The organism is Psychrobacter sp. AOP3-A1-26 (assembly GCF_052378235.1).
In the GTDB taxonomy this organism is placed as follows: Bacteria; Pseudomonadota; Gammaproteobacteria; order Pseudomonadales; family Moraxellaceae; genus Psychrobacter.
In genome coordinates, this window is the sequence record NZ_JBQSXN010000018.1 from 1 (window position 1) to 44,665 (window position 44,665).

The 44,665-nt window shown below is 44.3% G+C and carries 36 protein-coding genes and 1 pseudogene; 22 read left to right on the forward strand and 15 right to left on the reverse strand.

The genetic code is table 11. The features are described from left to right. On the reverse strand, positions 1 to 617 hold a 617-nt coding region (locus ACT3TU_RS04955), incomplete at its 3' end, for a response regulator (protein ID WP_444784084.1). A 33-nt stretch (positions 618 to 650) separates the two neighbouring features. Beyond that, entirely contained in the window at positions 651 to 3,008 is a 2,358-nt protein-coding gene (locus ACT3TU_RS04960) for an ATP-binding protein (RefSeq protein ID WP_444784085.1), read from the reverse strand. A gap of 507 nt (positions 3,009 to 3,515) precedes the next feature. On the opposite strand from ACT3TU_RS04960, the gene ACT3TU_RS04965 reads away from it, so the two are divergent. The 7 genes from ACT3TU_RS04965 to ACT3TU_RS04995 all read left to right on the forward strand — a co-directional run bounded on the left by ACT3TU_RS04965 (position 3,516) and on the right by ACT3TU_RS04995 (position 11,964). Then, positions 3,516 to 5,720 (forward strand): FAD-dependent oxidoreductase, encoded by a 2,205-nt coding sequence (locus tag ACT3TU_RS04965; protein WP_444784086.1) that lies wholly within the window; start codon positions 3,516 to 3,518, stop codon positions 5,718 to 5,720. A 52-nt stretch (positions 5,721 to 5,772) separates the two neighbouring features. Continuing rightward, a complete protein-coding gene (locus ACT3TU_RS04970) occupies positions 5,773 to 7,092 on the forward strand; it encodes an ABC transporter substrate-binding protein (protein WP_444784087.1) in 1,320 nt (439 codons plus the stop codon). Next, positions 7,089 to 8,876 carry an ABC transporter permease gene (locus ACT3TU_RS04975; RefSeq protein ID WP_444784088.1) on the forward strand — a complete coding sequence of 596 codons (1,788 nt, stop codon included), beginning with the start codon at positions 7,089 to 7,091 and terminating at the stop codon, positions 8,874 to 8,876. The genes ACT3TU_RS04970 and ACT3TU_RS04975 overlap by 4 nt, the downstream gene beginning before the upstream one ends. Positions 8,877 to 8,975: 99 nt before the next feature. Continuing rightward, on the forward strand, positions 8,976 to 9,620 hold the full coding sequence (locus ACT3TU_RS04980) for an ATP-binding cassette domain-containing protein (RefSeq protein ID WP_444784089.1): 645 nt from the start codon (positions 8,976 to 8,978) through the stop codon (positions 9,618 to 9,620). 50 nt (positions 9,621 to 9,670) lie between these two features. After that, a complete protein-coding gene (locus tag ACT3TU_RS04985; protein ID WP_444784090.1) occupies positions 9,671 to 10,312 on the forward strand; it encodes a CDP-alcohol phosphatidyltransferase family protein in 642 nt (213 codons plus the stop codon). Positions 10,313 to 10,362: 50 nt separating this feature from the next. After that, positions 10,363 to 11,169: a sterol desaturase family protein gene (locus ACT3TU_RS04990; protein ID WP_444784091.1), complete on the forward strand. Its 807-nt coding sequence runs from the start codon at positions 10,363 to 10,365 to the stop codon at positions 11,167 to 11,169. 240 nt (positions 11,170 to 11,409) lie between these two features. Next, entirely contained in the window at positions 11,410 to 11,964 is a 555-nt protein-coding gene (locus ACT3TU_RS04995; protein WP_444784092.1) for a carboxymuconolactone decarboxylase family protein, read from the forward strand. Positions 11,965 to 12,118: 154 nt separating this feature from the next. Here ACT3TU_RS04995 and ACT3TU_RS05000 read toward each other — a convergent pair whose 3' ends face one another. Next, positions 12,119 to 12,718 carry a TetR/AcrR family transcriptional regulator gene (locus ACT3TU_RS05000; protein WP_444784093.1) on the reverse strand — a complete coding sequence of 200 codons (600 nt, stop codon included), beginning with the start codon at positions 12,716 to 12,718 and terminating at the stop codon, positions 12,119 to 12,121. A gap of 254 nt (positions 12,719 to 12,972) precedes the next feature. On the opposite strand from ACT3TU_RS05000, the gene ACT3TU_RS05005 reads away from it, so the two are divergent. Both ACT3TU_RS05005 and ACT3TU_RS05010 read left to right on the forward strand, forming a co-directional pair. Next, a complete protein-coding gene (locus ACT3TU_RS05005) occupies positions 12,973 to 13,632 on the forward strand; it encodes a haloacid dehalogenase type II (RefSeq protein WP_444784094.1) in 660 nt (219 codons plus the stop codon). Positions 13,633 to 13,679: 47 nt separating this feature from the next. Then, complete coding sequence (locus ACT3TU_RS05010; RefSeq protein ID WP_444784095.1) at positions 13,680 to 14,216, forward strand: peroxiredoxin-like family protein; 537 nt, start codon at positions 13,680 to 13,682, stop codon at positions 14,214 to 14,216. Between the two features lie 125 nt (positions 14,217 to 14,341). Here ACT3TU_RS05010 and ACT3TU_RS05015 read toward each other — a convergent pair whose 3' ends face one another. The 5 genes and pseudogenes from ACT3TU_RS05015 to ACT3TU_RS05035 form a co-directional block, all read right to left on the reverse strand. Next, positions 14,342 to 15,373, reverse strand: coding sequence for a hypothetical protein (locus tag ACT3TU_RS05015; protein ID WP_444784096.1), 1,032 nt, complete (start codon positions 15,371 to 15,373; stop codon positions 14,342 to 14,344). A 125-nt stretch (positions 15,374 to 15,498) separates the two neighbouring features. Beyond that, positions 15,499 to 15,969 carry an acyl-CoA thioesterase gene (locus ACT3TU_RS05020; RefSeq protein ID WP_444784097.1) on the reverse strand — a complete coding sequence of 157 codons (471 nt, stop codon included), beginning with the start codon at positions 15,967 to 15,969 and terminating at the stop codon, positions 15,499 to 15,501. Positions 15,970 to 16,079: 110 nt separating this feature from the next. Next, the gene (locus tag ACT3TU_RS05025) at positions 16,080 to 17,816 is read right to left on the reverse strand and encodes a fatty acid--CoA ligase (protein WP_444784098.1); all 1,737 of its coding nucleotides are present in this window, start codon (positions 17,814 to 17,816) and stop codon (positions 16,080 to 16,082) included. A gap of 81 nt (positions 17,817 to 17,897) precedes the next feature. Next, positions 17,898 to 19,100, reverse strand: coding sequence for a 3-oxoadipyl-CoA thiolase (locus ACT3TU_RS05030; protein WP_444784099.1), 1,203 nt, complete (start codon positions 19,098 to 19,100; stop codon positions 17,898 to 17,900). Between the two features lie 90 nt (positions 19,101 to 19,190). Beyond that, positions 19,191 to 19,511 (reverse strand): annotated as a pseudogene (locus ACT3TU_RS05035) (3-hydroxyacyl-CoA dehydrogenase family protein); the annotation flags it as partial. A 139-nt stretch (positions 19,512 to 19,650) separates the two neighbouring features. Here ACT3TU_RS05035 and ACT3TU_RS05040 point away from each other — a divergent pair. Then, complete coding sequence (locus ACT3TU_RS05040; RefSeq protein WP_192528957.1) at positions 19,651 to 20,577, forward strand: IS30 family transposase; 927 nt, start codon at positions 19,651 to 19,653, stop codon at positions 20,575 to 20,577. Here ACT3TU_RS05040 and ACT3TU_RS05045 read toward each other — a convergent pair. After that, the gene (locus tag ACT3TU_RS05045) at positions 20,574 to 21,842 is read right to left on the reverse strand and encodes a 3-hydroxyacyl-CoA dehydrogenase (protein ID WP_444784100.1); all 1,269 of its coding nucleotides are present in this window, start codon (positions 21,840 to 21,842) and stop codon (positions 20,574 to 20,576) included. The two genes, ACT3TU_RS05040 and ACT3TU_RS05045, sit on opposite strands and share 4 nt — an antisense overlap. 65 nt (positions 21,843 to 21,907) lie before the next feature. Continuing rightward, positions 21,908 to 22,684 carry an enoyl-CoA hydratase gene (locus ACT3TU_RS05050; RefSeq protein WP_413500387.1) on the reverse strand — a complete coding sequence of 259 codons (777 nt, stop codon included), beginning with the start codon at positions 22,682 to 22,684 and terminating at the stop codon, positions 21,908 to 21,910. 334 nt (positions 22,685 to 23,018) lie between these two features. On the opposite strand from ACT3TU_RS05050, the gene ACT3TU_RS05055 reads away from it, so the two are divergent. The 3 genes from ACT3TU_RS05055 (at position 23,019) to ACT3TU_RS05065 (ending at position 26,581) form a co-directional block, all read left to right on the forward strand. Next, on the forward strand, positions 23,019 to 24,173 hold the full coding sequence (locus tag ACT3TU_RS05055) for an acyl-CoA dehydrogenase family protein (protein WP_068407388.1): 1,155 nt from the start codon (positions 23,019 to 23,021) through the stop codon (positions 24,171 to 24,173). Between the two features lie 155 nt (positions 24,174 to 24,328). After that, positions 24,329 to 25,594 (forward strand): MFS transporter, encoded by a 1,266-nt coding sequence (locus ACT3TU_RS05060; protein WP_201625587.1) that lies wholly within the window; start codon positions 24,329 to 24,331, stop codon positions 25,592 to 25,594. Positions 25,595 to 25,735: 141 nt separating this feature from the next. Then, on the forward strand, positions 25,736 to 26,581 hold the full coding sequence (locus ACT3TU_RS05065) for an IclR family transcriptional regulator (RefSeq protein ID WP_201625588.1): 846 nt from the start codon (positions 25,736 to 25,738) through the stop codon (positions 26,579 to 26,581). 103 nt (positions 26,582 to 26,684) lie between these two features. Here ACT3TU_RS05065 and ACT3TU_RS05070 read toward each other — a convergent pair whose 3' ends face one another. Continuing rightward, a complete protein-coding gene (locus ACT3TU_RS05070) occupies positions 26,685 to 28,049 on the reverse strand; it encodes an MBL fold metallo-hydrolase (protein WP_444784101.1) in 1,365 nt (454 codons plus the stop codon). 541 nt (positions 28,050 to 28,590) lie between these two features. On the opposite strand from ACT3TU_RS05070, the gene ACT3TU_RS05075 reads away from it, so the two are divergent. The 5 genes from ACT3TU_RS05075 (at position 28,591) to ACT3TU_RS05095 (ending at position 33,881) form a co-directional block, all read left to right on the forward strand. Next, entirely contained in the window at positions 28,591 to 29,205 is a 615-nt protein-coding gene (locus ACT3TU_RS05075) for a YceI family protein (RefSeq protein ID WP_444784102.1), read from the forward strand. A gap of 84 nt (positions 29,206 to 29,289) precedes the next feature. After that, positions 29,290 to 30,690, forward strand: coding sequence for a cytochrome c (locus tag ACT3TU_RS05080; protein WP_444784103.1), 1,401 nt, complete (start codon positions 29,290 to 29,292; stop codon positions 30,688 to 30,690). Between the two features lie 72 nt (positions 30,691 to 30,762). After that, positions 30,763 to 32,379 (forward strand): flavin monoamine oxidase family protein, encoded by a 1,617-nt coding sequence (locus ACT3TU_RS05085; protein WP_444784104.1) that lies wholly within the window; start codon positions 30,763 to 30,765, stop codon positions 32,377 to 32,379. 72 nt (positions 32,380 to 32,451) lie between these two features. After that, positions 32,452 to 33,123 (forward strand): c-type cytochrome, encoded by a 672-nt coding sequence (locus ACT3TU_RS05090; RefSeq protein WP_444784105.1) that lies wholly within the window; start codon positions 32,452 to 32,454, stop codon positions 33,121 to 33,123. A 56-nt stretch (positions 33,124 to 33,179) separates the two neighbouring features. Beyond that, positions 33,180 to 33,881 carry a DUF1003 domain-containing protein gene (locus tag ACT3TU_RS05095; protein WP_444784106.1) on the forward strand — a complete coding sequence of 234 codons (702 nt, stop codon included), beginning with the start codon at positions 33,180 to 33,182 and terminating at the stop codon, positions 33,879 to 33,881. A gap of 17 nt (positions 33,882 to 33,898) precedes the next feature. Here ACT3TU_RS05095 and ACT3TU_RS05100 read toward each other — a convergent pair whose 3' ends face one another. Continuing rightward, positions 33,899 to 34,678 carry a UTRA domain-containing protein gene (locus ACT3TU_RS05100; protein ID WP_444784107.1) on the reverse strand — a complete coding sequence of 260 codons (780 nt, stop codon included), beginning with the start codon at positions 34,676 to 34,678 and terminating at the stop codon, positions 33,899 to 33,901. Positions 34,679 to 34,946: 268 nt separating this feature from the next. Here ACT3TU_RS05100 and hutU point away from each other — a divergent pair, with 268 nt between their 5' ends. From hutU to hutI, 4 genes are all read left to right on the forward strand, one after another. Next, positions 34,947 to 36,680, forward strand: a complete 1,734-nt coding sequence (hutU, locus tag ACT3TU_RS05105; RefSeq protein ID WP_192529270.1) for a urocanate hydratase — start codon at positions 34,947 to 34,949, stop codon at positions 36,678 to 36,680. Positions 36,681 to 36,727: 47 nt separating this feature from the next. Continuing rightward, positions 36,728 to 38,290 (forward strand): histidine ammonia-lyase, encoded by a 1,563-nt coding sequence (gene hutH, locus ACT3TU_RS05110; protein ID WP_192529271.1) that lies wholly within the window; start codon positions 36,728 to 36,730, stop codon positions 38,288 to 38,290. A gap of 103 nt (positions 38,291 to 38,393) precedes the next feature. Continuing rightward, positions 38,394 to 39,506: a formimidoylglutamase gene (locus tag ACT3TU_RS05115; RefSeq protein WP_192529272.1), complete on the forward strand. Its 1,113-nt coding sequence runs from the start codon at positions 38,394 to 38,396 to the stop codon at positions 39,504 to 39,506. Between the two features lie 24 nt (positions 39,507 to 39,530). Continuing rightward, positions 39,531 to 40,865, forward strand: a complete 1,335-nt coding sequence (gene hutI, locus ACT3TU_RS05120) for an imidazolonepropionase (protein ID WP_192529273.1) — start codon at positions 39,531 to 39,533, stop codon at positions 40,863 to 40,865. A 180-nt stretch (positions 40,866 to 41,045) separates the two neighbouring features. Here the strand turns inward: hutI and ACT3TU_RS05125 are convergent, their stop codons facing one another. From ACT3TU_RS05125 to ACT3TU_RS05135, 3 genes are all read right to left on the reverse strand, one after another. Continuing rightward, positions 41,046 to 43,265, reverse strand: coding sequence for a PhoX family protein (locus tag ACT3TU_RS05125; RefSeq protein WP_192529274.1), 2,220 nt, complete (start codon positions 43,263 to 43,265; stop codon positions 41,046 to 41,048). A gap of 219 nt (positions 43,266 to 43,484) precedes the next feature. Continuing rightward, positions 43,485 to 44,357, reverse strand: a complete 873-nt coding sequence (locus ACT3TU_RS05130; RefSeq protein ID WP_192529275.1) for a hypothetical protein — start codon at positions 44,355 to 44,357, stop codon at positions 43,485 to 43,487. 54 nt (positions 44,358 to 44,411) lie between these two features. Continuing rightward, on the reverse strand, positions 44,412 to 44,665 hold a 254-nt coding region (locus ACT3TU_RS05135), incomplete at its 5' end, for a DUF3124 domain-containing protein (protein ID WP_444784108.1).

Consider the following 44,665-nt stretch of genomic DNA (forward strand, 5'->3'; position numbering starts at 1 on the left):
ATATTTTCTTTATTGAGTGTCGAATCCGTAATAGTGACGCCAAAGCGTTTCTTTTGTAATAACTTTGCTGCCTGTTCAAGGTTACTGGCCCAACTCACGGTATAAGCACTCTTAAAGTGACTTTTTATTTGCTGATAGACGCTCTCGTCGTCATCTAATACCAATATGTTACGATTGCTACCAGTGCCACCACTAAATTTTTGAGTGTCATTATCTTGCATAGTATTTTGGGTGATTTCTTGCGTTTGCTGAGCTATTCCTGTGGCTTTATTGACGATTTGTTTAAGCTCATCATTTTGCCATGGCTTAGTGATATACCGATAAATTTCGCCCTCATTCACAGAATCCATCACAGCATTTAGGTCCGCATAACCGGTTAACAAGATACGAATAGTATTTGGTGAGGCCGCTTTGATATCACGTAACACTTCTGTACCTTGCTTATCTGGCATGCGTTGGTCGCTGATGACCACTTGCACATCATGCTCGCTGACATACTTCATCAATTCGCTAGCATCAGTGGTGATAAATACATCATGTGACTGGCGAAAATGCATTTTTAAACTGCGTAAAATACGTGGCTCATCATCGATAAAAGCGATTTTTGGTTTTTGCATGATGCTCTCTTTAAATAAGTGATTGGAAGTCTCTCAACTTTCAAATAAAGCTTGTGAAGGTTTAGGTTCATGAGCGCTAGACTGTATCGGCAGTTTGATGGTAAAGGTCGTACCCGCGCCAACGATTGAACTAACCTCGATATATCCACCATGTTGCTCGATGATTTGTGCCGTAATGGCCAACCCTAGCCCTGTGCCATCGCCTGCTTTTTTGGTGGTAAAAAATGGCTCAAAGATATGATTTAAAACATCCTCTTTGATACCAGATCCATTGTCTATAATGCGTACCACAACATGTTGCTGCGCCTTATCAACAGACGACGTGACTTGTAATGTCCCTTTATGATCACTCGGTATGGCTTGGGCGGCATTATTAAATAGGTTCAATAATACTTGGTTGATTTGTGAAGGATTACATTGAATCGGTGGCAGCTCGGCTAGATTGGTTTTGACGTCTAGAGTTTTTAAATTATTGCGCGCCATAATCAATGAGGTATTGATACACTCATTGATATCGATATCTTTCACCTTAGATTCATCAATTCGAGAAAAGTCGCGCAAGCTGACGACCAGCTCGGCAAGCTGATCGACGCCGTAAAGTCCATCTTTAATCAAATCGGCCAAATCCTCACTGACCTCATCTTCTTTAATTTCCTCGCAGCATTGTAAAGTTTGCTCTATCAGTTGCTCGACTTGTTCTTGATTGATAGTTGGCGCTTTTAAGGCATGCAATAATTGATCAGTATGTTGTAGCAACTCATCAAAACGCATGAGATTATCGCCAACCAATTCCATGTTACTACGCACATAGCCCAGCGGCGTGTTGACCTCATGCGCCACACCTGCCACCATTTGGCCAAGGGTAGCCATTTTTTCAGAACGCACCAGATGCACTTGCGAGGCTTTTAATTCATCCATGGCTTGCTGTAAGTCTTGCGTGCGGGCGGCGACTTGTTTTTCTAGATGAACATTGATTTCAGCAAGTGCGCCTTCATTCTCGACGACGCGATCAATCAGCTGATTGATCTGCTCACTAATAATTTGAATCTCGCTGACATTTGAATAAGGCAGTTTATGCGCGCTTAATTGTTGATATTTTTTCTGCTCAATTAACACTCCCATATCAGCCACTGACTGTGCCATGTGCTTTAGCGGCCGCGTAAAGTAGCGACGAAACACCCATGCGGTCAACAATAAGATAGGAATGAAACCAAACAGCATGGCTTGAATCAGTTTATTAGACAGGGCATTTGCCACGCTCATCAGGTCATTATCAGGCTTGACGATGACCATCTTCCAATACGTAAACGGCATGCGAAACACGAAGGCGGTGGCGGGCTGCTGCAACACAAAATCATTGGGCACAGCGATGGTATCGACCAAATGACTGTCTACCAAATTAAACGTTTGATCGATATTTAACAGCAATAATGCTGAGAGCAATTTGGACTCTTGCTCGCTGATTTTATCCAGATTGGTCGTACTTAGAATACTACGTGCAGCGAGCGTATAACGGCTTTCATCTTTGGTTACTGCCTCATCTATCAGTGTCTGATTAATGCTATCTAGACTGTCCGCAATAGGGGCAAAGCTAGGGTTGGCATCTGCCAACTGACGTGCCGTTACGACCTCGCCCTGACCGCTATCTTTAGTTGCGTGCATGACCATCGACTGATCGGGAAAGGTCAAAAACCGATTGTCCAAGTCTACTAAAAAGACATAACCACCGAGCTTATCTTGCCACTTTTTCATCGCCTCGCCGAGGTTATCGAGTAACAGATTGAAACTCACCACTCCATCAAAAGCCTGATTGCGACTGTCGTATAAAGCCTTGGCACATGTCATCATCGGCTGATTACTCACCGGATCGACATAGGCACGACTCCAAACACAGTGGTCATGACGCGCGTACATTGCAGGAATGTACCACCAATCACGATAATAGGGATTCGGAGTTTGGCGCGCTTGATTATAGCCCGCTAATGGCTGCATATTGCTTGAGCTATCGCGCGCCCACACAAATGACTGCCGCTCTCTACCCTCAGCGTACATATTTGGATCAAACCATACGCCACCGCCTGCAATGCGTTGATCCATTTGTTGCATGAGATTACCAAAGGTTTCTTTATAAAGAGCGTCTTGTTTTGGTAACCCGCCCGCCATTGTACTGGTGGCTTTGGCCAATCCGTCGACATGATTGATACTCGCCATGATGCTGTTAATGGCTTCGTTGCCTGTTTCAACCACTGTCTCTGAGGTCATCTCCAGTATGCGCGGCTTAGCTTGGGTTTCGATGACCCAGTACACCAGCAAAATAATAAGCAAAAAAGCCAATGTTAAGATAATCAATATACGGGTGGAAATACTACCAAACCGACCAACAACCTTCATAAACACACCTAATATCTATGCGCTAACTGTTTTCGATAAGTCATTGAATGACTAAAGATATGAGTGTGACGCCAACGCTATTTATAATGAGCTCAAGGATACGATTACGTTATGACAATATGATGACAAAAATCGTGTTTGACGTTATGTTTGCTATTGCCTCGTTATTCTTAGCATCATAAAAACATCATAATAATTTGAACAATCACTCAAAAAACATTACAATCCATAAATGAATTATTTGGCGGTTTTCTTATACCTATAATTGAGCAATCACTCAAAACATAGCAAATTTTGGACTCAGGATTAACCTTTCTAAGCTTAAAAAAGCCGCCAGTCATTCTCAACAATATGGTGTCTATCTATATAACTAAAAAGTAACATATAACCACCCGTAATGAAAAAGTAGATTATAGTAGGATTAATGACATCTATAGCTGCTGATAAATAGTACTTTTTAAACTATATCCCTTGCACCCTTTGCCCCACTATTTAGCCGGACATTTCATGATTAAAAGAATATTTTTAATACTGTTAATATTGATATTAGCGGCAAGCTTTTTTTATTTTGACCTAAATCAATTATTGACGCTTGACGGCTTAAAAGGGTCGATGGCGCAATTTAACGACTATAAAGCGCAATCGCCACTATTGATTATCGGTGGGTTCTTTTTACTTTATGTCGTCGTCACCGCCATATCCTTACCGGGTGCAGCTATTTTGACCTTGGCAGCTGGAGCGTTATTTGGTTTATGGCAAGGGTTACTGGTCGCCTCCTTTGCCTCCAGTATTGGCGCGACACTCGCCTTTTTAACCTCCCGTTATTTACTGCGTGATACGATTAAGCAGCGCTTTCCTGAACGCTTAGCACCCATTGATGCTGGCGTTGAAAAAGAAGGCGGGTTTTACTTATTTACCCTGCGCTTAGTACCGATATTTCCGTTCTTTTTGATTAATTTACTCATGGGCGTCACCGCGATTAAAGCGAGGACATTCTATTGGGTAAGCCAAGTTGGTATGCTCGCGGGCACTTTTGTATTCGTTAATGCCGGTACGCAACTGGCGCAAATTGACAGCTTGTCAGGGATTTTATCGTTTAATTTGATTGTCTCATTTGCGTTGTTAGGTTTTTTCCCATTAATAGCAAAAGGGATATTAAATATGCTAAAAAAACGCCGCGTCTATAAAAACTATAGCAAACCTAAAAAATTCGACCGTAATATGATTGTGATTGGCGCAGGTGCTGGCGGGCTAGTCACCAGCTATATCGCGGCGACCGTCCGAGCAAAAGTGACCTTAATCGAAGCGGGTGAGATGGGTGGCGACTGCTTAAACTATGGCTGTGTACCCAGTAAAGCTTTGATTAAAAGCGCAAAAGTCGCAGAACAGATGCGCCATGGTGAGCGTTACGGCTTGGAAAATACCCCTCCAGAATTTTCATTTAAGAACGTCATGAGCCGCATCCATAAAGTCATCGCTGATATCGCCCCAAATGACAGCGTCGAGCGTTATACAGACTTGGGTGTCGAAGTGCTAAAAGGCTATGCTAAATTCATCGACCCGTGGACGGTAGAGATTGCGCTAAACGATGGCGGCACGCAAACACTCACCGCACGTTCCATCGTTATCGCTACTGGCGCGCGCCCATTTGTACCAGACCTGCCAGGCTTGGAAGAAACAGGTTATGTGACCAGCGATACCATATGGAATAAATTTACCGAATTAGAAGAAGCGCCGAAAAAACTGGTCGTTCTTGGCGGCGGACCAATCGGCTCTGAGCTGGCGCAAGCTTTTGCCCGCTTAGGCTCCAATGTGACCCAAATCGAAAGAGGCGCGCGTCTTATGAAAAAAGAAGACGTGGAAGTCTCAGAGTTTGCACAGAAAGTACTCGTCGAGAGTGGCGTAAACGTCTTAACCTCACATCAAGCGATTCGTTGTGAAGCTCGCGATGGTAAAAAGTTCATTATCGTTGAAGCGCAAGGCGACAATGCAGTTAAAAGAAGCGGTACAGATAAGCCAAGCAGTCAAAACAAACAAGAAATCGCTATTGAATATGATGAATTGCTTTGTGCCGTTGGACGTCGTGCGCGCTTAGAAGGTTATGGCCTCGAAGCTTTAGGAATAGAAACTGAACGTACCATCGAGACCGATGACTATCTAGAGACCCTCTACCCCAATATTTACGCGGCTGGTGATGTCGTCGGCCCTTATCAATTTACTCATGTGGCCTCCCATCAGGCATGGTATGCGGCGGTAAATGGTTTGTTTGGACATCTAAAGAAGTTTAAAGTCGATTACCGCGTGATTCCGTGGACGACTTTTATTGATCCAGAAGTCGCACGCGTGGGCTTAAATGAGCAAGAAGCTATCGAAAAAGGCATCGACTTTGAGGTTACCCGCTACGACTTTAAAGATTTAGATCGTGCGGTGACAGAAAGCGCCAACGCTGGCTTTATCAAAGTCATTACCCCTAAAGGCAAAGATAAAATACTCGGCGTGACCATCGTCGCTGAGCATGCTGGTGATTTAATGCCGGAATTTATACTGGCTATGAAGCACGGTTTAGGGTTGAATAAAATACTCGGCACCATTCATATGTACCCGACATGGGCGGAGGGTAATAAATACGCGGCTGGTGAATGGAAACGCAATCATGCGCCTGAAACGTTATTAAATTGGCTTGAGAAATACCATACATGGCGTCGAGGTTAGGTAGATTTTTTATCAACTGCGCTAAAAATATATAATCATAACGGAAACTTAAATGTACGTTATTAAATCTTTACCAGCTTTGCCAACGCTAAAAAATCTAAGCCGCTATAGCGCCTATGCTATGGCGCTTAGCGTTTGTGCAGTTATTTCTTCAAGCATATCAGCAAGCACTGCTTCACCCACTACCGATGACCTTAATCAAAATTTATCATCTTGGCAGCAGATAGAGGCGCAAGGTAAAAACCAAGACGTTTACTTCCATGCGTGGGGCGGCGACCCACAGATCAATGCCTATCTACAGTGGGCAGCCGAGCAAGTAGATGATAAATATAATATCAATTTAGTCCATGTGAAATTAAGCGACACCAGTGAAGCGGTCAGTCGCGTACTTGCGGAAAAATCAGCCAATAACAATGATGAAGGCAGTGTAGACCTCATCTGGATTAATGGCGCAAACTTTGCCACCATGAGTGAAAACTCATTATTGCTGAAACAATGGGCGAACAAGCTGCCTAACTTTGCCTTGACCGATCCAGAGAATAATCCTGCCGTTAACTTTGATTTTGGTGTACCGACCAATGGTATGGAAGCGCCATGGGGTCAAGCCTCGCTGACCTTTTATTACGACAGTTTATCAACTGGCAAGCCGCCAACCACCTTGAATGAACTAGTCCATTGGACGGCGCAAAACCCCGGGCGTTTTAGCTATCCAAAGCCGCCTGACTTTTTAGGAATGAGCTTTTTAAAATATGCTTTAGTCATGCTGCATGAAAAGCAGGATACGAACACAGGCGAAAACACAAAAGCACAGCTCAACTTGCCAGCCACTGAGCAAAATTCAGATATGATATTAGCCCCTTTATGGACGTTTCTCGATGATTTGCATCCCACTCTATGGCGCAAGGGTGAGCAATTTGTGCAAACGGGCGCGCACATGCGGCGTTTGGTTGATGATACCGAGCTTAGCTTAGCATTTAGCTTTTCCGCGCCTGAAATTCCTGCGGCCGTGCAGCGTTATGATTTACCTCAGAGTATTCGTAGCTATACCATGAGTGATGGAAGCTTAAGTAACACCCATTTTGTGGCCATTCCTTATAACGCCAGCCATCCGCAAGCGGCGCAGCTGGTGGCAAACTTTTTGCTAAGCCCAGAAGCACAGGCTAAAAAGCAAACGCCTGCCATATGGGGTGATAAAACCGTACTCGTCCAATCTACGCTTAACCCTGAGCAACAATCGCTATTCAAGACTAACAAACCCCATCCGAGCGCCCTACCGGTTGATGCGATAAAGCATACCGTAAATGAGCCACATCCGAGCTGGGTTGATGCCATTATGCAAGGCTGGCAGACACGTTATGGGGTCAGCCCATGAGTAAAGATTCTAATAATAAAACGGCGAAGAAAAACGTCAATTCTGCAATAAGCTCTAGCATGGCAGCGCCTTACAAAACAGACCTATTTACGCGCATTGTATCTTTGAGTCCGAAATTTTTATTGCTACTGCTGATATTACCCGTGCTCGGTGGTTTGGTCAGCGTGCTGTTACCTGCCTTTAGCTGGGTACCTGCACTTGAGCAAACGACCGTTAGTCTACAAGGCTTTAACGATCTTTGGCAGACGCCGGGTCTTACCCAAATGGTAGCGTTAAGCATCGCTACTGGATTGATAAGTACCCTATTCGCTTTTGTCATGACCTTAATGATATTGGCGGCATTTTTTAATAGCGTTTGGTTGACCCGTATTGAGCGTTTGCTGAGTCCAATCTTGGTCATTCCTCATGCAGCGGCAGCCATTGCGGTTGGCTTTTTAATTGCGCCTTCTGGTATGTTTTCACGGCTTATTTCACCGTGGCTAAGCGGTTGGGAATTGGCGCCAGGTGGTATCTTTCCGCATGACCCCTACGGCATCAGTATCATTTTGGGTTTAACCTTAAAAGAGCTGCCGTTTTTACTACTCATGGCATTAGGCGCCTTGGCACAACCAGAGCTTGGTAAAAAGCTACGTCAGCAATATAAAGTTGCGCTAAATCTCGGCTATTACCCCATTACTGCCTTTTTTAAAGCCGTCCTCCCTATCCTCTATCCTTTTTTACGTTTGCCTGTCTTAGCCGTGCTTGCCTACGCCAGTGCCAGCGTAGAGATGCCATTGATACTCGGTCCAAACACGCCGCCAACGCTCGCGGTTACTATCATGCAATGGTTTAACGATGTTGATTTAAACTTACGTATAAAAGCCTCGGCAGGCGCATTATTACAGCTGGCGTTGACGGGTGGTTTAATCGCCTTGTGGCTCGGCGCTGAGAGAGCGATAAAAGCTTACTTTAATGGCACGTTGATAAATGGCAAGCGCAACTATGCCGATGCATTATGGCAAAAAATTACCGCAGCGTTGACCACTGTGGTGATTGGCTTTATTTTGCTGGCGCTCATTGGTCTGGTAATGTGGTCAGTGGCTGGTTTTTGGCGCTTTCCAGCCGTATTGCCAGAACAATTGGTATTATTACATTTTCAAAGTGCCTTTACGCAAATGAGCACGCCATTATTTAATACCATTACAATCGGTATCGTGAGTACCGTATTTGCCATTGTGCTGACATTGTTATGTTTGGAAGCTGAGCAATTAAGTAAAAAATCTCTTTCAACATTTACCAGTTTTATTATCTATTTGCCGCTGTTAGTGCCCAGTATTGCCTTTTTATTTGGTTTGGTGTGGCTACAGCAGTTGGTAAATAACCAAACGGCGTTTTTTAATGTGGCGTTTACCCATCTGCTTTTTGTACTGCCTTATGTGTTTTTATCGCTTGCCAGTAGCTACAGACGTCTAGACCCGCGCTTTGCTCATGTAGCCGCAAGCCTTGGTGCGACCCCAGCAAAAGTATTTTTGCAGGTCAAATTACCACAGCTGTTTGCACCGATTTTGATTGCCATTGCCCTTGGTTTAGCCATTAGCTTTGGTCAATACTTGCCGACGTTATTGGCAGGCGGCGGACGTATTGCCACCATCACTACCGAAGCTGTGACTCTCGCAAATGGTGCCAGTAGGCGCACCAGTGCGGTGTATGCCATCATCCAAATGGCACTGCCGTTAATTGGCTTTATATTGGCGTGGGTATTGCCGAAGTACTTTTTTCGAAGTGGTAAAAATAGCAGCCGTTAAAATGTTTTTTAAAATATATTCGTTTTGAAGAGCACTGATTCTAAATAGCACTGATTTTGAAAATACCTAATAATAAAAACGCAAATAAAAGGGCCTTTGATGCAATCCTCTTTACAGATAAAAGACTTACAGTTATATCGACAAGGCACGCTACTGCTCAGCCTAGATGAGCAGATTGCTGGTGGTGAAATATTGACTGTCATGGGCCCATCTGGCAGTGGCAAATCGAGTTTATTGAACTGGCTAACAGGTACTTTACCAAACGGTTTTACCGCTACTGGTGAAGTCTGGTTAAATGATAAAAATGTAAGCCATCTGCCGACGCACCTGCGCCATATTGGGGTACTGTATCAAGACGCCCTACTGTTTTCGCATTTATCAGTAGCGGGTAATATTGCTTTTGCGATGCCTAAAAGCAATAAGGCGGGAGATAGAAAACAGCGTAATGAAAAAATAGAACAGGCGCTGGCACAAGTGGGATTAGCCGGCATGGGAAATCGTCATCCCGATAATTTATCAGGCGGGCAACAAGCACGAGTGGCGCTACTGCGCACCTTGCTTAACGAGCCAAAAGCGATACTACTCGATGAGCCATTTAGCAAGCTGGATACTCAGCTAAGAGTAGATACGCGGCAATTGGTATTTGAGCAAATTCGCACTCATAAGCTCCCTGCTATCATGGTCACGCACGATCATAGCGATGCTGAGGCCGCAAAGGGTAAAGTTATTCATTTAGACCTGTAGTCTTAGAATTATAACCTTAAACACCAAAGCGAAATATAAAAGGCAAGCGCATGCTAGACAAATTTCTCACGCCCATGATTAAGCCGATACTAGCCCCTGTGGTCGTTGTATTACATAAACGCGGCATCACGGCTGATCAACTCACGGTAGCAGGCTTTTTAATCGGCATGTTAGCCTTACCGTTACTGGCGTTTGAACTGTGGTATGGCGCACTGGCAGCGATTGCGTTAAATCGCATTTTTGACGGTCTTGATGGCGCGCTAGCTCGCCATGCACAGCAAAGCTCAAGCGCAGGCGGCTACTTAGATATTACGCTCGACTTTTTATTTTATGCAGCAGTGCCGCTGGGATTTATCTTGGCTAATCCTGAACAAAACGCCATTGCAGGCGCTTTATTGCTCGCCACCTTTATCGGCACAGGCTCTAGCTTTTTAGCGTTTGCCATCGCTGCGGAAAAGTTTAAACTGGATAAACCACAGTTCAAATATAAAAGCTTTTATTATTTGAACGGTTTGACGGAAAGTACTGAGACTATTGCGCTGTTTGTTGCCTTTTGCCTTTGGCCGCAGCACTTTGTACTACTCGCTGGCATCTTTGCCACGGCCTGTGCGATAACGATTTTTACCCGTATCCATGGCGGCTATCATACCCTGAAGCAGTTAGAGACTGATACCATAGTCGGTTCAAAATAAAAAAATATGGTCACAATATCCTGCTGGTGTAAACCCTCAAGAGGCAAACAATGACTAATGAAGTATGGTGGCGGCTTGGGTTCTTTTTGAGCATTTTAGTGATTATGATGCTGATTGAGTGGCGCATGCCTGCACGTAAAGCGCCGATCAAAAGCAGTAAACGCTGGTTCGCTAACTTTGGCTTGGTGTTTGCGTCATCCGTTATTGCTCGTCTAGCCGTGCCTGTCGGTCTAACGGCTGTGGCACTTTATAATCAGCAGCATGGGATTGGTCTATTCAATATTATTGACTTGCCAAGCATTGTTGTCATCATATTAAGCCTAATATTGCTCGACATCATTATTTACTGGCAGCACCGATTATTCCACCGCGTGCCTATTCTGTGGCGTTTGCATAAAGTTCATCACGCTGATGCACATGTTGATGCCAGTACAGGGCTTAGGTTTCATCCTATTGAAATTGTTTTAAGCATTTTAGTGAAGCTCGCTGCCGTCAGCTTGTTGGGCGTTCCTGCCAGCGTAGTACTGATTTTTGAGATTGCGTTAAATGGCTTAGCGATGTTTAACCATGCCAATATTCGCCTGCCACCCGCCCTTGAAAAGCCTACGCGCTTAATATTAATGACGCAGATTTTGCACCGTATCCACCACAGCCAACGCGTTAGTGAGACCAATTCAAACTATGGTTTTAGCGTTATTTGGTGGGATTGGATTTTTGGTAGTTATAAAAGTGAAGCAAAAAAACCTGATAACGAGCTAGATATTGGTTTAAAAGAATATCCATCACCCAGACAAAATGCCTCGCTTTGGGGATTACTAGTAATGCCATTTAAAGGCCATTCATTTAAACGCAAATAAAGTTTTGCGTTCATCTACTCATCCTTGAATGTAAATCAAACTTACAAATAAATGAGTGTTCATTCAATTATAATTTGAGCGTTTGCTCAAAATGATTTATAGTGGTCGCAGTTGTTGAGCTACCCCAGAAAATACTATCTATCAAATTGAGCGTTCACTCAAATATATAATAGGTTCTCAAGTCACTTTTACACACTTACTTTTACAACAATTCACTGATAATGATTAAAAGGTTTTAATATGACTGAATTTACCCTACACGACAAAAACACCGCTCCAGCAGAAAGCAAAGACTTGCTCGATGTTTCTATCAAAGCGTTTGGCATGGTACCTAATCTACATGCCGTCATGGCTGAAGCGCCTGGCTTGCTCGAAGGCTACCAACAGCTACATCAGTTGTTTTTAGACAGCAGTTTCGATGATGAAGAAGTCACGGTCGTCTGGCAAACCATCAACGTCGAGCATGAGTGCCATTACTGCGTCCCTGCCCATACAGGCATCGCCAAGAGCATGAAAGTAGATGATGCAGTCACCGAAGCCTTGCGCAACGAGACACCTCTACCAACTGCCAAACTAGAAGCATTACGCGACTTTACGCTATCGGTCGTTCGTGATCGTGGTAATGTGAATGATGATGCAGTGCAAGCGTTCTTGGATGCAGGCTTTACCAAGCGTCAGATTTTGGAAGTGGTTCTTGCAGCGGCTCAAAAAGTGATGAGCAACTACACCAACCATTTGGCCAACACGCCAATCGACAAGCCTTTCCAAAAGTTTGAATGGCATAAAATAAGCTAGTAAAAGGTTGGTTAAAGGATAGCAAAGCTAAAGATTTAGGTTAGTCTTAGGATTTGGCTTTGGCTCTTTAATAGTAATAGCATTTGCGGCTGTATGGTAATCATCATACAGCCCTTTTATTAGGATAAAGAATTATACCTTGGTATGTTTTGGCTTAGCCATCAATACGCAGCGCTTCTATAGACAATGCCATATCTTCAGCCAATGCATGTATTGCCTCGCTATCGACATCACGCTGGGCAAAGGCGCGTAGACCCATGACTTCAGCCTGTAAGCGTCGTCCTAGTCTAGTCGCATCCAGCGTACTATCCAGCTCACCAAGTTGCTGCGCGGCAATAAAGCAATCGATAAAGCGTGTCTCCATACCTGCTAGCAGCATTTCAACTTTTTGTAGTGCTGCTTGTTCACGAGCGCCAAGCTCGAGCAAGCTTTTGACCAACATACAGGCCTGACTTGGCAGCTCCTTGTCCCGTATGCCGCCGAGCTGACGCACATAAGCGGCCAATCCGAGCAAAGGCGATTCGTGATGGCTTAATATACGCTCAAGCTCCGTCAGACCCAATCGAGCATAATAATCTAATGCTTCTTGAAACAGTCCATCTTTACTGCCAAATGCAGCATAAATACTACCTGGACGCATATCGAGCGCCTCTTCAATATCTTTTAAAGATGTGGCATGAAATCCTTTTTGCCAAAAAAGCTTTAGCGCTCGCTCTAAAGCTTCCTGACGGTTATACAGTGCGGTACGTGACATAATATATTCCCATGTTTAAAAGCCATGACCTCAAATGATGAAATAAGCACGGCTGTACTATTTGAGTAATTGCTCAATTTTATCTTGAATGATTACTCAAGTCCAGTTAAAGTAAATTGAACCAATTCTGCAATCTTACCCGCAGTCAGAACCATACCCCCCCTAACTATAAAGCTGCGGACAGCATCTATCACGATATATAGGAGCCTTTATGCCGTCTAATCCATCACCCTCAGTCATCGTATTCGACGTTAATGAGACGCTGCTCGATATTGATTGATAGCCTCGCGCCTTTATTTGCTCGACTATTTGGTGACGATAGAATATTAAGGGAATGGTTTGCCCAATTGGTGCTTTATTCGCAAACCATGACATTGTCGAATCTTTACACTCCTTTTGGCGAGCTTGGCGCTGGTGCATTACAGATGACAGCCGATATACATAGCGTTACGCTGACAGATAGCGATATTAATGAATTTAAGCAGCGTATGAATGAGATGCCAGCGCATCCTGATGCTGCACCAGCCTTAACCAAACTACGTGACGCAGGGTTTAGGCTAGTAACCTTAACCAATTCAGCCAGTAGCGCGTCGCCTACGCCACTTGAAAAGGCAGGATTGAGTGAGTTTTTTGAGCACTCTTTTAGCGTTGAGACAGTAGAAAAATTCAAGCCTGCACCTGAAACTTATCAGATGGTGGCAAATGTATTATCTGTAGAGATGGCAGACCTCTGCCTCGTTGCCTGTCATCTTTGGGATACGATTGGCGCGCAAGCCGCGGGCTGTCAGGCAGCCTTTGTCATTCGACCTTATAATGCCTTACTGCCCGCCGCCAAAGTACCAACGCCGGACTTTATAGCCTCAGACCTTATTAGCCTTGCTGAAAAAATTATTGCTAAAAGTCAAACTTCGTAAAAGACTTATGCCAAGCCCATTAATATAAAACGTCAAAGGATAGCACCATGCAATCAGATAACAGCCAAAAACTTCGCGCCGGCACTCCATTTCCTGATATACAGGTACAAATGCTAAATGGTGAGATAAAATCGTTAGGCAAGCCTGAAAACGGTCACGATTGGAAATTGGTAGTTGTTTACCGCGGTAAGCATTGTCCCATTTGTACCAAGTACCTCAATCAGTTAGAGACAATAAAAAGCGCATTTTTTGATACTGGTGTCGATATCATTGCCATATCAGGAGATAGTAAACAGCAGTTAGAGGAGCATTTGGAAAAACTAACTATCAGCTTTCCGATAGCTTATGGTTTGACGATTGAGCAGATGCAGACGCTAGGTCTGTACATCTCTGACCCACGCTCAGAGAAGGAAACCGATCATCCCTTTGCCGAGCCTGGGGTGTTCGTGATTAATGCTAAAGGGGCAATTCAAATCATAGATATCTCGAACGCGCCGTTTGTCCGACCTGAGCTTGAAGCCCTTGCAAACGGCTTGTCTTTTATTCGAGAAAACAATTATCCTATTCGTGGCACACATGAGTGATGATAGGCGTAAAAATATAGAAAATACTATGTTTAATTAGCTTGGTAAATCTTATAGCTTGGATTAACGTTTTAACAAAAAGGTTGCTAGCAACTATATCCTATACAGTGTTAGCAACCTTTAGCTTAGAAATTATATTTGGCCATTATTTCAACTTGCTGACCTTCTTTTACTGATGATAAGGTCTTATCGCTGCGTTCTCTCCATTCAATACCAAAGTCCAAATCGGGTAAATAATTATAGATAAGGTTGATGCTTTTCACATTTACAGAGGTATCAGACGCATCATCAACATTAATCTCACCATAACGCAGGTTACTAAAAAGCTTCTCGGTAAATTTATGTCTATAGCCTACCGTAAAGCCAGTTTGCGATATAAGCTTGCCGTCTTCTGCGTCACAATCTGAAGCGCCGGTCGCCCCAAGGACTTTTCCGACACATACTGTAGAATAAGCTCCCATCCCTTTACCGTTATATACGCTCGCATGTAATGAGTCATTACCCAGTTTGAGTTTACCAGCCAAAGAAGCACCGACGCCTACATCTGAATCGTTTCCATTTTTAGCCTCACGTGCCGTGACTGCTAAGTTATAGCTCAGATCAGATATGTTATTTTTATAGCTGACCACCATATCAGGCAGGTTGGCTTCATTATAAACAGGGTCTTGAGCTGTAAAACGAAGCCCCTTATGAGTGTAATGCACAGTCAAATCTGGACGAATATCAGCGCCGCCACCAGAGATGGTGCCCAGTCCCGTACCTTTAAAGTCGAGCTGCTCAGTCAAAAGTGGGTAAACCGCTAAGAACTGACCATTCCATGTCTTACCTACAGTCAAATCATCGAGCTGAACATACGCATGGCGCAGCCGCAAGTCTGAACCACCATTTGCAGCATTGCCATAAAAATCACCTTCAATAAAACCCGTTAGTTTTTTATCCTCTACGTTCTTCGTGGTTTTGAGATTAATCCGAGTTTGCCGTGCATTGCCTTTGAACTCAGACTCGCCTTCATCTGGAGAATAAAAGATACCTTCGGCTTTAACATAACCACCGATACTTAAAGTGGTGTCCTCATTTGTGACAAGCTCTATTGCTTGTGCCTGTACGCATGCCCCAAGGACAGCCAAACCAAAAGACAGTTTTTTGATATAAAGCATGATCTATACATTCCTTGTTTTGTTTTAAAATCCATTTCAATCCTTTTAAATCTCTACTGCTACCGCATTTCTTAGTCTTATAAATACCAGCACCATATCCTTATATAAAAAACTTGCCTCCTAATTTAGTTAAAACTTTCAAAAGCAGTAATCGCGGCTCTTTTTGTTTCATCGATATTTTTCTTTTGTCCGCTGGCTTTATCAAGATATACCAACACGGACTCAGCCTTAGCAACGATGGTATTTAACACCGTACTATAATAGGTATATTCATGAATCAAGCTGGCATTGCCGATTTTCTTCACTCGAACCCCAATCCACAAAGTATCGGGATAAGTCACCGGTTTAAAATACTGACAGGATGATGCTGCCATGACTGAAAAGGTATTTTCATTAAATAGATTTAATTGACTGTTGTAGTAAATACGAGCGTTTTGGGCATAAGTGTAATAGACCACATTATTAACATGACCAAAGGAATCCATATCGCCCCACTCTACTTGTTGAGAATAGATAACCGCAAAGCCATGCATGGGATGGTGTTTGTCTTTATTAAGCGTCTCTTGTACTTCCGGTAATATAGCTAAAGCCTTCATAGTTTTCTCGTCTCGTCATACCAATAAACATACATGTTATTAATACACACGTTAAAATTATCAGTAAGCTTGAATGATTGTTTTAAAGTCATTGAAAGACCTATTTTGAATTAAATCAGTTTTTCTGCGTACATCATGCGCATTCTTTTTTTATCAAGCTTACCCACACTGGTTTTTGGCATTTCTACTAAAAACTTGATTTCACTTGGCACGCCATACTTTGGTAAATGGCCTTTTTCCACGGCTTGATGGCCTAAGGCTAAAATGTCATCCGCTTTGGTGTCTACATATTCAGGTTTTAAAACCACCAATGCTAAAGGTCGTTCGCCCCATCTTTCATCTGGCACTCCAATCACGGCAACATCAGCGACACTCGGGTGAAAGGATAAAATAGTCTCAACTTCAAGCGAGGATACCCACTCGCCACCAGACTTAATCACATCTTTTAATCGATCCGTAATGCTTAGAGTACCGTCAGAGGAGATAGAGGCGATATCTTGGGTATGCATCCAGCCACCGCGCCATAGCTCATTACCAGCATCTGAGTTTTTGAAATAGCTTTGAGTCAGCCATGGTGCTCGAATCACAAGTTCCCCTGTCGACTCACCATCCATTGGTAAAGCTTTGCCGTTTTCATCCCAGATTTCCATTGAGACGAGCATAATCGGTGAGCCAGACAGACAACGATAATTAAGCTGCTCTTTCATTTCCATCGAGTCCGTTTTATCATCAAATACCGCTCTCGATAACACGGGACAAGATTCTGACATCCCAAATCCAGACATAAACTCAATACCGCTTTCAATGGCCGCTTTAGCCAAACCTTCATTCAGCTTTGAGCCACCGAGTAACAACTTCAGACCATCAAACTTACGTCCTCGTGCTGCCATCTCTTTTAATAGCATCTGTAAAATCGCAGGAACACCATGTGAAAGCGTGACTTTGTGCTGCTCAATTAAATCCACCAACATTGGGGCTAGATAGCGTCCTGGATATACTTGTTTAAGCCCTATCATGGTTGCCCCATACGGCCAGCACCATGCATGCACATGGAATAATGGCGTCATTGGCATGTACACATCATTGTAGCGCGCGCCTTGACCTTCAGCGTTTAGCGCGGATGCTAGCGTGCTTGCCAGCGTCTGTAATACGATCTGTCGATGGGTAAAGAAAACCCCTTTTGGATCTCCAGTCGTGCCACTGGTATAAAATGTGGTGGCGATGGTATTTTCATCGAAGTCTGGAAAGTTAAACGCATCGCTGGCAGCTGCTAGCAGGGCTTCATACTCACCTTCGACATAATCTGGCATGCTAGCTTGCTCAGTTTTTGTACCGTTTTTTGTATCCTCTTCGGCATACTCAGCATCATCAAAGCCAGCATCATCAAAGCCAGTGTCATCGAGCCAAATAATCTTCTCAATAGAAGGGGCTTCATGACGATAGTTTTTAGCCATTGGCTCAAATTCAGCATTTAAGAGCAAGGCTTTGGGTTTGGCGTGGTTGATGGTATACAGCACTTTATCTTCGGCCAAGCGTACATTGACCGTTTGCAAAATCATGCCAGACATCGGCACGGCAAAATACGCTTCAAGGTAACGATGACTGTCCCAATCCATAACCGCAACCACGTCACCTGCTTGCAACCCCATGTTTTTCAGGACGTTTGCCAAGCGATTAACCCGCTTAAAAAATTCAGCATAGGTATAAGTGACCTTATCGGCATAACTAATGGTTTGATCAGTAGAGGCAATTTTTGCACGGTTTAGCAGCTGTTTGATAATCAGAGGAAAACCATACGCTTCTTGAGCTTGCTGGTAGTCCTCATGTTGGTTGAGTATAGAAGTCATTATTGTCGTCCTTGATAATAAAATAGTATGGCGAGGGCAGTAATAGTAAAGGTAGCTTGAAATAAAGGTAGTTTAAAACGCTTAGACTCGTTCTATCACCATGGCAAGCCCTTGCCCAATGCCAATACATAAACTGACCACCGCGTATTTTTCGCCCGTACGCTGTAGCTCACGCGCCGTACTTAACGCAAGTCTTGCGCCTGATGCACCCAGCGGATGTCCGACGGCAATCGCACCGCCATTGGGGTTGACACGCCTGTCATCAAAATCAATGTCTAAACCTTTTAGACAGCCGAGTACTTGCGAGGCAAATGCTTCATTAATTTCAATAATGGACATATCATCAAGGGTCAAGTCAGCGCGTTTCAACGCCAGTTTAATAGCCTCAACAGGGCCTACGCCCATAATATTCGGCTCAACACCCATAGCACCAGATGACAGAATCTTGGCAATAGGCTTAAAGCCCAACTTTTCTTCTGCCTGCTTAGACCCAATAATCAGCGCCGCTGCGCCATCATTGATACCTGACGCATTACCTGCTGTGACCACCCCACTTTCATTCAACGGTTTAAGTTTTTGCAAGGCCTCAACAGTAGAGCTGGCACGAGGATGCTCATCTTCTACTATTGCTTTTTCTGGTAGTTTTTTACCTTGCGATACCATAATTGGGGTTATTTCATCGTTGAAGAACCCAGCTTGTTTTGCCGCTTGGTATTTAGCTTGCGAGGCTGCTGCAAATTTATCCGCTTCTTCGCGAGTGATACCATATTTGCGAGCGACATTATCACCCGTTTGCGGCATGCTATCGCTACCAAACTGTTTTTCGATGATAGGATTGGGGAAGCGGCTGCCAATGGTGGTATCAAATACTTTAAATTCACGACTAAAAGGCTGCTCGGTTTTGGCAAATACAAAGGGTGCGCGGGTCATGGACTCAACGCCCCCTGCTAAAAATATATCCCCCTCATGACAAGTAATACTACGAGCGGCATCAATGACAGTAGATAGTCCTGAAGCGCATAAGCGATTGACGGTTTGACCGGGTGTTTTGACATCTAATCCTGCCAATAACGCAGCATTGCGGGCGATATTGCGTGAGTCCTCACCAGCTTGATTGGTATTACCGATCAGCACTTCATCAAAGATATCATTAGGTAATTGATGCTTTTCGACCAAAGCTTTCATTACTGTCGCAATCATGTCATCAGGACGAACGGTGGCTAATGCGCCTCCATGGCGACCAAAAGGGCTTCTTAATCCGTCATAAATATAGGCGTCTAACATAACTTTTCCTTGTTGTGTTTTGAGAGTTTGTCTTATTGAAATATATGGTTTCGTAACTGTACTTGGGCGCGCTAAATCATTAATAAGCCATTAGCTTGAATAATTATTTTGCTGAGTAAACAGTGAAACACCTAGGGTGGCGCGGCGTTGCAGCCATGGGCTAGGACGATAACGCGGATCACCCGTTAACCCATACATGCGTTCTAAAATCAGTAAAATTCGCTTGGCACCAAGCTCATTCCCCCATGAGATAGGGCCATACGGATAACCCAATCCAATCTTAACGGCATTATCGATATCTTCAGGAGACGCAATACCTTGCATCGCAATATCACAGCCTAAGTTAATCACCATCGACACGACTCGCTGTGCTACAAAGCCAGTGCTTTCAGTAATTAACGTGGCATCGACACTAGCATTTGAGCCTTCATTCGAGCTTTTATCAAACTTAGATTAACACATGAAGTGCAATATCAAAGAGCAGGTGAAAAAGAGGCCTAGATGCGCTAGCATCAAAGCTACTATCCACCGCCAAAGTGAGATTGCAACCATGAGCTATACACATCTAAGCCTAGAGGAACGATATCAGATTTATGCCCTTAGAGGGGCACAACATAGTATTAAATTTATAGCAGGGGCATTAGGCAGAAGTCCCAGCACCATATCAAGAGAGCTTAGACGCAATAAAAGCCTACGAGGCTACCGAGCAAAGCATGCAGACAACACCGCTAAAGCGAGGCGAGCAAATAATGCCTTCACCATCATTTTAAACGTCTGGGACTGGGTCGTGACTAAGCTTAAACTGCAGTGGAGTCCTGAGCAAATAGCAGGCGTTCATAGTGGAGTCAGTCACATGAGTATCTATCGTTACTTATGGACGGATAAGAGGCAAGGCGGCACGCTATGGCAATATTTAAGACGCAAAGCCAAACCCTATCGTCAAAGGCTTACCACTGAGACTCGTGGGCGTATTAATGACAGGATCTCAATTCATGAGCGCCCTCATGTAGTAAAAGAGCGATCCCGCATCGGTGATTGGGAAGCAGACACCATCATTGGTAAAAACCACAAACAAGCTATCGTGACAGTGGTAGAGCGAAAGACAGGTTTGGTTAAGATGAAGCGAGTGACTAAAAAGAGTGCTCATCTGGTCGCGGATGCGATGGTGGTAATGCTAACTCCAGTGAAACTACACGTTAAGACGATTACGTCCGATAATGGCAAGGAATTTGCGGATCATAAAGCCATTAAGCAAAGACTCTATAGTGGGTTCTACTTTGCTGATGCTTATGCCTCATGGCAACGAGGAACAAACGAAAATACCAATGGCTTGATTAGAGAGTACTTGCCTAAAGGATGTGACTTTAGACAAGTATCTGATGATGAGGTTCAAAACATTGAAGACAGGTTAAACAACAGACCAAGAAAGCGTTTGGGGTTTAAAACGCCAAACCAGATGTTCTATTCTATTACTTAGCGTTGCACTTGGTGTGTTAATCTAGGAAACTTATTATTTCTGCCAAATAGGGCATAAGCTTGCGCTACAAAGTTATCTTGCGTGACGATACTTGGCATGAGAGTACGATGCTTGGATAAGTCAGCCAGCATATCGATGGCAACCGCTTGTTTAGGATTAACCTGATAGCGAATAGCCGCATTGGTGGTATCGTCACCATAAATAGCCAGCAATATCAAACTGTCAGAGTTTGGCTTATCGTTATCGTCGATAGTGATGTTATTAGCGCTTAGATAATCAACCAGTTGTTGTTTATCTTCTGCTAAATCCGCCCCAATCCAAACTGAGAGGTTTGAGATATCGGAATCTGTCTTAAAAGGTAATTGTTTGGAAGGGTCTACTGTTACTTTTTGACCATCTTGTTTTTTATTTTCTGTGTAGTGATAAAAGCCTTCACCGACTTTGCGGCCAAGCTTTTTTCCTATTAGCATTTGACGGGTTAAGGGATGCGGACGATAGCGAGGCTCAGAATAATACTGGTTATAAACAGACTCCATAACTGGATGCGATACGTCGATACCAGTGAGATCAAGCAGCTCAAACGGTCCCATTCGAAAGCCAGCCCCTTCACGTAAAATAAGATCTATATCCTCAAAACTAGCGACTCCCTCGCCTAATATTTTTAAGGCCTCCGTGCCATAAGCTCTGCCGCCATGATTGACAATAAACCCTGGGGTGTCTTTTGCCACTACCCCTAAATGCCCCATGCGTTTGGCTAGAGTTGTAAGCGTCTCTACCACTGAAGGCTTGGTTGAGATACCCGGAATCACTTCAACGATTTTCATTAGCGGCACAGGGTTAAAGAAGTGAAATCCTGCTACGCGCTCTGGGTGCTCACAATCGGAGGCAATCGCGGTCACTGCTAGTGATGAAGTATTGGTCGCCAAAATCGTCTCAGCAGGAACAATGCTTTCTAGTTGTTTAAAAAGCTGTTGTTTTATTTCTAAATTTTCGATAATCGCTTCGATTACGACATCTACCTCGGCAATTTTGGCTATATTTTCAATCACGGTCAGATTGGCTAAAGTAGACTGTAGCTGCTCGTCGGTGAATTTACCTTTGGCCGCTAGTTTTTCGAGGGTCGCTTGAAGGGATTGGCGTCCTTGCTCGGCAGCGCCCGCTTTGGCATCAAATAAAAGTACTTGAATGCCCGCTTGCGCTGCGATTTGGGCGATACCCATACCCATAATGCCTGTACCAATAATGGCCAATGTGTTCACGGTCATAATAATCCTTTATATGCTCTCGTTTTGAAAATTGATTTAGCTATGCCTATGTTTGTCTCAACAAGCTACTGTCCTTTGTATTCAGCACTACGTTTTTCTAAAAAGGCTTTCGCGCCTTCTTTTTGATCTTCTGTATCAAATAAAATCTGAAAGGCTTTACGCTCTAGAGCCAATGCGGCTTGTAGCGGCATGTCTACCCCGAGGTTGGCAACTTCTTTGATTTGAGTTAACGCAATCGGTGAATACCCTGCGAGTTGTTCAGCGATTTCAATAGCACGTTTGATAGTCGCTTCATCTTCGACCACTTCAGAAACCAATCCCATTTGATCCGCTGCATCAGCACTTATCATGTCGCCCGTTAATATCAGCTTCATGGCTTTATGTTTGCCAATCACGCGAAACAGCCGCTGCGTGCCCCCTGCTCCTGGCATCAGCCCAATTTTGATTTCTGGTTGGCCAAACTTAGCCGACTTACCAGCGACGATGATGTCGGCATGCATAGCAAGCTCACAGCCGCCGCCAAGGGCATAACCATTGACCGCTGCAATAATCGGCTTACGGCAATTGGTGATGGCATCCCAATAACGTTCGCTATGACGGAGATACACATCAACCGTTTTTGCGGTTAAGAAATCATTGATATCAGCGCCCGCGGCGAACACTTTGTCACCGCCCGTCAGCACAATAGCTTTAATCTGAGGGTCATCGTTTAATTGGATAAAAATATCTGCCAGTTTCTGACGTAATTCGGTATTTAAAGCATTTCGAACCTTAGGACGATTAAGCCTTATCACGCAAACGCCATTTACTTGCTGCTCAATTAAAATTATTTGCTCTTCCATGATGCCATCCTTTAAATGGTGTCCTTTAATTTAAACAGTGCCCTTAAGCAAAATACGGCAATCCTTAAAACACCTTAAAATTGTGTAATTAATACCGCATAGCGATATCTAGTGCCAATATATACTGTTTATTTCCATTTGTGAAGAGAAGAACCCAGTTAAATTCAGAAATAAACCCTAAATTAAAAATATTTACTCTTAATAAATACCGCATTGCGGTTTTTTAAACCAAAAGTATTGTATTTTAATAAAGTATCCATTATGCTGTTTGTTCGAATTAACCATAAAGTCCCTATTAGCAATATTAGATATTATTTCAACAAGGAAGAACTACATGATTAGAGATAAGGAAGTACTCGACCATATCGTCCAAACTGTTCGTCAGTTTGTAAACAATCAATTGATACCGAAAGAAGATTGGGTAGCAGAAAACGACCGTCTACCAGAAGAGATCATCAGCCAGATGCGTGAATTAGGGCTGTTTGGACTGACCATTCCCGAAGAGTACGGCGGGCTTGGCGTTACTATGGAAGAAGAAGTCACACTGGCATTTGAATTGGGACGCACCTCACCCGCTTTTCGCTCATTAATAGGGACAAATAACGGTATTGGTTCATCTGGTCTTGTGATTGATGGCACCGAAGAACAAAAACGAAAATATCTACCAAGACTTGCCAGTGGTGAAATCATCGGCTCTTTTTGCTTGACCGAACCAGAGTCAGGCTCAGATGCTGCTTCACTCCGAACCACAGCTATTAAAGATGGTGACAACTATGTACTTAATGGCACCAAGCGTTATATAACCAATGCCCCTCAAGCCGGTATATTTACCGTCATGGCACGTACTGACCCTGACAATAAAAGGTCGGGTGGTATTTCAGCATTTATCGTTGAGAGCGATACCCCTGGTATTACGCTTGGCAAAATTGACAAAAAAATGGGGCAAAAAGGCGCTCATACCTGTGATGTGATTTTTGATAACTGCGTCGTTCCTGCTAGCGCTTTAATAGGTGGTGTTGAGGGTGTAGGTTTCAAAACTGCCATGAAAGTCCTTGATAAAGGGCGCTTACATATCGCCGCCGCAAGTACCGGAGCCGCTACTCGAATGCTAGATGATGCGCTACGTTATGCGGTGGAGCGTAAGCAATTTGGGCAACCGATTGCCAACTTTCAGCTTATTCAAGCGATGCTTGCTGATTCAAAAGCAGAGATTTATGCGGCCAAATCTATGGTATTAGATGCTTCACGCCTGCGCGATGAAGGTAAAGACGTCGTTACCGAGTCGTCATGTGCCAAGATGTTTGCCACTGAAATGTGCGGCCGCGTCGCTGATAGAGCGGTACAAATTCATGGCGGTGCTGGTTATATCGCCGACTATGGTATTGAGCGTTTTTATCGTGATGTGCGCTTATATCGTTTATATGAAGGGACTACTCAGATTCAGCAAATCATCATTGCTCGCAATATGATTAAAGAGGTGAGCGAGTAGTTTTCACTTATTTAAATGCTAGTTATTTGATTAGTAACAGGTATTTACATTATTAAAGCGTATTGAGGTATTTGCTGGGATGCAGATACCTGAGTAACGTCACTATACCCATATGCTCATAGTCTTTTACTCTCACAACAATAAGGATATAAATTGTGAAAAGTGCCGCTATAATTTCAAATCCGAGCTTAATTCCTGTGCAAAAACAGCCTTGGAAATTGGCCTTCTTTTTTTGTTTTCTCGTTTTATTATGTGATGGAGCCGATATTGGTATTCTCGCCTTCACACTTTCAAGTATAAAGCTAGAATTTGGGTTGACCAATGTACAAGCGGGCGCTTTAGGCAGTTGGTCCTTATTTGGCATGGCCATCGGTGGGTTTTTCGGTGGTTGGGCCTGTGACCGTTTTGGTCGAGTGCGTGTTATCGTGCTTGCGACAGCGCTCTTCTCCCTTCTGTCTGGCTTTAGTGGATTTGTGCAAAGCTATGAGCAGTTTGTAGCATTAAGATTCACCGCTTGTTTGGGTCTTGGCAGCTTATACATTGCCACCAATACCTTGATGTCTGAGATGGTACCTACCAAACATCGAACGACGGTACTTGCCGCATTGATGACAGGCTTTACCTTAGGGTCTTTGGTTATCACCAGCATCTCAGCTTGGATTATTCCAAGTTATGGTTGGCGCACACTATACCTGTTAACGTTTTTACCTATTATTCTATCGATAGCCATGTACTTTCTTATACCTGAACCAAATTCTTGGAAAGCGGCACGTGCTCTTAAACTCAGTGGGGCAAAAGATTCGCTACAAAAACCTGAAAATCCTTATAAAGCCATATTTGAAAATCCTAAACATCGCATCATGTTCATCTTATGGTCAATGAGTTCAGGTCTTTTATTATTTGGCTATTTCGGGGTCAGCAACTGGCTACCTTCTTACCTAGAAACTGAATTGGGTATCAAATTTAAAGAGATGGCGCTATATATGGCGGGCACTTATCTGACCATGATGTTTGCTAAAGTCGTGGCAGGTTTAGTGGCGGATAAAATTGGGCGTAAAATAGTCTTTGCATTCGGTACTATGGGTACGGCGCTCTTTATTCCAGTATTGGTATATTTCCATACCCCCGAAAACATCGGTTGGCTCATGTTAACCTTTGGTTTCTTATATGGCATCCCTTATGCTATCAATGCCACCTATTTAACAGAAAGCTTTCCTACTGCTATTCGAGGTACTGCTATTGGCGGGGCATTCAATATCGGACGCTTGGGCTCGGTTATTGCACCCGTCGCCATTGGTTATATGGCCATGCAAAACTCTATCGGCGCAGGTTTGTTGCTGATGGCAGGCGCGTACTTCTTATGTGGTCTTATCCCAACCTTGTTCATTAAAGAACAACAGTACGACCCACAAAAGGCGTAATATTACTCAATATATATACCGCATAGCGAAATAGCTTATAATAACTGTGTTAAGAATTTAATGGCATCTTTAATATAGTATGAATAAAGATACCGACTACTATCATATTTATATTAACTTGATTGAGATTAAAAATAATATATGACAACTAAAAACCTTATGGATGAAGGCACTAACAATACAACGCATATTGAATTGCTAGAGCCCATTGCAGAGATGAGAGATCAAAATGACAGGCAATTTGTCACCGCTTTGGCTCGAGGACTTGAGCTGCTGCGTTGTTTTACCCCGCAGCGTCCTTATCTTGGCAACCAAGACTTAAGCCAATTAACAGGGCTTCCGAAAGGCACAATCACGCGTCTCACTTATACCTTAGTCAAGTTAGGATATTTAAAGCAATCGACAAACAGTAGTAAATATCAGCTCTCTGTAGGTGTGTTGGGATTTGGCTATACAATGATGGCGAATATCTCTATCAATAATTTGGTCACGCCGTACATGGAAGAGCTGGCAGATTATGCTAACAGTGCCGTTGCTATGGCAACTCGTGATCGCCTGACGATGGTATATCTCAATGTCGTACAAGGCTCAAGCACCACTACGATGCGGCGCAATGTCGGCTCGTACTTACCTATTCATTTAAGCTCAATGGGAAGAGCCTGTTTGGCCAGTATGCCGCAAGCGGAGCAAGAGTTTATTCTTGATGCTATTCGTACTAAGCATAAAGATGATTGGCTAAAAATTAGGCGAGGACTGGACAAAGCCTTTAAAGATTATGATGATTATGGGTACTGTTTTTCGATTAGTGAATGGCAAAAAGACGTCAATGCAGTTGCCACGGCCTTGATGCATCCGACTGAAGGTCTACTGACCTTTAATTGCGGCGCACCAAACTTTGTCCTTAGCCGTGACAAACTCGAGGAAGATATCGCCCCTCGTCTGTTGCATATGAAAAACAGTATTGAAGACAACCTTTATATCAGCTAAGACGGCACTATTGGTTGTTAATTGGCTATGGATTCAGTGATGATGGTCGTAAGTATTTCATATACCTATTGCAACTTTTAATAAATATGTAAGCCACTTTATATCAATCATGCTCTGCTTTCCATGCACCCATAGAGCCGAGATAAATATCAATATTATCGAACCCTCGGCTTGCTAGCCAACCAGCGGCTACCGTCGCCCGCGCGCCACTGGCACACATCAGAGTATAGTGATGATTTTTATCAAGTTCGTGCCAGCGCTCGTTCAGTTGACCGACATAAATATGCCGTGACCCTTCAATCGCTGTGGCAGCGCGCTCGTCAACGTCTCGAACGTCAAGCAGTGTCCAATTGTTGTCCTCTTTGCCTTTATTATTCATCAAACGTGCTTCAACCTCAGCGGTGTCAATCATAGGGGTTCGTTGCATCTCCTGACCCTGAGCCGCTGCCGGTACTACGCCAACATAACCACCCATAATGTTATCAAAGGCGATTCTTACCAGATGCGCCATTGCCGTGGCAAGCTGCTCTTCATCTGAGGCAATCAGCACCATACTTTCCCCTTCACCGATGAACCAGCCCGCAAAAGCAGATATCATACCGACAGGCAAACTCATTGACCGCGGAAAATGACCAGCAGCATACGCCATTGGCTCGCGAATATCGATCAGATGGTCAGCCGTGCAGCTTTGAAGTTGCTTTAGCGACAGATGACGCGGGCGCATGACCGGCGGTGGCGCCTCACCACCTTCCATATTGAGCCGCTCCATCAGCCTAAAATACGGCGGCTGGTAATGGTTCTCGCTGACTTTAAACTGAATAAAGGCCTCACGATCCGTCATCTGTAAACGTGGGTTATTCACTCTCTCATGGCCGACGGTAGAAAACTCGCGTTCTGCCATGCTTGAGCCGCACACAGATCCCGCACCATGAGCGGGATATATAATCGCCTGACCCCCCAGCGCCAGTATTTTTTGTAGTGAATCATACAGCAGACCCGCGACTTCCTCACGCCGCTCAGGATAAAAGTCAGTTCGACCAACATCTCCCACAAATAAAGCATCACCTGTAAAAACACCCACCGCCTTGTCTGGATAAGCAGTATCGAATAGCGCGTAGGCAAGGTGATCATCGGTATGGCCGGGCGTTTCTAGCACTTGGATTTTAAGCTGGCCAATGGCAAAGCAATCACCGTCACGTACTGTTTGAGCATAGACTATGGGCTGTTCAGGATTGGGCCCATGCAATACAGTTGCCCCTGTCATGTCTGCTAAAATGGGGGCGCCAGAAACCAAATCTTCATTGCGATGGGTTTCAAATATATGGGTAATTTCAAGACCTGCTGCGCGAGCTTTCTCCACATAAATCGCGCAATCACGACGTGGATCTATCACTGCCGCTTGCCCGCCTGATCCCACTAAATAAGACAGATGAGCAAGACCCGGTGTTTTTATTTTTTCGAGCAGCATAGCTGTCTCCTTGTTTGAGGTAGACCAATTTTCAACCGCAGATTGCATTTGATTTTGCGCAAACAAATTATTTTAAATAATCAATTCAAAATAAAGCCGTTTTTATTGGAAAACCTCAAATTCGATAAATGATTAGATGCTTTTAAAGCTAGCACGAATAATTGTCATATATCAATATACAACAACACATATTAACAATTCGCCTTTCGTAGTTGCTCTTTCGTAGTTGCTCTTTCGTAGTTGCTCTTTCGTAGTTGCTCTTTCGTATCTAGAGCCAAGGCTAACGACTTGCGGAAATTTAGAATTATTACGGTATTCTCAGCGAAGACACTTCAATCAAAAATGGCGTCTTTAACGCTTTCTTATATTTTTATAGCATTCTCATTAAACTATCTTAACGCTTTCTTAATAACATCAAGCCTATACTCTTATTTAAGTGCCAACTCCTTTCCATCTCCTACACTAGGCTGGCTAAAAGCATCGATTACGCTCGTCATTTATGGATGAATACTTACGGCTAAATACTAAAAGGAAGCTGGCGATGAGCACTATATTAAGGAATAAAAAATTAGAGAATAAACAAAACCGCTACTTACCGCCGCTCTTAATGTTATTAATTATGGTGAACACCATAGGTGGTAGTTATGCGGCCAGTTATATCATTAATCCGAATAACACAAATGTAAGCTTTGCCATTAAACGTTTTAAAAGTCCTGCTATGACCGGCGGCTTCTATCAGGTCAAAGGACAATTGCAATACGATGCAATTTTAAAAGCAGGTGATATCTCATTAATTATACCTATTAACTCTTTGGATACGGGCAGTAATATTTTTAGCAAAAGTTTAAAAGGGGTCGATTTTTTCGATATAGAGCGCTTTCCCTCTGCTCACTTTCAATCCACCAGCTGGCACTTTAATAAAAGTAAGGTGACGCGTGTAGATGGCAATTTAACCTTACATGGTGTGACCCATCCTATCAGTCTCACCGCCAATGCATTCGACTGTTATCTAAGCGCTACTGCCAAAAATGAGGTTTGTACTGGGGCGTTTTCCACCACGATAGACCGAACCAATTGGAATATAAATAAATATTCATGGTTTGGTCTCAGCAAAAATCTTGATTTAGACGTTCAAGTTGAAGCGATGAAACAGTAGCTATTACGGGCAAATAGTTTTATTTTAGTAAGAGCAATCAAGGATGATTGACTGGCATTATTTGCTTAGGGTTATAAGGATATTATGAAGCCACTTTCTATCACGATGTCAGCATTGGCATTTAGCTTGATTTTTAGCGCGACCTACAGCCCTGATTCGAGCGCTGCTATGGCTAAAGATATGGACCCTCCTATAACTGACTTGCCGGCTAAAATTAGCTTGCCTAATGTCAGCCCTAGTAACAGCGATTTAGCCAATCGCGGCGCTTATGTGGCGCGAACTGCCGATTGTATGGCTTGCCACCGCGAGGATTACAGCGGCGGCGTGGCCATCGAAACGCCTATCGGCGATATTTATTCGACCAATATCACGCCGTCCAAGCGCTATGGCATTGGCAACTATACCAAAGCTGACCTTAAGAAAGCGCTACGTAAGGGTCGTGCCCTAGGTCGTCAGCTGTATCCCGCTATGCCCTATCCGTCCTACCACGGTATGAGCGATGCTGATATCAGTGCCTTATTTGCTTATTTTCAGACTGTTCCTATCGTCGACAAACCACCTGAAAAAGCAACTCATCTACCTTTCCCTTTAAACATTCGCAGCTTAATGCTGGCTTGGAATCTTATCAATGTGCCCGCTACCGAGAATCGTGATGATCTTACGCCAATACAGCAGCGCGGCGAGTATCTGGTTAATAACCTAGAGCACTGCGGTACTTGCCATACGCCGCGCAATCTCACCCAAGGTCTTGATAACGCTCGCTATCTCTCTGGTGCGCCACTTGGTAAATGGTTCGCGCCTAACATCACCCCTGATAATGAGACTGGTATTGGGCGTTGGAGTGAGCGCGACATCGTCATCTATTTGCGTACTGGCAAGCTCGATAAACGGGCTTATGCAGGTGGCCCTATGGCAGAAGCGGTTGCTCATAGTACGCGTTATCTTACTGATGCAGATTTGAGCGCAATGGCCAATTATCTAAAAGTCGTACCCACCATTCAGACGGATGATTATTTGATACCCGTCAATGTTGCAAAGCTGCCAAATCCTATCAGCCCTTCTATTATTTATAACTTACTTGAGCAAAAAGACTATCTGGCCGAGGCAAAAGCCAATGCGACCCCTGCTACTAGTAGCGTAAGCAACAGCTCTATTAATAGTAGCGATTCGCCAAAATCCTTATATCTCACTCACTGCGCTAGTTGTCATGGCGTTGACGGTTATGCGCAGCCTGATGCCCGTTATGCATCCATCGTTGGCTTAAGTAGCATTCGCCGTGCTAAGCCTGACGCGCTTATTGGCGTGATTGCTTTTGGCGCAAAAGGTGCTTTTAATACGGCGCCCAAAATGCCCGGTTTTAAGAAAGACTTAAGCCATACACAGATAGCCCGTATTGCCAATTACGTACGCGTCAATTTCGGCGGTTTGCCTAGTAGCGAAGTCACTGCTGCAGAGGTTAAACGTGTGATCAAAGAGAAAAGCTAAACCTATAGAAACCCAAACCTCCTGACTTTCTCATTGCGTACTACTTATGATAAGCCCGATAAGGATGATTAAATGAAAGACTTGCTGTCCTCCCCGACACGGCGACAACTGCTCGCCATGATAGGTAAAACTGCTGGCGCAACCGCTATGTATCAAGCGATGACTGCATTAGGTTTCGCCTCCGAGTCGAGCTTTAATCAAGAGATAGAGCTGAAAGGCGCACCTGCTGGCGCTAGCATCGTTATCCTTGGTGCAGGATTGGGCGGGCTTACGGCAGCTTACGAGTTACGTAAAGCAGGTTATAAAGTGACGGTACTTGAATACCAAAATCGTGGTGGCGGACGCAGCTGGACGCTAAATAGCGGCGATAAATATACCGAGCTTGGCGGCGAAGAAGTCACTTGCGACTTTAAAAAAGGCAATTACTTCAACGGTGGACCTTGGCGATTGCCCGTGCATCACTATGCGGTGTTTCATTATTGCAAAAAGTTTAATGTCGCCCTGCAACCGTTTATTCAAACCAATGACCGCGCTTATTTGCACCGTACCAATCATTTTAATGGTGCGCCGCAGCGCTTGGGTGAAGTGCAAAGCGATATTCGCGGCTATGTGTCTGAGCTATTATCCAAAGCCGTCAATAAAGGCCGCTTAGATGATACCGTTACTCAAGAGGATAAAGGAAAACTATTAGAAGGTCTTAAAGGTTGGGGTGTGCTGGATAATAATTATCGTTATGTCAAAAGCGCCGAGACCAGTAAACATCGTGGCTATAGCGTTTATCCCGGTGGCGGGCTTATGCCTGCTGCCAAGCCTTCAACACCGATACCGATGCATAAACTATTAGATTCAGGCATGTGGGCGGATCTCTACACCAATTATACCGTTTACGTGCATCAACCCGCGATGTTCCAGCCTGTTGGCGGTATGGGGGAAATTGGCGATGCTTTCACCCGCGTGTGTCGCGATATGATTGAGTTCAATGCCAAAGTCACTAAGATCCATCAAGATGAAAGCGGCGTTACCGTTGATTATGTCGATACAGCTAACGCTAAAAGCAGTAATTCTGAAGGTAGCACTAAAAGCATTCGCGCCGATTGGTGTATTTGCACGATTCCGTTATCGGTATTGACGCAAATTAATATCAATGTGTCAGAGCCGATGAAGCAAGCGATGGCGGCTGTCCCTTACGATAGCTCCTTTAAAGTCGGGCTTGAGTTTAAACGGCGCTTTTGGGAGGAGGACGAATGGATTTATGGCGGCATCACTTATACTGATCTGCCGATTACCCAAATCTCTTATCCTTCCCAAGATTTATTTACCTCAGGGTCGGGCGTGTTACTTGGCGCTTATGGCTTTGGCGAAGCGTCTTATAAGTTTAACTCCTTAACGCCAAAAGAGCGCATCAACGCGGCATTAGAATATGGCAAACGCATTCATCCGCAATATACCAAAGAGTTTCGCTCAGGTACCTCAGTCGCTTGGCATCGTATCCCTTGGTCACTTGGCTGCTATGGGCTTTGGAGTGAGTCAAGCCGCGAGCAATACTACGATACGTTATGTGCCATCGACCACCGAATTGTATTAGCAGGCGAACACTGCTCGCACATTCCTGCTTGGCAAGAAGGCGCCATACTCTCGGGTCTAGATGCCGCCAAACGCTTACATCAAAAAGCTAAAAAACTAGGCTAGTTTAATAAACAACTTTTAAAATCATTGGTTAGCAGACAGTATTTAGTCAGTATAAAATTAAGGTAAGCAGGCATGATAAAAGTAAAATCAAAGCATTTAAACTTATATAAGTCATCTCACTTGCCGGTTATATTAATAATAAGTGGCACGGCTTTTATATCAGGCTGTAGTCAATATACTAAAACCAGCGCTCCTACCATTGCTAGCCTGCAAGCAACGGCGATGGTCTTGGATGACAGTTTTGACAATCAGGCCAGCCGTAATAATGGCGCTTGGGGCGCGGTTTATATGTCCAAAGAAGAGCTTACTCGCCCGCCCATGAATATTGTCGATGTCAGCTCGATAGCAAAGATGAGTAATGATACAAATTTGCAAAAGTGGCTGACCAAATTTGAAGGCAGCGCACAAGGTAAAACGGGGTTTTTTAGTAATGATGGCAAAAAACTTTACGACGACTCTTGCGCAGGCTGTCATATGTCTAAAGGCGAAGGCGCACAAGGAGCGGGTTACTATCCGCCACTCTCGAACAACAGCAAAATGCAGTCTAAATACTACATTATTAGCGTCGTCATCAATGGCTTGCGCGGTATGCCCTCATTTCATAGCATGATGAATGATGAGCAAATCGCAGCGGTCACTCAATATGTACACAGTGATTTAAATGGTTTTACAGATAAAGTGACTGCTGCCAATGTCGCGCAGCTGCGTCATGACTTCCCGCCGGGTGCAGACCCTAGTGAATAATTTTATTATAAAAAATGGTTTTATTGTAAAAACAGCTTCATTAAAGGAATATGGCGATGAATAAAAAAAGTGGCGTTTATCACTGTATTGTCTGTGGGCAAAATTATCCTATAAAAGCCCTTACCCCTATAGGGACCATACGACAGGCAATTACAGAAGAGATTTTACATGATTTCCCTGAATGCTTACCTACAGATTATATTTGCCAAACAGATTTAAGTAAGTATCGAATGCAGTATGTGCACTCATCGCTAACGTCTGAAAAAGGCGAGGTGACCGTTCTTGAATCTGAACTAATTAAAAGCATGCAACAGCATGAACTCATCACCAAAAATATTGATAAGACTCTAGAGCAAAAATGGACTTTCGGTGAACGATTGGCAGATAAAATTGCAACCTTTGGTGGTAGTTGGTCATTTCTCATCTGTTTTGCTATTTTTCTAGCCATTTGGATCATCGTCAATACTGTGGTGATGGTCACCCGTCCTGCTGATCCCTACCCGTTTATTCTATTGAATTTAATATTATCCTGTATCGCTGCCATTCAAGCACCTGTGATTATGATGAGCCAAAACAGGCAAGAAACCAAAGACCGGTTACGTTCAGAAAATGACTATCAAATTAACTTAAAAGCTGAGCTTGAAATCCAACACTTGCATGAAAAATTGGATCATCTTTTAATGCATCAATGGGATAGACTCGCTGAGATACAAGAAATACAACTCGACTTATTATCTGAAATGAGCAAAAAGCAATAGGACAACCTCAATAAAAACTATAACTCTCCCGAGAACTGGTATCGATCGCCTGCATGCCACATCTTCACAAAGGTTAATACTTGACCAGCCGAATAAGTCTGACGACACAATACTAACGTCGGTGACTGAGGGGCAATCTGTAGTGCATCAGCAATCCCATCGGGCGCTGCTAATGCTCGAATGGTGTAGCTACCACGCTCAAGCGGACTCTTAGCAATGAGATAATCACTGGTATTGACCACACTAAAATCTTGCTCAATAAATTCTGGCACTTTTGCCGCATCGACCCAGCGCTCTTCAAACTGTATCGGCTGACCATCCGCAAAATGGATGATTTTTACTTCATATAAAATCGCTGCTACAGCGCTATTAGTATTGTTATCAGTGTCCTTTGAATCATCACCCTTAGAATTAGAAGGTATAACCGCTTCATCAATACCAAATTTACGGCGCATATCATCGTCTAACATGCTTGCAGTAATAGCGCGTTTACTGACCACTTGTGCCTGATAATCGCGATTGGCCGATTTCAAATCTTGAGCAATATTGCGCACTTCTACGAAGGTATGATTAAACTGCTGCTGTGCGACAAATGTCCCCGACCCTTGCCGACGCTCTAATACTCGCTCCTCGCTTAGTTCTTTTAGGGCGCGGTTTACTGTCATTCGCGAGACGCTAAACTCTTCTGCCAGCGCCATTTCGGTGGAGATAGCTGCGCCCGCCTGCCATTTTCCAGAATGAATATTATCTAAGATTGCGTTTTTAATCCGCTGATAGGCTGGAACTGTTTTTGTCATATCACGCTTCACCTTTGTCATGCTTACCTTTAACCACCGAATACAACTATGCAAGTGCTGACATAATATCATGACAATTATCATAATCACCATGAGAGCAGCCAATCGAATAAATCAGTCTTATAAATAATTTAGCTGCTGATAAAAAAATGCTTGCATGAAAAAACTATCTTTGATAATTTGTATATACAAATTAATAATACCACCAAATAATGTTGCCAACAAACGGCAACTAGTAAATTGTATAAACAATCACAAGGATTTGAGTATGACTACCGATAATGGATTGAGCAGAAACGCCACAAGCAACAATAATAAATTCACCCGCCGTGACGAAAGTCGCAATATCGCTGCACCTACTGGCAGTACATTAAACTGCAAAAGTTGGCTGACCGAAGCCCCTTATCGCATGCTACAAAACAACTTACACCCTGACGTCGCTGAAAACCCAAAAAGCTTGGTTGTGTATGGCGGTATCGGACGCGCAGCCCGTAACTGGGAAAGCTATGATCAAATCCTCGCGTCACTCAAAGAATTAGAAGACGATGAGACACTATTAGTGCAATCTGGTAAGCCTGTTGGCGTCTTTCAAACTCATGAAAATGCGCCGCGCGTATTAATTGCCAACTCCAATCTTGTCCCGCGTTGGGCAACGTGGGAGCATTTCAATGAGCTTGATCGCAAAGACTTATTTATGTATGGACAAATGACTGCCGGAAGCTGGATTTATATCGGCACTCAAGGCATCGTCCAAGGCACTTATGAGACTTTTGTCGAAGCTGGTCGTCAGCATTATGATGGCAGCTGGGCAGGACGTTGGATTTTGACCGCTGGTCTTGGCGGTATGGGTGGTGCTCAGCCATTAGCCGCGACCTTTGCTGGCGCGACCTCTCTAAACATCGAGTGCCAGCAGTCTAGTATTGATTTCCGTTTGCGTACGGGTTACGTCGATAAACAAGCTGACAATCTTGACCACGCTTATGAGCTTATTAAACAACATACGGACGCGGGTGAAGCGGTTTCTATCGCCCTACTTGGCAATGCCGCAGACATCTTGCCTGAGATGGTCAAGCGTGCCAATGCAGGCGAGATAAAACCTGACTTGGTCACTGACCAAACCTCAGCTCATGATTTAATCAATGGCTATCTGCCAAGTGGTTGGACAGTTGAAGAGTGGAAAGCGGCACAAGAAAATCCAGAGCAACATGAGGCATTAACCAAAGATGCCGCCGCGTCTTGTGCCGTACACGTACAGGCGATGCTAGACTTGCAAGCAATGGACATTCCAACGACTGATTATGGCAATAACATTCGTCAAGTTGCCTTTGATGAAGGGGTAAAAAATGCCTTTAATTTCCCGGGTTTTGTGCCCGCCTATATTCGTCCGCTGTTTTGCCAAGGTAAAGGGCCATTCCGCTGGGTAGCATTATCAGGCGATCCAGAAGATATCTACAAAACCGATCAAAAGATTAAAGAGCTGTTCCCTGAAAATCAGCATATTCATCGCTGGTTAGACATGGCAAAAGAGCGCATTCAGTTTCAAGGTTTGCCAGCACGTATCTGCTGGTTAGGTCTTGGTGAACGTGACAAAGCAGGTCTTGCTTTTAATCAGATGGTCAAAAACGGTGAATTAAAAGGTCCTATCGTTATCGGTCGTGACCATTTGGATACTGGCTCTGTTGCCAGCCCGAACCGCGAAACAGAAAGTATGAAAGATGGCTCAGATGCGGTGTCAGATTGGGCACTATTGAACGGCATGCTCAATGTCGCAGGCGGTGCCACTTGGGTATCATTGCATCATGGCGGTGGCGTAGGTATGGGGTACTCACAGCACTCAGGCATGGTCATCGTCGCTGATGGTACTGATGCGGCAGCCAAACGCTTGGCACGAGTATTAGTCAATGATTGTGGTTCTGGCGTTATGCGTCATGCAGATGCAGGCTACGAGCTAGCGATTAAAACTGCCAAAGATTATGGCTTAAAGCTACCGATGATTAAATAGAACAAACCACTTTTACACTATAAAAATAAATAACTAGGATAACTCGCATGACCACTATCAAAAAACTAACCCTACACCCGCGCCAATTAAGCTTCGAGATGTTGCGCGATATTTATGAGCGACCTGTCATACTGACACTACCTGAAAGCGCTTATGAAGCGATAGATGCCTCGCATGAAGATGTACAAACGATTATCCGCCGTGATAAGAGCGCTTATGGTATCAATACCGGTTTTGGTCTGTTGGCAAAAACCCGTATCAGTGATGATCAGCTTGAGCTACTCCAGCGTAACCTTATCGTTTCTCACTCAGTGGGTACTGGCGAGGCGCTGCCAGACAATGTAGTTCGGCTAATTATGGTGATGAAAGTTGCAAGCCTCGCGCAAGGCGTCTCTGGCGTCCGCCGCGTCGTGGTCGATAGCCTACTCGGTTTGATTAACAATCAAATTACCCCAAACATTCCGGCTAAAGGCTCCGTTGGCGCCTCTGGTGACTTAGCACCTTTATCGCATATGACACTGGCTATGATGGGCGAAGGCGATGTCTATGTTGGCGGCAAAAAAGTACCTGCTGCTGATGCGTTAGCGCAGCATGGTCTTGAGCCCATTACCCTAGCAGCCAAAGAAGGTCTTGCCCTTATTAACGGTACGCAGGTCTCAACCGCATTGGCATTGCGTGGTTATTTCTTAGCACAAGATTTACTTGAGACAGCCACCATCGTCGGCTCCATGTCTATTGATGCCGCCAAAGGCTCAGATGCCCCATTTGACGCACGTATTCATGAAGTGCGTGGTCATCATGGTCAAATTGAAATTGCCAAAGCGCATCGTCAGCTGATTAAAGGCAGTGCTATCCGTGCCTCCCATGATGGCGAGCAAGACGATAGAGTACAAGACCCTTATTGCTTGCGTTGCCAGCCACAAGTCATGGGCGCTTGCCTTGATATCATCAACCAAGCAGGCAAGACTTTATTAATTGAATCTAACGCGGTAACTGATAACCCACTTATTTTTAACAACGATGATGGTCCTGTTGCTATCTCAGGTGGTAACTTCCATGCTGAGCCAGTTGCCTTTGCCGCAGATATTTTAGCCTTGGCGATTGCTGAGATTGGTTCTATGTCTGAGCGCCGTGTGGCTTTATTGATTGATGCAACCTTGTCAGGTGGCTTACCACCATTCTTAGTTGATAATGCGGGGGTAAACTCAGGCTTTATGATTGCTCATGTGACGGCAGCGGCTCTGGCTTCAGAGAACAAGTCTATCGCCCATCCAGGCAGTGTCGATAGTATTCCAACCTCTGCCAACCAAGAAGACCATGTATCGATGGCCACTTATTGTGCGCGACGCCTATATGAGATGGCGCAAAATACCGCCACCATTATCGGCATTGAGCTCTTGGCTGCTGGTCAAGGTATCGATTTTTACTGTGGACTAGATACCTCAGAGTCGTTACAGACAGCGCATCAGAAACTACGCGAGCAAGTCACTTTTTATGATAAAGATCGCTACCTAGCGCCTGATATTGAAGCAGCAAAGCAACTGGTATTAGATGGTACGCTCACCGAATATTGGCAATCACTGCGTAGCGATTGGTACGAGTCTAAATAGGAAAGTTTTATATATTTAAAATCCACTCTCAATTATCTAATTTTATTGGTGTAGACCATACTAAATTGAGAGTCAGGTTTTATATTATGAAAGGAGGTCTACAATGACAATAGCCGTTAGCCACACTGCAGCTGATATGAGTCGGTGGACAGGACGTGCAGAGCCGTTTGAGTCTGCGCGCGCCCGCTACTGGCATCAAATAGTGAAGCCTTATGCCTTTGATAGCACCAGTCAGCAAAACGGCCAGCGCATTGGACTGGTTGGGTTCGCTTGTGACCAAGGCGTCAGACGTAATCAAGGACGCGTGGGTGCACGAGCTGCGCCGCCCTTGATTCGTCAGGCATTTGCGGCGCTGCCGGTCATCGCTGAGTTACAACAACGCTTTGATGGTCAATTACCAACCCTGCTGGGTGATGCTGGCGATATCCATTGTCATGATAATGATGATTTTGCCGAGCGTACCCTGGAGCAAGCCCAAGTAAAATATGCCGAGAAGATAAGTGATATTATCCAGCAAGGCGGTCTACCTATCGGGCTTGGTGGTGGTCATGCCATTGCTTATGGCAGTTTTTTAGGATTGTGGCAGGCGCTGTCATCAGAAACCTATAAGTCTACTAATGACGTTAGCAATATCGAAAACCATGTCAAAAGCAATGTTGAAAATGATGCAAGCACAATGCCTACCATCGGGGTGATTAACTTTGATGCGCATCTAGATATTCGTCAATCTGATGTCGCCACGTCTGGTACGCCATTTCGCCAGATTGCCGAGCACCTTGATAAACAAGGTCAGCCATTTCACTATTGCTGTATTGGCGTCAGTCGGTTTTCAAATACTGCCGCGCTCTTTGACCGTGCTGAGCAGTTAGGCGTACATATTATCAGTGACGAAGATTGCACCAATAAGAAGTGGAAAAAAATTGCTACTCAAATAGAGACCTTTATCAACGAAGTTGGTGTGGTCTACTTAACTATTGATATGGATTGCTTGCCATCGAGCGTCGTTCCTGGTGTCAGTGCGCCCGCCGCCTATGGTATTAACTTGGCATTCGTTGAGCGCGCGGTCAAACGTATCATGGCATCAGGCAAAGTAAAGATGGCTGATATTGCCGAGATTAACCCGACCTTTGATATTGATGCGCGCAGCTGTAAAGTCGCCGCTCGCCTCTTGGCGACTATTATCGAGCAGCATTTACTCATCACAGAAACGCACTAGCTTCAAAATAAGCAGGAGCACATCATGACTAATACAATAAATCCTACAAATCAAAAGCCTATAAATGATTCTACCCTTACAGCATTTGACCACATCATCATCAATGCCAATCTCGCCACCTTTTCAGCGCTATACGGGTTTGATATTTATAGCGCCAATCAAAGCAATGATCAAAACAACAATCAGAATGAAAGCACGCCTTATGGTCAATTAGGAAACGCTGCTATCGGTATCAAAGACGGCAAAATTGCATGGGTTGGTACGCATGAGCAAATAAAGCCGCATCTTACTCATTATAAAAGCGATCAAATCAAAGACGTTAATAGCAACTGGGTCACGCCCGGACTCATCGATTGCCATACCCATATCGTTTATGGCGGTAACCGCAGCAACGAGTTCGAAGCGCGATTGCAAGGTGCCAGCTATCAAGATATCGCGGCACAAGGTGGCGGCATTGTCTCAACCGTTAGCGCCACCCGCGCAGCGAATGAGGAAGAATTGTTTGCGCAAAGTGAAAAACGTCTGCTCGCGCTCATCAAAGAAGGCGTGACCAGTGTCGAAATCAAATCTGGGTATGGACTGGACTTAGACACTGAGCGCAAAATGCTAAAAGTCGCCCGCGCTCTCGGTGATAAACACAACATTCATGTCAGCACCACTTATTTGGCCGCCCATGCGCTACCATCAGAGTATAAAGACAATGCCGATGACTATATTGAGCAAGTTTGCCAGTGGTTACCAATCTTGCATAGCGAGGGCTTGGTCGATGCGGTCGATGGTTTCTGTGAAAAAATTGCCTTTACTGCTGAGCAGATTAAGCGCGTCTTTGAAGTCGCTCGTTCGTTAGACTTGCCAGTTAAGTTACATTCCGAACAGTTATCAAACATAGGCGCTAGCGCTTTGGTAGCAGCATACCAAGGATTATCAAGCGACCATCTTGAGCACTTAGTAGAAGACGATATTAAAAAAATGGCTGCAAGTAACACGGTAGCCGTGCTATTGCCGGGTGCTTTTTATACCCTGCGTGATACTAAGTTGCCACCGATTGAAGCATTGCGTAAACACCAAGTTCCGATTGCCGTTTCAACCGATTGCAACCCCGGCACTTCGCCACTCACATCGCTGTTATTAGCGATGAATATGGGCTGTACACTATTTTACTTAACCCCTGAAGAAGTGTTGGCAGGCGCAACGGTTCATGCGGCACAAGCGTTAGGTCTCGCCAACAAAGGTAAAATAGAAGTGGGTTACGATGCTGATTTGGCATTATGGGACATCGCGCGCCCTGCTGACCTAGCTTATCAAATGGGGCTAAATCCTATTGCAGGTATTATGGTTCAAGGTCAGTGGCATACCTAAGCAAAGTAATAACTGAACGCATAATATATTCTTAAAACCGTCGTTTAAAAACACAATAACCAATATACTTGCCTCTTTATTCTCCATAAACAGAGAAAAGAATATCAAGCATATTGGTTTTTTTGTTGAAGATTAAGAGGATTCTTAAGTGCTACTACTGTTAAGTGCTACTGGTTTGTTTTAAGTGGTTGCGGTATCAAATGACTCAGCCAATATCACATCGCCATCTTCACGCGTAATCATGACCGTCGCTGAGCGCGGGGTACTGCCACCCGCGACGGCGCCCCAGCTATTGCCTGGATGTTGAATATTAATAAAGAGGGTTTTAAAGTCTGGTGTCATGGTGATACCAGTCACCTCACAACCCTCAGGACCGACGAAAAAGCGTTTGATATTGTCATTGCTGGCAGGCATGCCGACTCGGGTTTGCTGCCCTGCTGAAGTGGTCATAAGCGAACCATCACTGACTTTGCCCGGTAGTGCCGCAAGCAACATACAACTGCTGGTATCCGTATAAGCGCCATCATCTGTCTGAATCCATAACACCCCGCGCGGATCAAAATACAGTCCGTCTGGCGACGATAAATCGTTGTTGTCATTTAGCTGTGATAAGTTCTCCGCTGATAAATCACTTGGCGAGGCAAACAGGTAGATATCCCACTCAAAACTTGTTGCCGCATGATTGCCACCTGCTTCTGCCCAGCGAATGATATGACCATTGTCATTACCGCGCGCTTTGCCGCCAACTTGATAGCTGCGTGGATTCGACGCTGAGAGCGGTTGATCATCACTTACGCCGCGATATTTATTATTGGTCAAGGTCACATATACCTCACCCGTTATCGGGCTGACCGATACCCATTCAGGTCGATCCATCTTAGTCGCCCCAACGACATCAGCAGCGGCACGAGCAAAGACCAATACCTCATCTTGTCCATGAAACGGCAAGACAGTATTAGAGGCATCCAATCCATTTTGACCATGGACAAGTGCTTTCCACGCCCCGCTGCCATCTTCATTAAAAATAGCAACATATAGCGTGCCATCGTCCAAATATTTATTGCCCGCTTTTAAGCCGCCGCCGATATCAGCATTTGACCACGTGGCTTTTGAGACGAATTTATAAATATATTCGCCGCGGGCATCGTCACCCATATAAAAGACCACGGGTTTACCTTGTTCAACAGGCGCATAGGCACAGTTTTCATGAGCAAAACGACCCAATGCCGTGCGTTTTTGCGGTATAGAATGTTGGTCAAAAGGGTCAATCTCGGTGATATAACCAAAGGTATTGAATGCATGACGGTAGTCATCAGCAGCGCTGGCACCGACGGCGGTCATATCCCAACGTGAAAACTCGTCAGGGATTGCAGCATCTTTGGCGTCAGGTGTATGCCACAAATATTCAAAGCCTGGGAAATTCTCCGTTGCCCCGTAGCGTTCACGACCGTAGTTGTGTCCAGTGCTCAATTGATTGGCATCTTGCCCGCGGGCAAAAACCCCTAAAAAGTTCTCTTCTGTGGTCAGATAAGTGCCCCAAGGTGATAGTCCAGCACCGCAGTTATTATTAATGCCGCGAGTTTGAAACCCTGTCGGATCAAACTTGGTCTTAACCAAATCAGATCCTGCAACAGGACCTGTTAATTGGGCAGTCGTACTGCTGGTAATGCGGCGATTGTATTTCGAATTGGGTACCATCTCATAACCCATACCATCAGCGCGGCGGCGCATCTCAACCACAGCGACCCCATGACAGTTGACCTCACGGCGCACGTCGCTTGCGAGGCGACGGTTTTGAAAAATTGCCGCAGCGCTACTATCTTGAATGACATGATAACCAAATGGGCTAAGCTCACTACTGTTTACATACTCATGATTCATCACCAGTAGACCATTCTCTGACGCTTTGGCATCGTACGCATTGCCGTTTTTGCCAAAAAACCACATGCCATCATGGTTGTCACCCATACGCCACTCAAACGACTCAGCGGACTGCTCACGATTGTCTTTCCAATCATCGATACCAGATATCAGCGGCATGCCTAGTGGTAATATCATCTCGGCTTTATAACCTGCTGCCACGCTCATGGTGTCAGCTTTTGAATGCGGTACGGCTGTAAACTTCAAAGTTTCAGGACGTTTTAAGTTACCTTGCGCAGGAATAGCGGCACTGTTATCGTCGCTGGGTTTAACAGGCAAGTTGCTATCATTATCGTCGCTACAGCCGACCAAAGGTAGTGCGCCAAAAAACGCCGCCGCCGTCAACCCTGTGCCACCTTTGAGGATACTGCGGCGATTCATACGGCGATTGATAATGGTTTGAAAGTCAATATTATCAGTCGGGTTAGAGTCTTCAACAACTTCGTGCGCAAGCGTTTGCTTGTTATTCAATGAGGTCATGTTCAGTCACCTTGTTAGGCTGGATTTAGTAGGCTGAGTTGGCATAAAAAATATCGCGGCGTTATCGTTGTAACGACCAAAATACGATTTATGTTTGAGTCTACTGAAACTCCATGACAACTTGATGACAAATTTTTAGATAATAATCTTTAAAAAACCATGCTGTTTTTGATATGTTAATCTAAGCATATAAAGCGCTACGTTATTTATATTTACGTCTTAAGAGCAACCTTCGACCAAATAGATAGCATCTGGTAACCCAATATCAATACTTTCGACCTCTCCCTTTAATAAACTTTGCTTGTCTGCCGTCCACTCTGTTGAGTTAATTCTATAATTATTAAGCTTTTGACCACCCTTGATATGATATTCAATCTGTATGGGCAACTTGTCTTCTTGATTATTCAGCTTGATGTTTTCGGCTTTTAATGTTTCTCCGAGTTGGGGCTCTTCTATCAATTTAAAGTTAACGTTAGCAATCAGGCTATAGTAGTCACCATCAACCGCATACTTATCGACTTCATAAGTCAGCTCGTTATTATGCGCTTTCATCACCTTTGTCACTGAATCACCAACATGGATGTCTGTATAAAAGGGTATGTTTGGAGCCTGAATAGCAATAAGAGCAACTTTGTTATCGATGATTTGATAGAGCAAAGAGGCGCGTTTACCGTACTCTTTATCCACATAGTTCAGTGCTGGATTACTGACGTAATAGCATTGCTCGTTGTCAGTTTTTTCTTTGGTCAGTCCTAGCTCATTTAGTAATTCAGGGGTAATAATCTGCCCAAAGCTTAGCTTTTGGTAGCCTGATGGATTGACGGTTTTATCATTAGATAACTTTTCTGCTTCGTTATTCCGTGCTTTATCCGCATTAGCAGGATTTATAGAACTAGAATTGATAGACGCATTATCTTTCTCAGCCGTATTTTTATCTATATTATCCGTTTGCGCCGTGGCATTATCATTTTCATTTGAATTTGCAGGCTGCGAGTCACAGCCTGCCAGCAGTTGCGCCGTACCGAGCAATACAGTAGTAAATAGTACTGTTTTAATAGTTGCTAAAGATGAGCCTTGGGTAAAATCTAACATGGCAACTCTCCTAAATTTGGATTATCCATATTAATAAAGCATAAACAACCTTCACTACAAAACCGGCGTACCCTGCGTACTAAAAGCAAAGCCTTTATTGCTAAAATTACCAATCATTACCGCCTCGATGACGGGCTTGACGGTTTCATCTACCCCTTCGACTTCAATGATAAACTTTGCCCCAGAGCCCCCTTTATCCTCTTCTTTTTCGACGATATAATTTAACGTCGCCATGGCGGGCAGCTCAATAGTTTCTGTTAAATATGACTTTACAAGGTCGCCATCGGTACTGTAATAATCTATCTTAT

Coding starts and splice junctions, on each gene's coding strand:
- ACT3TU_RS05085 (WP_444784104.1), top strand. CDS start 30,763: ATGAAAGACTTGCTGTCCTCCCCGACACGGCGACAACTGCTCGCCATG.
- ACT3TU_RS05030 (WP_444784099.1), bottom strand. CDS start 19,100: ATGTTAGACGCCTATATTTATGACGGATTAAGAAGCCCTTTTGGTCGC.
- ACT3TU_RS05025 (WP_444784098.1), bottom strand. CDS start 17,816: ATGACTTCTATACTCAACCAACATGAGGACTACCAGCAAGCTCAAGAA.
- ACT3TU_RS05050 (WP_413500387.1), bottom strand. CDS start 22,684: ATGGAAGAGCAAATAATTTTAATTGAGCAGCAAGTAAATGGCGTTTGC.
- ACT3TU_RS04990 (WP_444784091.1), top strand. CDS start 10,363: ATGACTAATGAAGTATGGTGGCGGCTTGGGTTCTTTTTGAGCATTTTA.
- ACT3TU_RS05005 (WP_444784094.1), top strand. CDS start 12,973: ATGAGACGCTGCTCGATATTGATTGATAGCCTCGCGCCTTTATTTGCT.
- ACT3TU_RS05095 (WP_444784106.1), top strand. CDS start 33,180: ATGAATAAAAAAAGTGGCGTTTATCACTGTATTGTCTGTGGGCAAAAT.
- hutH (WP_192529271.1), top strand. CDS start 36,728: ATGACCACTATCAAAAAACTAACCCTACACCCGCGCCAATTAAGCTTC.
- hutI (WP_192529273.1), top strand. CDS start 39,531: ATGACTAATACAATAAATCCTACAAATCAAAAGCCTATAAATGATTCT.
- ACT3TU_RS05015 (WP_444784096.1), bottom strand. CDS start 15,373: ATGCTTTATATCAAAAAACTGTCTTTTGGTTTGGCTGTCCTTGGGGCA.
- ACT3TU_RS05100 (WP_444784107.1), bottom strand. CDS start 34,678: ATGACAAAAACAGTTCCAGCCTATCAGCGGATTAAAAACGCAATCTTA.
- ACT3TU_RS05130 (WP_192529275.1), bottom strand. CDS start 44,357: ATGTTAGATTTTACCCAAGGCTCATCTTTAGCAACTATTAAAACAGTA.
- ACT3TU_RS05020 (WP_444784097.1), bottom strand. CDS start 15,969: ATGAAGGCTTTAGCTATATTACCGGAAGTACAAGAGACGCTTAATAAA.
- ACT3TU_RS04995 (WP_444784092.1), top strand. CDS start 11,410: ATGACTGAATTTACCCTACACGACAAAAACACCGCTCCAGCAGAAAGC.
- ACT3TU_RS04970 (WP_444784087.1), top strand. CDS start 5,773: ATGTACGTTATTAAATCTTTACCAGCTTTGCCAACGCTAAAAAATCTA.
- ACT3TU_RS04980 (WP_444784089.1), top strand. CDS start 8,976: ATGCAATCCTCTTTACAGATAAAAGACTTACAGTTATATCGACAAGGC.
- ACT3TU_RS05010 (WP_444784095.1), top strand. CDS start 13,680: ATGCAATCAGATAACAGCCAAAAACTTCGCGCCGGCACTCCATTTCCT.
- ACT3TU_RS04960 (WP_444784085.1), bottom strand. CDS start 3,008: ATGAAGGTTGTTGGTCGGTTTGGTAGTATTTCCACCCGTATATTGATT.
- ACT3TU_RS05115 (WP_192529272.1), top strand. CDS start 38,394: ATGACAATAGCCGTTAGCCACACTGCAGCTGATATGAGTCGGTGGACA.
- ACT3TU_RS05045 (WP_444784100.1), bottom strand. CDS start 21,842: ATGACCGTGAACACATTGGCCATTATTGGTACAGGCATTATGGGTATG.
- ACT3TU_RS05090 (WP_444784105.1), top strand. CDS start 32,452: ATGATAAAAGTAAAATCAAAGCATTTAAACTTATATAAGTCATCTCAC.
- ACT3TU_RS04985 (WP_444784090.1), top strand. CDS start 9,671: ATGCTAGACAAATTTCTCACGCCCATGATTAAGCCGATACTAGCCCCT.
- ACT3TU_RS05040 (WP_192528957.1), top strand. CDS start 19,651: ATGAGCTATACACATCTAAGCCTAGAGGAACGATATCAGATTTATGCC.
- ACT3TU_RS05125 (WP_192529274.1), bottom strand. CDS start 43,265: ATGACCTCATTGAATAACAAGCAAACGCTTGCGCACGAAGTTGTTGAA.
- ACT3TU_RS05070 (WP_444784101.1), bottom strand. CDS start 28,049: ATGCTGCTCGAAAAAATAAAAACACCGGGTCTTGCTCATCTGTCTTAT.
- ACT3TU_RS04965 (WP_444784086.1), top strand. CDS start 3,516: ATGATTAAAAGAATATTTTTAATACTGTTAATATTGATATTAGCGGCA.
- ACT3TU_RS05065 (WP_201625588.1), top strand. CDS start 25,736: ATGACAACTAAAAACCTTATGGATGAAGGCACTAACAATACAACGCAT.
- ACT3TU_RS05075 (WP_444784102.1), top strand. CDS start 28,591: ATGAGCACTATATTAAGGAATAAAAAATTAGAGAATAAACAAAACCGC.
- ACT3TU_RS05080 (WP_444784103.1), top strand. CDS start 29,290: ATGAAGCCACTTTCTATCACGATGTCAGCATTGGCATTTAGCTTGATT.
- ACT3TU_RS05055 (WP_068407388.1), top strand. CDS start 23,019: ATGATTAGAGATAAGGAAGTACTCGACCATATCGTCCAAACTGTTCGT.
- ACT3TU_RS04975 (WP_444784088.1), top strand. CDS start 7,089: ATGAGTAAAGATTCTAATAATAAAACGGCGAAGAAAAACGTCAATTCT.
- hutU (WP_192529270.1), top strand. CDS start 34,947: ATGACTACCGATAATGGATTGAGCAGAAACGCCACAAGCAACAATAAT.
- ACT3TU_RS05000 (WP_444784093.1), bottom strand. CDS start 12,718: ATGTCACGTACCGCACTGTATAACCGTCAGGAAGCTTTAGAGCGAGCG.